The sequence below is a fragment of the Binatus sp. (SeqCode) genome (assembly GCF_049584895.1).
Lineage (GTDB): Bacteria > Desulfobacterota > Binatia > Binatales > Binataceae > Binatus.
Genome location: NZ_JBAUYR010000136.1, coordinates 1 through 57,344, shown reverse-complemented (window position 1 = coordinate 57,344; position 57,344 = coordinate 1). Strand labels below are relative to the sequence as shown.

Here is a 57,344-nt window from a genome sequence, read left to right as displayed (position 1 = left end):
GCGACAGCAGTTGCTCGGCTGTCTGGCCGGAGTACGACTGCAGGAACGGGAGCTTTGTCATTCAACTTTTACCGCGGCAGCTCGCACTTGTAGACCTTCATCACGTTCTCGCCCATCACCTTTGCGCGCGCGGACGCCGGTAGCTTGTGCGCAAGCTCCTCGACCTCCTCGATGTAATTGCCGACGTGATCGGGATGCGGAAAATCCGACGCCCAGAAGAATTTGTCGGCGCCGCACAGCTCGACCATCGCGGGCAGCGAGCGCTCGTCGGGGTCCGCTGAGATCCAGCAGTTGCGATTGAAGTAGAAGCTCGGCTTCTCCTTGAGCGATACCGTCCGTCCCATCGCGCTCTCGTAAACCGCGTCGAGCCTGTCCAGCCAGTAATCGATCCATCCCGCGCCCGCCTCGAGCAGCACCAGCCGCATCTTCGGAAATTTGTCGAAGGTGCTGTACTGGAAGAAACTGGTGAACGCATGACGAATCGCGTCGGCCGCAACGATATTCAGGAAGTAATAATTCCAGCGCATGAATTTGCGATCGTAACGTCCCGGCGCCGCCCACACCGGCTCGAGCGACGGATGTATTCCTATCGGCACGTCGAGCTCCTGCGCCTTGGCGAACAGCACGTCGTGATCTGGATGCGCATGCGGTTTGCGCGTCATCACGAATTGCGCGACCCATCCACCTTTGCATCCCGCTTTGACCGCGCGCTCGAGTTCGACCGCGGCCGCGGCTGGATCGCCGAGCGACAGATGTGCGATCGGAATCAGCTTGCCGCGGCTCTCAGAGCAGAAGTCCACGATGTAGCGATTGTAGGCGCGGGTGCATGCCTGCGCGAGTTCGGGATCTTCGGTCTCGGTCTCCCACAGCAGGCTCATCGTGGGATAGAGGAAGGCGGCGGCGAGGCCTTCCTGGTCGATTCGCTTGAGCCGTTCCTTCGCGTCCATCGCGCCGAACGGCGCAAAGCCGCGGTACGTGGGTGGGGCGTCGTACTTGTCGTTGCGCGTCGCACCCATCGCGGAGAGTCCGCCGAGCCGCCCGCCGCTGAAAACCTTCGACGGCTTACCCGCGACCTCGAGGTACTCGAGTCCCTTGGCGTCGGTGCGGACTCTGACTGCGCGGTCCTTGTACTTCGCTTCGATATAACGGTCCCACAGACCAGCGTCCTCGAGGATATGCCCGTCAGCATCGACGGCGCCGGTAAAGGTCAGTTTCTGGATCTCATCGAGACGATTCGACATTGATAGTGGCTCCGCATGCGTCCGAGATTTCTCACTTATAGTTCACGATTCGGTGCGCGCGCCAGCAACCAAATCCCTTCCCTCGAGGGAAGGGGAACCGGACGCGGAGAGAGGATCGGCAACGGGATTCTTCGCTGCGCTCTGAATGACACAAAGAACTGCAATGACACGAAGAAATGCAATGGACACAGGAAGAGAACCTGAGAGCAAAAGGGCGTCCTCGCCATTTTGCGATTTCTTAGTACTGGGTGCAGGGGTCACCCCTGCCGAAGGAAGCGTGAAACCCACCGCGGGTTTCACATTGATTCCTAATGCGCCGCGTTCGACATCGTCGTGGGATTGAAAAAATTGTCGGTCGCGATTCCCATGTTGATGTACCAGCTTTCGTGCTCGTCGGTCTCAACTCCTGGCGAGAGCACGACGGTCGAGAAGCCGTTGGTGACGTCTTCGTCGACCAGCGCGGTCTGGAACATCCGCTTGAACGGCCAGATTGCTACGCGCGCATCCGGAATCGGACGGTCGCGATACGCGTTGAAGGTTGCCACTGTCTTCCACAGCTTGCCGTCGCGGTCGTATTGGTCGGACGCTGTGATGAACCATCCTTCCGAGTCGATATAAAAAATCCGCTTCGGAATCGAAACGCCGCTGCCGAGTACTGAAGTTTGTTTTGCGTCCGCTTCGATCACGTAGAGCCGCCGCATTTCCCAGTTCTCGGGGCAGACTGTTCGTCCGCCGTCGGTCGGGCACGCCTTGGCGGGTGAGTTCTCCGCATTCACCACCGCGAGCATCGGCTTCTCGCCGAGGAACTTGTAATTGAAGTCCTCGATTTTCGCGGCGAAGCCAAAAAACGAATCCGGATCGAGATTGCTCGCATAGGTTCCGGCGCCCGCTCCTCCTGCACCGGCGCCCGCGGTCGTGTCGAGTAGTCCCATGACATCCGAGAGTTCGCTGGCCGACGCCCGGGTCACATGCCGGGTTCGCCGATTCATCATCCAGCTGTTGTCCTCGATCTTCGGATCGATACTGCGGTAGCGGATAAATCCAAATCCGCGCATCTCCGACGGCTCGAGAAACGGGTACGCGCCGAAGCGGTAACGGATTCCTCCCCTCGTAGCTTCCGGGTCGGTCGGGATCGGATTGACCTCGGTGCGCCCAATGTTGTTGTAAAATCCCACGTTGCCAATCGTCAGATGCTCGACTGGATCGGCGGGCGACGAGCCCGGTCGATAGCTGGCGATCTCGACATTCTTCGATACTGCGTCGTCGGTGTAGAGCGGCCGGTAGCTGAAATTCCACATCACCTTCAGCGCCCCATTCGGATCGTTCGCATCGACCAGCGGAAACGGCAGCCCGGCAGAATAGCCTTTCAGTGTCCCATCGGGCGCGAGGCTCACCTGCGGCGAGTATTTCTCAGTCGCCGATTTGTACGGTGGGGGCCACTCGAGCCGATCGGTCGGCACGATCTTCATCGTCATGCCCTGCTTAACCAGGATGAAATTTCCCGGACTGACGAGGTCCACCACCTTGTCGGCCTGATCCGCCGTGACAGTATCCCCGGGATTTACGCCCGCGCGAGCCCAGCCGGCGGTCGACAGAGTCGCGAGAGCGAGCATCACAGCAACTTCAAGCTTTACTTTCATTTTCTATTCTCCAACTCGCCCGCATAAAAATCGCGGCGTCAGAAGCTGAGACGCTTGAAGCGGCTCTCGGGGATCATCCGCACCGCTCCCATGATGATGCGCCAGAACCATGGCACATATACGACTTCAGCGCGTTTGCGATACGCGGCGTAAATCAGGTCGGCGGCCTTGGCGGGCGGAATCGTCAGCAGAGCGCCCTCGCGTCCCCAGGTCATGCGCGTATCGACGGTGCCGAGCTTTACCGTCATCACGTGCACGCCGGATGTGGCCAGGCGCCCGCGAAGTCCTTGCGCAAAAGTGGCGAGGGCACCCTTGGCAGATCCGTACACGTAATTTTTCTTGCGGCCGCGTTCGCCGGCGACCGACCCGATCACGATGATGAAGCCCGAGCGCTGCTGTTCGAGATGGCGCGCGGCCAGCGTCATCAAAGACACGGCGCCGGTGAAGTTCTGATGAATCGTGGCGAGCGCCTCGGCCGGATCGGTCTGGGCAACGTCCTCGTCGCCGAGCGTGCCGAAGCATACGATGACGCCGTCGAGTCCGCCGAGCTTGGTTGCCACGTCGCGGATGAACGCGTCATGCGAGGCGAAGTCCGACGCGTCGAAGGTGCCGGAAAGTGCGGGCACCCCCGCGCGAACGCTGACGTCCTCTGCAACCCGCCGCGCCTCGTCGGCATTGCGCGCAGCCAGGTACAATCGCGCACCATCGAATGCGAACCGAAGCGCGAGTGCGCGTGCGATCGGACTGGTAGCGCCAAGAATCAGAACTCTGTTCATAGTAGGACGGAATTTATTCCGTCATCCGCAGCCTGCGCGAAAGGCTCGACGAGAAGCGGTTGCCGGGATCGGCGACGGCTTTTGCCGCCTGCCACTTGGGGAGATTCGGATACATCGCGCGAAACGTCTCGGGCGACATGCGCGCGTCCTTGGCCAGGTACACGCGCCCGCCGCGCTTCAGCACCATCGCGTCGAGCGTGTCGAGAAATTCGAGCAGCCCGTCGGTCACGGGGAAGTCGATCGCGAGCGTGTACCCGGGCATCGGGAAGGAGATCAGCCCGTCCTGCGCGCCGAACTTCTTGAGCACGGCGAGAAACGAAGCGCGCCGGCTGCGCGTGACCTCCTCGAGCAATTCGATCAGGCCCGCGCGGCTCTCATCGGGTGGCCATACGCATTGATACTGCACGAAGCCGCGCTTGCCATAGATTCGAGGCCAGTTGCGGATCGAATCGAGCGGGTAGAAAAAACTGCCCCAGTCGAAAATAGTGTGGGCCGCTTTCTCGCGATGGAAAGCATAGTTGAGCGCGTTGAACGCCCTGACGGTCAGCGAGTTCACGACCGGGAAATCGAGCGGCACGGGAGGGCTCAGCTTCGGCATCGTGTTCAACGGATCTTGCGCCAGATTTCGCGGCAACTGCTCGAGCGTCGCAAAGTTGCCGACGTTGAGGATCGATCGGCCCAGCGCGCTCCTGGTGCTGTTGCAATCGATCCACGCGACCGAATAGCCGTACTGTGCGTCGATACGCTCGAAGGCCTCGATCGCGGCGTCGACGTTGCCTGCACGGATCAACTCGCCATCGAGATAGGCGCTCTCGACCCGCCGCATCCTGAGTTCAAGCTCGAGGATTACGCCGGTCAGTCCCATCCCGCCGACGGTCGCCCAGAACAGATCGGAGTTTTCCTCGCGCGAGCATCTAAGCACCTCGCCCGACGCGACCATCAGATCGAAGTTAGTCACGTGCGAGGCCAACGACGAATCGCGATGGTGATTCTTGCCGTGAACGTCGGCTGCGACCGATCCGCCAAGCGTAACGAATCGAGTCCCCGGAGTGACCGGCGGAAAAAATCCGCGCGGCAAAAAGACATCGATCAACTCCGCAATCGTGACCCCGGCCTCGCATCGCAGCAGGCCGGTGGTTGCGTCGAACGAGAGCATCCGATTAAGCCGCGTCAAATCGACGACACGATGGTGATCATTGAGTGCCGCATCGCCATAAGCGCGCCCCGCCCCGCGCGCGATCAGCGAGGTCGAATCAGCGGTCACAACAGCCTGCAGCTCAGCAATTTTATCGGGCCGGTAAACGTCGCTTTCGGAAAGCGGATACCGCCCCCATCCGGAGAGCAGGGCACGGCGCGGATGCGCCGCAGAGATAGTGTTCGTCGTCATAGTGAAAAAATCAGATACGCATAGAAGCTAACAGGAAGACCGCGGTCGAGAAACGCCCGCGACCCGCAGGGTACTGATCAAATTCGGGCCGAACCCTTAGAGGAATAGGGCACTGCGTGCGTCACGACCAATCAATTGGCGGGCAGGCAGCGAAATGCTACCCTGTGTAGCGGTGGATAGTGCGGAGTTGCGTCGATGAGGGAATCGTTCTCGGTCTTTAGATGTGATCGTTTCTGTTTTCGGTAGCGCTCTTCCTGGTGCGCCCTGTCATCCTTCGCTGACAGATTGTGTTCATTCTGAAAACGCAGACTCTAAGCTTACGGTTACAGTGCGTGGCTCGGATTCGAGAGTGCCGGGGGATTGTATGGAACACGTATGGGTGGGGATCGTCCTGGTGGTCGGGATATACGTCAATCTGTTCGGTCTTTGGCTTTACCGAATGCCGAGCGAAGCTAGCCGGTGGCCATCGTTACAGAGATGGGTCGCGCAATTTGAATTTTCACCCGAGACGTTGGGCGGGTTCTCCTACGCTCGATTAGCACTCATCAGTTTGTTGGGGTTATTCCTTGAACTCCTGATGATCAGATGGATTTCTTCGGAAATCACCATCTTCGCCTACTTCAAAAATTTCGTATTGATTGCGTGCTATCTAGGTTTCGGGCTGGGTTGTTATCTGTCGCGTCGGCCAATCAATCTGATGGCGCTCTGCGTACCACTGATAGCGCTCGGCCTGTTGTGCGAATTTCCTTCGGACGGGCTGCGAGACACGATAAGGCAGCTGACGGGGTCTATCGGCGCCATCTCGCAAGTGGACTATTGGGGCGTTCCTTCCTTGCCGCTCAATATTCACAATGTCGCAGGAGCCTTTTCAGGTTCGTTCTTTGTTGTGTGCGTTTTCGGAGTAATAGCTCTGCTGTTTATTCCGGTTGGCCAGTTAGTCGGATGGTTCCTAGAACACGCCAGCGACGGCATCTTCGGCTATACGGTCAATATTCTGGCGAGTCTGGCCGGAATCGTTCTGTTCACACTGCTGTGCTTTGAATTTCAGCCACCTTCCATTTGGTTCGTGGTGGCTGGAGCTGTGGCTGTATGCTTGCTCTGGAAACTGCCGAAACTGCGATGGACCGCGCTGGTGACATTTCTTTTTTGCGTTGTGCTGACCAGTCTTCCGGCAGGCAACGATACTAAGGTCTACTGGTCGCCTTACCAGAAGCTGACCCTCCAACCGGAGCGTGAGGCAGGCGAGATACTGAGTTGGAAGATTAGTACCAATAGCACCTTCTATCAGCAGATCCTTAATCTCTCTGATCGTTTCGTGGCAGCTCATCCAGATTATTCTCGAAATGAAGCCCTGAAGTGGAGCCGCTACAATCTGCCATACCGCTTCTTTCCACACCCCGCGTCAGTGCTGTTGCTGGGTGCCGGCACCGGTAACGACGCGGCCGCCGCGTTGCGCAACGGTGCGGGCGACATAACCGCAGTGGAAATCGACCCTCTTATTCTGCAATTGGGCAGGAAGCTACACTTCGAGCAGCCGTACAGTTCACCTCGTGTGCACGTGATCCTGAATGACGCTCGAAGCTACGTACAGAATACGGACCAACGATTCGACCTCATCATTTTCTCATTCCTGGATTCTCACACAACAAGTTCATACTACTCGACGATTCGGATCGACAACTACGTCTACACGCTAGAGGCGATCCGCCAAACCAAAGCTCTGCTGAAGCCGGGCGGGCTTATGATCATCAAGTTTGCGGTTCTGACCCCGTGGATCGGCGGACGGTTAAGAGAGTTGGGTCAGGCGGCATTCGGCACTCCGCCATTGCAGACCCAGGGAGGCCGTTTTTTGATTCTGGGTTCGCAGGAACGGATCGCGCAGGCGTTGAAGGATCCGGGGCTGGCTGCCTACGTTGCTGCCAATAGCGATGCATACTTACAAGTCGCCGCGCTGACCACTGACGACTGGCCGTATTTCTATCAGCACGAACCCGGCATTCCCGCTTCAGTGATCATTATTTTATCGGTGCTGATAGTTGTTTGTTGCGTATTCCTAAGAGAGACCGGTACTCCAATTGGTTCGCTGCAATGGCACTTCTTTTTTCTCGGCGCCGCTTTTATGCTGCTCGAGGCAAATATCATCAGCCGGATGGCGTTGCTGTTCGGTACCACATGGGTAGTCAATTCGATCGTGATATCGGGTCTGATGCTGCTGATTGTGGCTGCCAACCTGATTGTGCATTGGCGGCCGGGCATCGCCGTGACGTTTGCCTATGTCGGGATTTTTATCTCGATCCTCGTGGCCTACATTGTTCCACCTGAAGCCTTTTTCCTCGGCTCTTTCTGGGCCAAGATGCTCGCTTCGACCACTATTTTGTGCCTGCCGGTGTTTTTTGCAGGCATCGTATTTATCGTCAGCTTCGCTTGCGAAGGATTTCGCAGCGACGCACTTGGTTCAAATCTTCTCGGAGCGCTCTTGGGTGGGATGCTCGAATCGATTTCGATGTGGACAGGAATGAAATCGATATTGATGTTGGTCGCGTTGTTCTACGCGCTTTCATGGATTGTACTCCTCACACAAGCTTCGCGAATCGAAGACCGTCAGGCGATCCCGGATTCCGGCACTGCGCTGGTTTAGCCTTTGTGGCGTGATCGCGGAACCCTCACCTACCGGCGGCTGCGCCCGCCGGCCTCCTCTCCCGTAACTGAACGGGCGAGGTAAGATACGGCACCTTCGACTCCACCCGAACAACATCTAACAGGGACCCTACGAGTACTCGGGGTAAACTCCGTCGCGCATCTTTCTTGATACTAAGGTGCAGGGGTTACCCCTGCCGAAGGAAGTTTGAAACCCACCGCGGGTTTCAAATTCGATTGTGTGAATTCGTATCTGCGTGGTTTATAGGATCAGGAATCCTATCTGACGGGAGAATTGTTATGTCCTGGGAGAAAGAGGTCGAGGAAATTCGGCGCCGGGTTGAGCTTGCGAAGGGGATGGGCGGGGATGAGAACATCAAGCGGCAGCATGATGGCGGCAAGCTCACAGTGCGCGAGCGGATCGAGCGGTTGCTCGACCCCGGGACCTTTCACGAGTACGGCGCGCTGGCGGGGGTGCCGAAATACGAGGGCGAGACGCTCGCGTCGATCGTGCCTGCGAACTTCGTCGGCGGCACCGGACGAATCAATGGGCGGCGCGTAGTCGTCGGCGGCGACGACTTCACGGTGCGCGGCGGTGCGGCCGACGCGAATATCGGTAACAAGCGCAGCTACGCGGAGCTGATCGCGCATGAACTGCATATCCCGATCATTCGGCTGGTCGACGGAACCGGCGGCGGCGGCAGCGTAAAGACGTTCGAGACTGTTAAGCGAACCTACGTTCCCGCCAATCCGGATTTCGACGTGCTGGTGAAGTTGATGGGCGAGGTGCCTGTGGTCGCGGGATGCATGGGCTCAGTCGCGGGCATCGGCGCGGCGCGGGTGGCGGCGTCGCATTTCTCGGTGATGGTGCGAGGGACGAGTCAGCTCTTCGTCGCGGGACCTCCGGTCGTCAAATGGGGCGTCGGCGAGGATCTCACCAAGGAGGAACTCGGCGGCGCCGAGATTCACGCGCACATGAGTGGCTCGGTCGATAACGAGGCCGAGACCGAGGATGACGCGCTCGCGCAGATTCGCCGCTTCCTGTCGTACCTGCCGCAGAGCGTGTGGAATGTGCCGCCGCGAACGACGCCCGACGACGATCCGGGCCGTCGCGAAGAGGAGTTGATCAGTATCGTCCCGCGCAATCGCCGACACGGTTACGACGCGCGGCGAATCGTCGAGCTCGTGATGGATCGCGATTCATTTTTCGAGATGACACCGTTCTTCGGGCCGTCGCTGGTGACGGGATTTGCGCGGCTCGACGGATTCCCGGTCGGCGTGATGGCGAACGATCCGTTTTCGATTGGCGGTTCGCTGGACGGGCCGGCGTCAGACAAGATGGTCAAGTTCATCGACCTTTGCGACACTTTTCATCTGCCGGTGGTGAACTTCGTCGATCAGCCCGGATTCCTGATTGGGCGCGAGGCCGAGATGGCGGGGACGATTCGGCGCGGCGTGCGCGCGCTGTATGCGATGTTCCAGACTACTACGCCGCTGGTCGCGATCATGGTGCGCAAGGCGTTCGGCGTCGCGGGCGCGGGCCATGGAATCACGACCGGGCTGAATCTGCGTTACGCGTGGCCGTCGGCCGATTGGGGCTCACTGCCGATAGAGGGCGGAATCGAGGCGGCCTACAAGCGCGACTTGGCGGCGTCGAGCGATCCGGAAAAGTTGCGCAAAGAGCTCGAGGATAAATTCAACGCCGTGCGATCGCCGCTGCGCACCGCCGAGGCGTTCGGCATCGAGGAGATAATCGATCCGCGCGACACGCGGCCGCTGCTCGTCGACTGGGTGCATCAGGCGTACGAGATAGTCCCAACTCAGTTGGGGATTCGCACGCGCACGATGCGGCCCTAGGCAAGGAGCAGAATCTTGAATCGCGCGCCGAGCGCGCTGTATTCGGACTCTCACCTTAATCCTCTCCATCACAGGGAGAGGGGAAGAATCCTTAGCCTGCCGTTACGCGATCGGTCGCCGGCGCGGCGTGAGCATGCTCCTCGACCGCGGCATGGCCGCGCGAGAACGCCATTGCGACGATGTAGATAACCATTCCGCCGAGCGCGACCTTCACCCACTGACCCCATCCGTAGTGGACCGCGACATAGAGCGAGAGTGGTGCGGAGATTGCAACCCATGCGCGCGCAACCAGCCCGAAGAAAGCCCAGCCGGTGGCTTGCAGAGCGGGCGAGACGTCCTCGAGGGTCTCGGAGAACTGCGCGGCCCACGGCACATAAGCGATCGCGAGGAAGCATCCCATCAGCGACGCGACCATCATCAGCGTCGCTCGCGGCATCTCGGTGCCGAACTTCGGAATCCACCACGCCATCAGCAGCGAAGCGAGGATGCCGCCGAAGATTGCGATCGGTTTGCGCATTTGCAGACGGTCGGACACGAGCCCCGTCAGCACCAGCGCGCCGAGGTTAGCCAGCCAGAAGTACTCGTTCATCTTCGCCGCTTCCGCGGGTGAGTAATGAAACGCCTCGGTGAACATCAACGGCCCGAAACCCTGGATCGCGAAGTACAATGTCAGATTCGCTGTGATCCCGATCACCAGCAGCCAGACTTCCATGTGACCGAGCAGGCGGCGGAAGGCGTCTCCCGTGCTCGACGGAAGCTCGGAGGCCGAGGGCAGCCGTCCTTCGGCGGCCAGCGCCTGGATTTCGGTCTTCATGATCTGCATGCGGAGTTCCGGACTCAGATCGCACAGCCACAACACGATTGGGATGTACATCGCGACCGCGAAAAAACCCATAATCCAAATCTGCGATTGCCACGTGTGATAAATCGGCAGCGTCGCGCCGGCAACGTAGTTGGAGAGAAAGTTCGCGCCGACCGGTCCAATCGTCAGCAGTCCGAATGCGAGTGCGCGGCTGAGCCGCGGCGACATATCGCGAATCAATGCGGCGCCGGCGCCGGCAGTCAGGCCCGCGACGATTCCCATCAGCAGGCGCAGGATCACGAAGGTCACGATGTTGGTGATCAATACGTTCAGGAAGAGCAGGGCAGTCACGAAGCCAAGGCATACGTCGATGATCAGTACGCGGCCGTATCGATCGGCCAGCGGGCCGCCGAAGAATGCGGAGATGCCGGAGATCAGCACGGAGAACGTGATGAACGCGCCATATGCGGTATGGCTCATGTGCAGGTACGGGAGCAGGATTGGCAGCAGCGGTGCGAGCTGGAAGTCGTACGCGCCGAGTATCGACGCGAACACAGTGAGAATCAGCAGTGACCATCGATGGCTGCCGCGCGGATATTCAGTGAGCGTTCGAGCCGCGACAAAACTGTTCATGCCGTCTCTCCATTAGCCGGACCATCGCGCCAATTTAGTTTCTCTACAACCAAGCGCGCCGAAAACACAAGGCGTTTTTTCAGTGCTGGTAGATGCGAGCCGTGCCTGCTATCAAGCTCGATCGAGGATTCATTGCGCGATGGATATTAAAAGCCCGGCCGTCGGCAAGGTGCTACGACTGTCGGTCGAGAGCGGTGCGCAGGTTGCGCGCGGCGACGAAGTGATGGTGATCGAGTCGATGAAGGTCGAGATACCGGTGAAGGCGCCGGCCAACGGGCGCATCGCGGAGTTTCGCGTCAAGCCGGGCGATCAGATACAGCGTAATTTCGTGCTGGCCGTGCTCGACGCTTGAATTCAATCAGGCACGCTCTCGCGTCTGTTACCCCATTTCTCCCAGAACGTCACTTGCAGGGCAGGTTTGCGATCCGGCCGGGCCCATCGGCCCTTCGGATAGCCCATCGGAATCAGTATGACGTTGGCGTACTCGGGCGGCACGCCGAGCATCGCGTCGATCTCCTTGGCGAACATCGTATGCATCCCGGTGATTGACGTGCCGAGTCCGTAAGCGCGTGCCGCGAGGCACAAGTTCTGAATCGCCGGATAAATCGCACCCCACATCGGCTGCCCCGCACGTGCGCGATCGGTGTATTTTTTCACGCTCGCGAAAATCATCACGGGCACGTCGGCGATATGCTCGGCGAGATATTTCGCCGATCGCAAATTTCGGCCGCGCTGGCTTTGAGGATCGTTGACGACAACCTCGCGCTCGGTCGGCGTGAACACGACTTCCCACGCTTTGCGATAGCGTTCGGCGACGAAGTTCTTCGTTTCCTGTTCCGTGACGACCATGAAAAACCACGGCTGTCGATTATGCCCGCTCGGACCCATCGTCGCCGCCTCGATCACCTTGACGATGAGATCTGGGGCCACGGGATCGGGTTTCAGCCGCCGCATCGAGCGGGTCGTGTAGATCGCTTCGAACAAATCGAATTCGTGATGACCATGCATAGACGGGACCCTATCAGTTTTCCGGTAGCGACTGGAAATTCTATGCGCTAAGAATCGAGCAGCTTCTCCCGATGGAGGAAATCGTGCCTGAAATAATTCTGCATCAATATGCGACCTCGCCATTTTCCGAAAAGATCCGCAAAATATTTGCGCACAAGAAAATCAGCTGGCGCTCGGTCGAGCAGCCGGTGATCATGCCGAAGCCCAAACTGGTGCCGCTCACAGGAGGCTATCGGCGAATCCCGGTGCTCCAAATCGGCGCCGACGCATGGAGCGATACGGGAATCATCATCAGAAAGATCGATGAGTTGAAACCCGAGCCGACGCTTTATCCTGGTGGGCTCACCGCCGCCGCCGACACGATGAATCAATGGGCTGACCGCCGGCTGTTCTGGTCGGCGACGCCGGTGATTTTCGAAAAGCTCGGGGCGGCGGTGCCCAAGGAATTTATCGAGGACCGTTCGAAGATGATCCAGGGTGCGAACTTCGGCGACATCGCGCGCAACGCCCCCGACTCGCGAAACCAGTTGCGCGCGTTTCTCGAGATCCTCGATCGCCAACTCGCATCCACGCCGTTTCTGCTCGGCGGCTCATTCAGCCTCGCCGACGCCGCCTGCTTCCATCCGGTGTGGTTCCTGCGCGCCGAGCCGACCGCATTCGGTCTCGCGCAGAAATTCGCGAACCTCATGCGATGGTTCGAGCGCGTCGATGCGATGGGTTACGGCGACGTGCATCCAATGGATCCCGATGAGGCCCTGAAGGTAGCGAAGGACAGCACTCCCGCGACTGCGGAGAACGTCGACTCGCGAGATCCAAACGGACTCGAAGCCGGCACCCGCGTGTCAGTGACGCCCGACGACTACGGCTTCGATCCGGTGACCGGCAGAGTAGTCGTGAGTACGATTCACGAGATCGCGATCGAGCGCGACGTGCCGGAGTTGGGCCGAATCGTGAATCATTTTCCGAAGATTGGCTTTCGAATCACCTCAGTCTGACCGCCGTAGCCCACAATCTTCCGTCGAGCACTTCGACCCTGTCGCATACAACGGCAGAGCCAAGTGCTGCCTATCGTAGACAAAGGAATACTCAGATTGAGACGAGGAGAATGAAATAGGTAATCGACTGACTATTTGTTAATACTCACTAGCTAGTTGGTTCGCATATATAATGATAGTAGAGTGACTACTGGACGTGGGCCGGAAGGGGGGTCTTCGCTTTGTCCAGGGGTTTCTCGCCATTGCTTTTTGCCGCCGCGGGCGGCTTGCTGCTCGCAGCATGTCTCGCGGTGATTTTGTTTTCGCCCATTCGCGCCAGCTCGCTATCGGCCCGCGCTAACTTCAACCCGTCCGGATCGATGCGCGCGCGCGATCGACTCGCTCGCGAGGCATTCTTGCTCAGCAAGCGAGGACTGCGGTTTGGATTGCCCCCAGGCGCATATCGCAAAGCTATCTCTCAAATGCGAACGCAGGAGCGCAAACCAAGCGGCGCCGCACTGAATGCGAGCGACTCGACCCTCGCGGGTGCTTCTTTCGCATGGAATCAACTAGGCCCTCTGCCTTTGATGAATGAGGTTCCCACCTTCGGTGGCGTCGCGATGGGCACCGCAATCGCCGGCGTAACGGGACGGGTTACCGCCATTGTAGCAGACCCTACCGCGAGCGGACGGATGTTCGTCGGTACCGGAGATGGGGGCGTTTGGATGCGCGCCAATTCCGTGGGGACGTTCGTACCGATATTCGATCTAGAGCCGACGCTGGCAGTGGGCGCCCTCGCGCTCGACACGACCACCAGCCCGAATCCAACGCTCTACGTCGGCAGCGGCGAAGGCAACGGCACGGCAGACTCATATTACGGCGAAGGAGTGTTCGTCTCGAGCAATCTCGGTGTAACCTGGACGCAACTCGGCGCGACCAATTTCGCGAACGCGTCGATCGCTTCGCTCGCCGTCGATACCACGCAAACGCCGCGCACAATCTACGCGGCAGTGACCTACGGCTCCAGCGCAAACCGGGCGGAGGCGTCGTGGGTCGAGAGCGACTTCAGCCAGAACGGGCTGTGGCGCTCGAGCGACGGCGGCGAGTCGTGGATTTCATATCCCGCGGGAACCTTTGGGGCGTGTCCGTACTTCACCTACGACCCGTGTCCTGCAGAATCAGTGGTTATCGATCCAGCGTCGCCAACCGCGGTGCTCGTTTCGATTCTTGGGGTCGGAGTGTTCCGCTCGTCCAATTCTGGGTTCAGCTGGACTCTCGCCAGCCTGCCGAACCTGACCGGCGGCGTCGGCCGCGCGAGCGTCGCCGCCGCGAACGGCGTTGCGTACGCGATCGTCGGCGCGGCTGACGGCGTCGAGTTCTCGGGATTCTACGAATCGATCAATGACGGCGTCACCTGGTCGCAAGCGTCGGTGCCGAGCACGACCTTCGGCGCCGTGACCCTCGACGGATCCAGCTCGAGTAACTTTTCGCAGTCGTTCTTCGACCAGACCATTGCGATCGATCCCGCCGACGCGAGCGGCGCAACCGTCGTGTTTGGCGGCGTCGGCATCTACCGCTCGACCAATGGCGGCACCGGCTGGACGTCGCTCGTGCCGAGCGGCGGAACGCATTCGGATCAGCATGCGATCGCTTTCGATCCCGCAGGTGCGCACAGCTTCTACCTCGGCAACGAGGGAGGGCTTTATCGCTTCGACGCCGGCTTGCTGACCTGGGCGCCGCTCAACGCGAGCATCGGTGTCGCGCAGGCGCAATCCGTCGGTCCTCATCCGACTAATAGCAACGTCGCCATCGCCGGATTCCAGGATAACGGCACCGCGCTCTACAACGCTACGCAGCCGCCCGCGTCGAGCTGGACCGAGGTCGATAACCTCGACGGAGGCTTCGCACTCTTCGACACGGTCAATCCGATTTTCGCCTATCACACTTTCGCGACCACTTCGGCCGGAGCATGGATCTCGCGCTCGACCAACGGCGGAGTCGCGTTCAATTCTGCCGCGTCGAGCGCCGCATTGCAGACCGCGATGGCGACGGTGGGCGATCTCGGCGCTGCATATTTTCCGCCGATCGCCAGCGATCCGGCCGTCGTTGAGCGCGTCCTGTTTGGTGCGCACTCGGTCTACGTTTCGAACGACGGGATGGCGACATGGGCGCAGCAGACGACTCAGGATTTGACCGGCGGATGCAACAGCGGCGAGTGCGCGCTCGAGGATCTCGAGATCGCGCCCTCTGATCACACCAAGGCCTACGCGCTCGCGATGGAGACCAGCACCACTTTTCGTCCAACGCCGTTCAAAATATTCACCACCGACCAGGCCGACATGCAGGTGAGCGTAGGGCAGCCCGAAGGGGCGGAATGGACCGACAAGACCGCGCAACTGCCGCCGATCGTGTTTCCCGATTCCACGCAGGCCACGGGAATCGCGGTTGACCCGTTCAATTCTGCAGTCGCGTACCTGAGCCTTTCGGGCTTCACGGCGGCGACCGGGATGGGCCACGTCTTCGTGACCATGGATTTCGGCGGTTCATGGACACAGGCCGACGGCAATCCTGACCTTCAGAGCCCGCCCCCCGCGAACGCGCTGCCCGACGTTCCGGTGTTGCGATTGCTGGTCGATCGCAACGACCCAACCGCGAACACCGTGCTGGCCGCGACCGACATCGGCATTTTCAGAACGACCGACGGCGGAAATACCTGGGCGCCGTTCAACCTCGGGGTAATTCCTGCGGTCGCCGTTTTCGATATCGAGCAGAATCTGAGCGGAGTGATATTCGCCGCAACTCACGGGCGTGGGATATTCGAGCTGTCCGGTGAGGGCTCGCCCGGAGCCACGCCCACATCAACCGCCACCACCGCAGGTTCACCAACCCTGACACCGACGCCGACTTCGTCGATCAGCGCGACTGCAACGCGAACTGGTACGCCCTCGCCGACGTCGACGCTTACTCGATCTGCGACGCCAACCGCTTCATCGACGGTTTCGCCGACGGCGTCCGCCACCGCGACCGCCACGCCGTCCACCACCGCTACAATCTCAGCAACGCCAACAACGGCGCGCACTCCGATAACATCGCCGACGCCGACATCCAGTCCTACCGCCACGGCGACCGCGACATCCACCGCCACCGCGACGCCGACCGCGACTGTGTCGTTTACGCCAACGCCAATGCCTACCGTGGCGGCGACGCTGGTCGTCTCGCCAAGGTCCGTGGCTTTTTCCACGAAGTTAGGCAAGAAGAGCAAGGCAAAGAAAATAACCGCGGCCGACAAAGGCAACGTCTCAATTCTTCTGATCGGTGCTCAAGTGACCGGCGACTTTCAAATATCGAAAGCCTGCGGCGCCTCGCTGAAACCAAAGAAGGCTTGCATCTATGCCGTCGTCTTCGTTCCGACGGCAAAAGGACCGCGCCCCGGCCTCCTCACGATCAACAACAACAGCTCGAGCGGTCCGCGAACGGTGAACCTCCAGGGGACCGGTCAGTAACGCGCGCTAGGCGAGGGCGCGATACTCGCTCTCGAGAATCCCCATCACGATCGTGTCGCAGTACTTGCCGCGCCCGAAATGGTGTTCGCGCAGCACTGCTTCGCGCCTGAATCCGCACTTCTCGTACGACGCGATCGCGCGAGTATTGTAGTCATGTACATCCAGATAGAGCCGATGAAGGTTCATCTTGTCGAAGGCGAGCCTCATCATTATCCGCATCGCGTCGGTACCGTAGCCCTTGCCCCACAGTGACTTGTCTCCGATCACAATGCCGATGCTGGCGTGTCGACTCTGCCAATCGATCACGTTGAACGAAATCGCACCGATGTATCTGCGCTCGGCGAGTGTCTCGATCGCGAAGTTCTTCTGCTTATCGGATGGGCTTGCGTACGCCTCGATAAACTTTGCCTCCGCGATCGACGAGACCGGATAGGCGAGCATCTCTCCGCCGAGCAAATCAGTGACCTCTTCGTCGTTGACCCATTTCATCACGGCGTCGAGATCCGATTTCTCGTAAGCTCTTAGCCTGACAAGTTTGCCGTCCATGCCTGTCTCCCTACATCCCAAAAAAGAAAGGCGACCCGCTGAGGGCCGCCCTTCGTCGATTACTCAGTTCGAAAGTTACTAGCCCTTGGGCAACATGAGCACGCGCTCGCCGATGATGTTGTGCTGGATTTCGCTGGTGCCCCCCGCGATCGTCAGCGCGCGCGACGCGAGCATCCGGTACGACCACTTGCCCTTGTCGAGCGCATGCGGCGCTTTGAATTCCATCTGGCTGTACGGCCCCAGCATCTCCATCGCGAACTTGTTCATCCGCAAATTCAGTTCGCTGGTACATAGCTTGAGCACCGATCCCTCGGGCCCCGGCGGCAAGCCCTTGAGCCGCCGCGTCAGTTGACGAAATCCAGTGTAGCGCAGCGCAGCCGCCTCGCACGCGAACCCTCCCAGCTTCTGCCGCACACTGGTGTCTTCCCACGCCGTGTGCCCGTTGCTGCGGACGGACTTCGCCAGCTCGACCAGCTCCTTGACCTGACCCATCATGTCGCGGCCGCCGCCGATTCCCGACCGCTCGAACATCAGCGTCGTGATCGCGACCTGCCAGCCCTGGTTCTTCTCGCCGATCAGGTTCTTCTTCGGCACCTTCACGTCTTCGAAAAACACTTCGTTGAAATTCGCGTCGCCTGTAATTTGCACCAGCGGACGCACGGTCACGCCGGGGCTGTGCATATCGACCAGGATGTAGCTGATGCCCTTGTGCTTGGGCGCCTCCGGATCGGTTCGCACCAGGAGGATACACATGTCCGCGTGATGCGCGTCCGAGGTCCAGACCTTCTGCCCGTTGACGATAAAGTAGTCGCCTTCCTCGACCGCGCGGGTCTGCAAGCTGGCAACGTCGGAGCCGGCGCCGGGCTCGGAATATCCCTGGCACCAGAGCTCGTCCGCCGAAAGAATTTTCGGAATGTGCTTCTTCTTCTGCTCCTCGGTGCCCCAATGAATGATCGTCGGGCCCACCAGCATGATGCCGAGTCCGTTGACGAGCATCGGCGAGTCAACTTTTGCGAGCTCTTCGTTGTAGATGATCTGCTGCGTCAGCGTCGCGCCGCGGCCGCCGTACTCCTTGGGCCAGCTGATTCCGACCCATCCGCCCGCGTGCATCTTCTTGTGCCACTCGACGCGCCGCTTCCAGTCATCGGCCGTGCCTTCGCTCATGAAGTCCGCGCCGTCGTCGCTCTTACCCGCCTTGGGCAGGTTGGCCTTGAGCCAGCTGCTGAACTCCGCGCGAAAAGCCTCGTCTTCGGCGCTGAACTTGAAATCCATTTGTGCCTCCGCAGGTGACAGCGCGATGCGCACTCCTGGCTGCGCCCAAGTCGAGCGTCAGCCGGCGGTCGCGGTCCCTAACACCTGTTATATAGAACGTCGATGCAAGCCGTTCAAGAACGCGAATAGATCTCCGCGTCCACGATTTCCATGACCGTGCGCGACCGCGTGTTGACGACCGGCTCGAAACCGAACTGCGTGTATAGCCCTTGCGCGTCGCGCGTGCCGAGGCTCCATCGCCGCAGTCCCTGCAAATCCGGATGCGCCATGATCGACGCCATCAGCTCCTTGCCCAGCCCGCGTTCGCGGTACGGCTCGAGGATGAAAACGTCGGCGATGTACGCGTACGTTGCGAAGTCGGAGATCACGCGCGCGAAACCGACCTGATTGGCATTGTCGTAGACGCCGAAGCAGAGCGAATTCTTGATCGACCGCACAACTGTCTCACGCGGGATTCCGGCCGCCCAGTACGAGCGCGCGAGGAACCGGTGAATCACATCGACGTCGAGCTTCGATCGATCCGCGCTGATCAGAAATCTTCCTGCCTCCATCACCACCATCGCCGTCATGTGACTCTGGCTCCTCTATTCGCAGGCAATCGGTACTCGATCACGTGCGCCGGAACTGGAATCGACGCATCGAGACGCGCATCGGCTGCCGGCGTCAACACTTTCGTCGCAAACGGAATCTGTCCCGCCCAAATCGGCAGCGCGTAGTCAGCATCGTCGTCGAGTGGATCACCGCTTCGGAGCTTCGCCGATGCCTCCACGATTGGAATCGACAGAACCGAAGTTGCGGCCAGCTCCTTCTCGTTGGGATGTCGAATATGATCCCAGCGGCCGGGCGCGACGTGATCGATCAGACCTTTCATCACGCCGATCTTCTCAGCCGCGTCGGTGACTAGCTTCGCCGCGCCGAGAATCACGACCGAACGGTAGTTGACCGAATGATGGAACGCGGATCGCGCGAGGACCAGGCCGTCGATGTGCGTCACCGTAACTGCTATCGGCGTTCCCTCGGCCGCCGCACCGAGCATTCGGCTCGCAGCCGATCCGTGAATATAAAGACGGTCGGCGATGCGGACGTGAAGCGTGGGAATCACGTATGGTTGCGCATCGATCGCGAAGCCAACGTGGCAAACCAGCGCGGTGTCGAGGATCGAATAGATGGCGTCGCGATCGTAGGACGCGCGCTTGGGCAGGCGCTTTACGCGAGTGCGCAAAGTGGGCGCAATCGCGTTTTTCCGTGAGTTCAATCCGGCATCCCGCTGTGACTGGCTTTGTCTCTCTTCCATCCGCTAGTTCCTTTTGTTACAGTACGTAATGATGAACGTATCGGTACAATATCAAATCCGCGGAGAATCAAGCAACCAGATCGCCGCGAGCATCGAAAATGGAATTCGCAGCGGAAGGTTGCGGGTGGGGGAGCGGCTGCCTACAGTGCGCGCGCTCGCAGTCAAGCTGCGCGTCAGTCCGACCACAGTGGCCGCCGCGTATAACGCGCTGCGAGTGCGCGGGTTGGTGCATGGATCGGGGCGTCGCGGGACCGTGGTCAATCGGCGGCCGCCGCTGCTGACGCGCGCGGTCTTTCCGCCGCCGGCGCCGGGGCTGCGCAACCTGGCGGACGGCGGCCCGGACCCGGCGATGCTACCAAAGCTGAAGCCGTATCTCGCGCGGCTCGACGGAATCCCGGGTAGATACGGCGACGCGGAGAATCGCGCGGCGCTGGTGAAGCTCGCCGCGCGGCAATTCAAGAGCGACGGCGTCGCCGCCGAATCGATTGCGGTCGTCAGCGGAGCGCTCGACACGGTTGAACGCGTGCTGCAAGCGCATCTGCGACCCGGCGATATCGTCGCGGTTGAAGATCCAAGTTACACCGGCGTGCTGGATTTGGTTGCGGCATTGGCGCTGGTCACGGAGCCGGTCGCGATCGACGACTCAGGGCCGATCGCCACGGATTTGAATCGCGCGCTCAAGTTGGGCGCCAAGGCGTTCATCGTGACGCCGCGCGCGCAGAATCCCAACGGCGCCGCACTCGATCGCAAACGCGCGGCCGAGTTGCGCCATGTGCTCGCAGCGTATCCTGAAGCCGTGTTGATCGAGGACGATCATGCGGGTCCCGTGGCGGGTGCGCCGGCGATCACTTTGTCCGGAGGCCGCGCGCATTGGGCGACGGTTCGGTCGGTGTCGAAGTCGCTCGGACCCGATCTGCGGCTGAGCGTGATGGCCGGTGACGCGCTGACTGTTGCCCGAGTGCAAGGGCGGCAGAGCCTGGGACCGCGATGGGTCAGTCATATCCTGCAGGACCTCGTCGCGATGATGTGGGCGGATGCGGAGACGCCCGCGATCCTGCAGAAGGCTGCCGATGCTTATGCGCATCGGCGGCGAGCGCTGATCGAGGCGCTCGCGCAACACGGAATCGAAGCGCGTGGGCGCTCGGGGCTGAACGTTTGGGTGCCGGTCGCCGAAGAAGCGGGAGTGGTGAATGCGATGGCGGCGAAAGGATGGGCGATTCGTGCGGGCGAGTGCTATCGAATCAAAAGCGCGCCCGGAATCCGCGTGACAGTGTCGACACTGCCGCCCGTCGACGCGCGCCGGTTCGCGGCTGACCTGGCTGAATCGATGCGACCGCGCGCGCATGCGCAATCCGCGTGAGAAATTTCATTTAACGCGGAACCAGCCGTGGGTTCCGCACCTCCTCGGGCAGGGGTGACCCCTGCATCCAATACTAATCGCAAATTGGCGAGGACGCCCTTTTGCTCTCAGGCTCTTTGGGTTCGTGTCAAGCGCTTTGGGACTTTCTTGATTTGATCTCGTTTAACAGGGCGTTGATTTTTTGGTCGCGCTCGAGCGCGTGGAGGCGGACGTCGAGGTCGTCGCCTAGCAGGTCGGTTTTGGCCATGCCGAGGGCTTCTTCGCGGGCCACTTTGTGACGCATGCGTTCGAAGGTGCCGTGCTCGGTGCCCGATGAGTGTTGGGCGTTAGCGGTGCGATGAGTAGCGCGGGAGCGCCTGTGCTGAACGATCAGCATATCGGCTTTGGCGCGGGCTTCGGAGAGCTTCAGCTCCAGGCGCTTCAAGGCAGCTTTCATCGATTCGACCTGGGTATGGTGATATGAGATCTGTTCGTCGTAATTCTCGGCGAGCATCTCGAAGCTGACGGCGCGCTCGAGCGCGGCGCGTGCGAGTTGATCGTCTTTTTTATCGACGGCCAGCTCAGCCTTACGCATCCATTCGGCGTGCTTCTCGCTATTCTCGGTTTTTTTCTTTTCAAGCAGGTGTAAGTCCGCGAGTGCGATCGCGACTTGAGTCTTTACCTGCATGAACTGGTTTTCCATGTCGAGAATCACCTGCTTAAGCATTTTCTCGGGATTCTCGGCCTTGTCGAGTAAGTCATTGAGGTTGGCTCGCACGAGGGTTGCTACACGATCCATGAGTGCCATAACGAACTCCTTGGCTGCATTGCTGCAACGCAATTACTTGGTCTTGTCGTTTCCGTCGGGCGGCGGCAGCCGGTCCGGACGGTCGGCCTTGTCGCCGATTGTTCTGATCTTGCCGAGTAAGTCCGACATCTTCATGCCCGAGAGTGCTTCGAACAGCTCCGGCACTTGTGCGGCGATTTCAGTCAGGTCGCCGGTTATCTTGTGCATCCCGGCCGAGTTGCCATTGCCAGTGGAGACCACAGTTATGTGGTCGACATTAGCTAATGGGCTAGCCAGCGCCTTCACCACCTCGGGTAGTCCTGTTATGAGCTTGTCGAGTACGGCGGCCTGGTTGTATTCCTGATAGGCTTCGGCCTTTACGTTCATCGCGCGAGCTTCGGCGTCGCCTTTCTTGAAAATAATTTCGGCTTCCGCTTCGCCTTGCGCACGAATAGCGCTAGCATGACCCTCAGCTTCAACCATCGTCTTGGACTTATCGGCTTCGGCCAGAGTTTGAATGCGCTGGCGCTCGATTTCGGCCGGCTTCAGCACGGTGGCTATCAGTTCTTTCTCGCGGCGCAGAATCTCGGCCTCCTGGACCTTTACCTGCTGTTCCTTTTCAGCCTGCTGGACCTTCACGGACTCGACGATCACCTGCTGTTGCATCACGTTGGTCTGGATCTCGTACGCCTTGTCGGCCTGTGCCTGCTGGCGCTTGACCAGTTCATTGTAGGTCGCTTTTTTCACATCGAGGTCGCGCTGCGCTTCGGCCTGTCGCGCCATCGAGGCCGTCTCCGCCGTGACGCGTTCCTGATCGGCCTGCGCCTTGGCTACTGCCGACTCTCTTAGAGCGATCGCGCGCCTGATCGCGGTGTCGCGGTCGGCCTCAGCGGCGGCCACGTCCGCATCGCGCTTGATCCTGACGATGTCCGGGCGGCCCATGTTGGCGATGTAGTCGTTCTTGTCGCGGACTTCCTTGATGGTGAACGAGATCACTTCCAGGCCCATCTTGTTGATGTCGTCGGCGCAGGTGGAACGCATCCGGTCGGCGACCATCTCGGGCTGCTTGACGATTTCTTCGACCGTGAGTTGACCTATGATGCCGCGTAAGTGACCTTCCATCACGAGGCGAATGAGAGCTTCGCGATCCTCGGGCGGCTTGGTCAGGAATTGCTCGGCCGCGGTAAGTATCGATTCAGGATCCGATTTGACCTTGATCTGGGCGACTGCTTCGACAGTTACTGCGACACCTTGCTTGGTGTACAGGTCTTGTTGCGGCGCGACGTCGAAGGACATCAGTTCGAGTGAGAGGCCGCGGACATTCTCGACCATCGGCAGGATAACTGTGCCGTGGCCTTTAATCACGCGAGTACCACGAAAGCCGTAGACTATAAGTGCTTCATGCGGTCCTGCTTTCCGATACAGGTTTGCAAAGACAGCCATCAAGAGCAGGATGGCGGCGATGGCCGTTCCGGCAATGATTAACACATCTGTTGGTATCTGCGGCATATACTTCACTCCCCTTCTGACAGTCAATGTTCAGCGTTGAATCAATTCGCAGTCCTATCAGCCACATGGCTATCGGCCATCTCGTCCCATCGACGAACGTAGGCGATGCCGTGTTCATAGCGAGTGACGATGATTTCGGTGCCGCGAGCGAGCGCGGTTCCATCTTCGCTGCGGGCGCCGCAGGTTTGACGGGTTCCTTCCTGGGAGAAGAGAATTTCGCCGGTGCCCCCTGCGCGGATGGTGCTGATGACGCGGCCTAAGACTCCCACGCGGTCGTAGTCGGCCGGATCGAGGGCCTGATCGTGGGTGAGAAGGAACTTGACGATGAACCAGAAGACTATAGTCGCACCGCTCAGTCCCGCGGCAATCGCCAGAAGAATAACTGCTACGACCAACAGGCTTGAGTGGCGCGTCAGCAGATAGCCGGTGCCGCCGAACCATGCGAGGAAGGCGGTGATAGTCGCGAAGTTGAACGCGGGCATCTCAGGGCCGCGACTTAGTCCGGCGTGACCGCCACCTACACCGGGAATGGCGGCATGGCCGTGTGAGAGATGGAAGTGCACGTGAGGTAGATGCAAGCTCCCGCCGACAAATGCGATGAGGCTTAGACTTACTCCCACGAGGAAGCAGGTGAGATAGAACATTTCCCAGTTCATGGAGTTGCTCCCGTCGCGCGCTTCCTTGCGCCGTCTCGATGAGGAGGCGTGGTTGCGACAGGCTTAAGCACTTCACTTAGACGGTCGACCAGCTCCGGCGCCTCGAGGATGGCGCCCAGCAGCACCAGGCATTTGCGCGTGTCGCGATGCCTGGCGATCAGGAGCATCGCATGACTCAGCTCGGGATCGGCGGTGAACTCCTCGGCGCCGTTTATCAGCCATAGGTCGAGGCGATCCTGAGTGGCGCGCAGATCGCTGGTGAGCTCGGTGTGGTAGCCCTCGGGATCGTCGACCAGGTATCCGGGATGCACTTTGAAGAAGCGCGCAAGCAACATGCGCGACGAGTTAGTGAGGTGAGGGCGGGCCCCGCTTTCAATTTGCGAGAGGTAGGACTGGCTCAAGCCACCTCCCATTTCCTTTTTGAGGGCGCGGGCGAGGTCCTGCTGTGTCATCTCGCGGCCGAGGCCGCGGAGGGTGCCCTCGACGAGGCGGAGGTATCGAAGTTTTTCGCCAAGTTTCATAGCGTTTTATCCAGCTAGAACCGCGGAACCACGAATCTGCTGAATGGCGGCCGGAGCGTTTTTCACCTCAACGATGATCCTGCTGTAGAATTCGCCCTCGATTTCCAAAGCGACGATATCCTTCGATGAACTTCGAACGTCCAGGAAGGCCCAGCGATGCGGCGAGCCAATCCAGTAGGTGCCGATAGCAATTTTTCGGGGGATTCCTGTGCCGAGCACGCGCACGTCAGTCCATTGGAACTCGGGGAACCCCGGCGCCTCGCGAACGCTCTTAATCGCCGTGAGGGGGACGTTGATGGTGCTCCTCATGCCGAGAAACTTGTCCCAACCAAGTATTTGAACGTGGAGATGATCTCCCTCGACTGATAGTTCCACCACACGCGTGCTCCGTCTTTATCTTTACCGGCGCCATACGTCGCGATTGAGCGTCAACGCCGAATTATTATGATTTGCAATATAGATATTGCAATATGTTATGTCAAGCGCGCCAGCAAAAGCCGCTGACCGAATTGAGATTGTGCTTGCGCCCGGAACCCTCGCCTGCCGGCCGCGATGCGGCCGGCTTCCTCTCCCATGAAGCAACGGGCGAGGTTAAGAACCGGAGTTATTTGAGGCGCTGGGCGGTGGACTGGATTTGGTTCATCCAGAAAACGAGGCGGGGGGTGTAGGTGTGGGGGACGCATTCGCCGCAGATTTCCTCGGCGAGGCCGGTCACGCGATCGAGGGTGATGGTGAGTGGCTGCGAGCGCGCGAATTCCGGTGGCATTAAGGTGAGCAGCTCAGCCAGCACGTTCATCGCAGAGGCGAGGGTGGCGAGAATCGCGGCGAGCACACCTTCCTCGACCAACAGCCGCGGCTGATACAGAAGATCGCGGGTGGTGCGCAACTCGCCGGAAAAAAGAATCACTGCGCTCTCGAGCCGGGTGTTGATTCGATTGAGCGGCGCTTTCGTTTCGGTCATCGCAGTGATCGCGAGCAATTCCGAAATCACCATGTGGAGATTGGTCTCGATGCGATCGAGCCGGTCTTCGAAGGTGACGCGGTGGATTTCGCTGACCAGTTCTTCCTGCCGATGCGAGACAAACTTGGCGACCACCGCGCCAAAAATCAGAAGTGCGGTAACCGCCTCGGCGACAGCGACCACGCGGGCGAAGCCACTCGGCACAATGTCGCCGTAGCCAATCGAAGTCGCGGTCACGAAGCTGAAGTAGAGCGCGCTTCCGAAGCCGTTGAGGTCGGCGCCGACCGGGCGGCCGCCTTCGATCAGTCCATGCTCGCCGACTAGCGCACCAAACCAGAAGCAGAGGCTGCTCAGCAGAATCGTGCCGATCCAGAGCAGGAAGAGCTGCAGGGTGGAGCGCTGCTCGACCAGGTCGAGCACGGATTTGTCGAGCCGGCGCATCCGGGAGAGACGGGCGGGTCCGCGGCCGACGGCTCCGTCGGATGAAGGCTCGAGCGGAGGGCCGACAGGAATTGTGGCGTAAGTATCAGGTTGCGGCTCCGGCGGGGGCGGCGCGTCGGTTGCGCTCTCAGTCGGCGATCCCGATTCGACCCAATCGGCGATACCGCCGCGATAGTCGCGAACGTTCGAATAACCGAGTTCGTGGAGCAGGGCGACCGCCTGCTGGGCGCGAGTTCATGTGAATTTGCCGCAGTAGACGGCGATCTCGGCGGCGAAATCGGGAAGCTGCTCGCGCGCGTGAGTTTGAATTTGCTCGAGAGGAATGTTGATCGCGCGCGGGATGTGCGCCTCGAGGTACGAGGCTTGCGGCAGGACATCGACGATTGTGAGCGAAGAATCGTGCAGGCGACGGAGCAGCTCATCGCGCGAAATTTCGGAGACGCCTGAGGATTGAGGAGCAGCGGTGACGTCGGAAGCCATGATCGCGGAGATCCTAAGGACTCAAAGGATAGCCGATGCGACGACGACGGTCACGAGCAGCTGGCATAGCGGGCCTCTCCCTGGCGGTCAGGGAGAGGCCGGGATTTCAGGGAAGAACCTCACCCCTGGTCCCTCTCCCTTCAGGAGAGGGGAGCAGAGACAAGATGGGTGTGAGGCGACGATCGTAGTCGAAGCTATTCGAGGCGCCAGAGGGAGCGGGCGGCACTGGCGGATCGCTCGACGAACTTTTTGCCGTACTCGATCTGGGCGTCGAAAATCGGGGCGAGCGGGGTTTCCTTGGCCCACTTGGTGGCCGAGGCCTGCATCTCGATCGCCTGCTTGGCGACCTTTTCGCTGGTGTCGATGTACCAGGCGGCGAATTTTTTCGCGCCCTCGACGCTCAACAGGTTGCTGCTCAGTCCTTCGAACATGGAACCGTTCTCTTTGTGCGCTGACATTCCTTTTTCTCCTGATTCTCGGCGCGGCTCGTGCCCGCCGGTTGGTTTACTGACGTTATGGATCGAGATAGTTTTTGCCGCGGCGCCGACGGCGTCGGCGATTTTCTGGGACGCTACGTTTCCCCTGGGTCCTTTTTCGGTCCCTTTCCTGTGTCGCTTGTGCGACGGAGCCGGTGGTTTTATTTCGTCAGGCATATCGCTCTCCGTGGGCGCGTGGTCCAATTTTCACAGACAGCGGCTTCCAGCGTTGGATAATTTTAAGCGTCGCGTGCGCTCAGCCAATTCGTGATTTGGGGCCATAGCCGTTTGAGCGAGTCGGCGCTAATCGCCGCGCCCATGTGGCCAGTTGGATAGTGCAGGTTCTGTTTATCGTCGCTCGATACCAGTTCGGGCAGCGGCTCGCTCGACGCGGGATTGACGATGTCGTCGCGGTCGCCGATCACGTTGAGCAGCGGCATTGCGATGCACGTGAGGTCAGCGATCGACTCGCCTATTTTCATTGTGCCCTTCATCAGCGAGTTCTCGCGCCACATCTCGGAGGTCTCGAGGAAAATTCGGCCGGCCATCGGAACGTCGCTATGGAGCCATCGCTCGAACAGCTTGAAGGTGTCGAGGTAGCCGGGGCGGGCGGAGCTGCGATAGGCGCCGACGAACTTGTCGAGCATGTGATGCGTCGGCGCGAGGGTGTTGAAGAACGAGTAGATCATCCAGGCCGGCGCGTTACCGTACATATCGACGATCATCTTGGCGCTGCGCGAGGTCATCGCGGCGGTGAGATGCTCGATTGGCAACTGGCGCGTGGTGGTGTCGAGCGGGATTGTCAGGGTCACCAGATTTTTGACGTTGTCGCTGTGCAGAGCGCTGTACATCAGGCCGAGCAGCGCGCCGAAGCAGTAGCCGAGAATCGAGATCTGCTGGATGCCGGTGTAAATCTGGATCGCGCGGACGGCGTTGGCGATCTCGGTGTTGACGTACTCGTTGAAGCCGTGATCGCGGTCGTCGGTGCGCGGCGGAATCCAGTCGATCAGGTAAACGTCGAAGCCCTGCTTGACGAGATATTCGACCACGCTGCGGCCGGGCTGCAGGTCGAGGATGAAGGGGCGTTTGATGAGCGAGTAGATCAGCAGCAGGGGCACGCGCTTCTGATTCTCGCCGCGAGCTTCGTAGTGGCGCAGGCGGACGAGGCCCGACTCGTAGATGACGCGCGATCGCGTCGCGGGCGGGGGATCGTCCATGGTGGCGCCGAAGCCGGTGCGGAACGCGTCGAGCGTGCGCATCGTGCCTTCCATCCAGAGCGAAGCGATTTCGTTAATTGCCGACATCTTCCCCGAGCTCCATCGGATCCGCGCCGGGCCATCCCGACCATACTGAGAATTGATACGCGCCAGGCCGGCCGTCATCCGCCGCTTGGCCATTCTGTTCGCGAGCTGCAGCCCTTTCGACGGCATTGTGGCTGATGATCGATTCGCGGACGGCTTTGTGCACCTCACTTGCGAAATCGTCTTTCAAGTCGCGGTCGGCGACGGCGTCGCGCAGCTCTTCGCGCATCGCGCGCACGTCGCTGCGGATCGACTCGACCTCGGTCGCCGACGGCAGGCCTACCGCCGGCCACAGCGCCGAGAAGAATGCGCCGGCGAAGGCGACGTTGAAGCGCTGATATCGCAGCATGATGTCGATTGCGCCGCCGAGTACGTTGCCGACGGTCGGACTGGTGAAGACGCGGTTGGTGGCGTTGTTGGCGGCGCCGATTACGGTGTCATACGCCTTCCATCCGAGTTCGTGGAGTTGGCGATCGATTCCCTTGTTCGTGATGTCGGCAACCATCCGCTTTACTTTGGAAGTCGGCGGCTCCGGCATCAGGCACTGAGCGAGTTTCAAGATCTCATCTGAGAAAGTGGTGTCGTTGGAATTCAGTTTGCTCCTTGGGTTGTCGTTGTTATCAGCCATTTCAGATGTCCCTCTCCGAATCGGTAAAAGTCACGTGATAATTGACCTAGGTAAGTTGCGTTAATACCACAGTTACGTCAAGGATTAGTTACGCTTACGTTTGTCGCAGGCGTGACCAAAGCTGCATGTCTGGTCTAAAAATCGTGTTAGCTGTCACATTCGCGACAATTGATTCGAATGTGCTAGCTAACCTTTATGGTAGCCGAAGGCGCAGTTGAGGCAAGGTCGCTAATGCGACTCAAGTCGCTCTCATGGATGCGTGATGAGCAGGCAGAGCGCCTGGCGGCGGCGTCGGCGCTGCTCCGGGTGCGCCGCGAGAGCGCGATTTTCGACGAAGGCGAGGCCTCGAGCCACGTTTATGTCCTGCTGTCGGGGGTCGCGAAGCTGTGTTACGTGAATCGCCAGCAGCGCGTGCTGGTCGGGTTCGTCGGGCCGGGCGAGGTATTCGGATTGTCCTCGCTGCTGCCGCAGACTACGCGCCCGTTTCGATGCGAGGCGTTCAGCGACTGCATGGTGGCGGTAGTGAAGCCCGATATTTTTGTGGATACTGTGCTCGGCGTCCCGCTCGAGCGGCTCAGCATCATCCTGGACGCGACGGTCGGGCGATGGTGGGGGATGCTGGTCCGCTACGCGAACTTCGTGGGACTTGGACTTCGCGAACGGCTGGCGGGTGCGCTGCTCGAGCTGGCGGAAAAATTCGGTGTGCGTGATTCGCGCGGCACGCTGCTGACGATCAAGCTGACGCATGCGGATTTGGCGGAGCTGGTGGGCGCGTCGCGGCAGCGCACGACCGAGCAGCTCAACGACTTCGAGCGCGAAGGGGTTATTACTCGCGACGGGCGCCGGCTGATAATCGTGCCGGAGAAATTGTGGCAGGTCGCGCAAACTCCGCAGGCAGGGTGAGGTACAAAGATGGCGTCGGATAGATTCGTCAATGCTAACGGACTGCGGCTTCACTATATCGATTACGGCAACGACGGCGCGCCGTGGGTTGTATGCGTGCATGGGCTGACCGCGAACGCGCATAACTTCGACGCGCTCGCACCGCATCTGGCGGCCAAGTACCACGTGATTTCGGTCGACGTGCGCGGGCGCGGCGACAGCAATTGGGGACCGCCGACGGAATATCTAAACCAGAACTACGTGACCGATCTCGCGAAGATGCTCGAAGAGCTGGGCGTCGTGCGCGCGAGCCTGATCGGCACCTCGATGGGCGGGATAATCTCGATGATGTACGCGGGCGGATGGACGGATCGGGTGGATCGGCTGGTGATCAACGATATCGGGCCGGAGATCGATCCGGCGGGAATGGCGCGAATCGCGAGTTACGTCGGCACGGCGCCCGAGCGATTCAAAGATATCGGTGAAGTGGTGAAGTACTACAAGGAAAACTATCCGGCGATGGCGAAGCTCGCGGACAGCGTCGTCGCCGATCAGGTCAAGTGGTCGGTCAAACCCGGCACCGACGGCGCCCTGTTGTGGAAGATGGATCCCAACGTGCGCCGACCGCTCCGGGGAGCTACCGCGCAGCAGCGCTTCGATTTATGGGTGCCGTATGCGCGAATCGCATGCCCGACGCTGATAGTACGTGGCGCGGATAGCGATATCCTGGACCGCGCCACCGCGAGCCGGATGTGCAAAGTCCTCAGGCAGGCAAAGGTGCTCGAGGTGCCGGGCGTGGGGCATGCGCCGTCGTTAACGGAGGTCGAATCGCTCCGAGCGATCAGGGAATTTTTTGGGGTTTAATTTAGTGGTGAAACCCACCGTGGGTTTCACACTTCCTTAGGCAGGGGGAACGCCTGCACCTTAGAATTAAGAAACGAGGGCCGTCAGCAGACCCTCGTTAATTTTTTCATCACGTCATTGCAACGGTGCCGTGGTCATCGCAGTGCCCCTGATGCGCATGATGCAGATGACCTTTGACGACATAGTCGGTGTGGCTGCCGTGCGGTACCGCTTCGTGTCCGCACCCCGTGCCATGGGTGTGCTTAGCGTCATGCGCGCCGCATCCATGTGATGGCGTGCAAGCGGATGGATTCGAGCCACCCTCCGCCAGAGTATGCTCGTCTACATGACCCTGATGGGCGTTGTGAAGATGTCCTTCATGCAGATAATCGACGTGACCCTCGTGTTTGACCGCGGGATGTCCGCAGTTTGGACCATGCGCATGGGAGTGCTGGTCATGCGTTTTGTGGTCGCTCATTTTACTTGCCTCCTTCCGGTTGCCGTTTCTTGTTCGAAACAGCGGCACGCGGGGAGCGTGCTTCATCTCAACTTCTGATCAAATAAGTACATCCAGAAAGGAACCCGATCAACGAATTTTTTGGGTGTGAAATCAATGCGGGAATTCCACCATCACTTTGGCGCGGGTGCCGGGGCGCTTTAGCTCCACGAACATCGCGGGGACTTCCTCGACATTGATTACGTCGGTGATCATCGGGGTCGCGTCGATGGTGCCGTTCGAGAGTGCGTCGATGGTTTCCTGGAATTCGCCGCGGGTGTAGGCGAGTGCGAAATTGATTTGCACTTCTTTCATCACGCAGCTCAGCGGATAGATGCTGTCGGATTCCATGCATACGCCGATCACGACCACCTGACCGTGCCGCGCGACCATCCCGATCGCCGCGCCGAGCGTGGATTTTACGCCGATACATTCGAAGACAACTTCGGGCGGGCGTCCTGTGATCGCTCTTACCGCTTCCGCCGGATCTTCTTTGGTCGGATTGACGACTGCGCTTGCTCCGAGGCGCATCGCGAGCTCGGTGCGGCCGGGCGCCAGTTCCGACACGACGACAGCGCTCGCGCCCTTGGCCTTGGCCCATATCAATGTCGAGAGACCGATGGGACCGGCGCCCATCACGACTACGCCCATGCCCGGCTCGATCGACGAATGATTCACGCCGTGAAGGCCCACCGAGAGCGGCTCGACCAGCGCGCCGGCGCGGGAGCTGACGTTAGCGGGGAGCTTGAGCAGGCTGGCGGAGCTGCATGCGACGAACTCGGCGTACGCGCCAGGGAGCTGGCCGAGGCCCAGGCTGCGGAGCTTGGCACAATGCATCGCGTCGTCGCGCATACACCAGGTGCATACGCCGCATGCGATGTACGGCAGCGAGGTGACGCGATCGCCGATGCGGTAGCCGTTGACGTCGGTGCCGAGCGAATGGATCTCGCCGCAAAATTCGTGACCCATCACGGTGTCCGGCGGCATCCCGATGCCATACTGAACCGCGTGAAGATCAGAGCCGCAGATTCCGCAGTTGTGTACCTTGAGCACCACTTCGCCGACGCCCGCGACCGGATCGGGCACGTCGATGACGGCCATCTCGTCTCTTTTCTTGAACACTGCAGCTTTCATTTCAGACTGACCTGTTCCTTTCGCGACGCGGATCGCCCGGCGCCTACTTTTGCTGAATCAGTTCGATCTTGTAGCCGTTGGGATCCTCGATGAACGCGATGGGCGTCGTGCCGTGCTTCATCGGGCCGGGCTCGCGCACGACGTTGACGCCTTTTTGTTTGAGGTCGGCGCAGGTTTGGTAGATGTCGTCGACACCGAGCGCAACGTGTCCATAGGCGGTGCCGATTTCGTACTTCGAGGTGCCCCAATTCCAGGTCAGCTCGATGACCGCGTTGTCTTTCTCGTCGCCGTAGCCGACGAAGGCGAGGGTGAACTCGCCGCCGGGGAAGTCGTGCTTGCGCAGGAGTTTCATCCCGAGCTGGTCGCAGTAGAACTTGAGCGATTCGTCGAGATTGTTGACCCGCAGCATCGTGTGCAAAAGGCGCATGTGGTTACTCCCTGGGTTTGGTGCTTTTGACGCGCTTGGAATCGATCGCTTTGGTGAGCTCGCCCTTGATTTCGGCGAAGACATCTTCGGTCGGCGCGATACCCGCCGCCTTCATCCTCTCCACCAGTTCGTAGCGCTCGAGCGAGAGCATCTCCTTGGCCTCGTGCTCATGCAGGCGCTTGAGGCGCACGAGTTCGAGGATGGCAAGCTCGCGGACACGGGCAGCGAAATTGGATTCGGTAAATTGGGCGTCGAAGAGGTCGTCCGGAAGATCGATCTTGAAATTTACAATCATGCTTGAAGTAGGACTCTCCGCAATCGCCAAAGTCTTGTCAAACGCGGGGAAGGGTAGATCAGTTGATTGAATGCGGAACCCACCGTGGGTTCCGCACCTCCTTGGGCAGGGGTGACCCCTACACACAGTGATTAAGTGCTAATCGCAAAATGGCGAGGACGCCCTTTTGCTCTCCGGTTCTTTTCCAGTGTCGTTCAGTCATTCAGAGCGGAAGCTGCTGTAGCGAAGAATCCCGGTTCTTTACCTCTCCCGCGGCTGGCGACGGAGTCGCCCGCCGCGAACTAGGGAGAGGTCGTCGACGACATTTGTGTCGTCGGACGGGTGAGGGCGCGAGAATTCATCGCGATGCAAGCGCCCTCACCCTCGCGGCGCGACCTCTCCCGGGAGGAGAGGTGAGACGCTTCACAGATACGAAAAGGCGGCGGCGAATTTTGCTTTGCCGCCCGATTCCAGCACGTCGCCGTGGGTTACGATTACGCGATCGAAATCCCATTCGAGAATTTTCGCAACAGATTCGCGCGCGGCTTTACGGTCGCGAATTATCATTCGAACTATGCGATGAGGTCCGAAACGACCGCGGCCGCCGACCAGCGTGTAGAATATTCGTGCATCTTTGAAATCGGCCGCCACGTTGAATACCAGATCGGTGAAAATCGCGGTGCGGCTCGGCCGATGGAAAAATACAACTTCGTTCAACCACCGCGCGCCCCTGAACAGGTGCTGATCGATCTCGCCGGCCCATTCAGATTGTGGCTCGTCGCCGAGCACCGCGTCGAGTTTCAGGTCTGGTCGTGCGCCGCTCCGGGCGCGGAAATCCTTGATGTCGCCGACCAGCCCCGGCGGTCCGTAGAGCTTCGCCGCCGGCCACGTCTTGATGTAATCACCGACGAACAGGTGGTGCGCGCGCGAAGGTGCCACAACCGCTCGCACCTCGCCAATCGCGTCGAGCGCTCGTTTGGTTTCATCGTCGAGCTTGGTTGGCGAGTGTAGAAACAGGCCGTCTCTCGCGAGCCTGATTACCGTCATCCGCGTGCCGATTCCTTTCGCCGGGCCGCTGCCGAAGTCGGGCTGGTCCACAATCCAGAGATTCGGAGCGAGATTTTTCGGCGTCCCCATGCGTATGATTTAGCCGGACGCGGCGGGAGCGGCCAGCCTTTGCAGAGGGTGGGGCTAATGTTTTAAGTTCAAGCCGCACACGATCAGTGGGGTGATCGTTAACAGCCGGTACAGGCGCTCGAGCCGTGCCAGGAGAAATGCGCGATGGATTTTAATTTCAATCCCGAAGACGAAGCGTTCCGGATGGAGTTTCGCGAGTGGCTCAAGGTCAACCAGCAATTCGCGCCGCATATGGGCGAGACCACGATCGGTATGGCCGAGGGTCGAGGCGCGTTCGAAGAGCAGAAGAAGTGGGCGAAGAAGATGGCCGAGGGGCGGTGGCTCGCGCCGAGCTGGCCGGAAAAATACGGCGGACGCGGCGCGGGAATCCTGCAGAATATCGTCTACAACGAGGAGCTCGCTCGCGCAGGCCTGACCGCGCCGATGATCGGGATGGGTATCAGCCTGTTCGGGCCGACGCTGTTGCATTGGGGGACCGAGGAGCAGAAGCAGCGCTTTATCCCGCCGATCATGAAGGCGGAGGAAATCTGGTGCCAGGGATATTCGGAACCCGGATCGGGATCCGACCTGGCGTCGCTGCAGACGCGCGCGGTCGAGGACGGCGACTACTTCGTCGTCAACGGTCAGAAAGTGTGGACCTCGATCGCGCAGCACGCCGACTGGATTTTTCTCCTCGTGCGGACCGATCCCGAAGCGCCCAAGCATAAGGGGATCAGCTACCTGATGGTGGACATGCACAGCCCCGGCGTCACAGTCCGGCCGCTGGTGCAGATCACCGGCAACAAGGGATTCAACGAAGTCTTTTTCGAAGACGTGCGCGTGCCGAAGAAAAACCTGGTCGGCGAGAAGAACCAGGGATGGCAGGTCGCGATCACGACGCTGATGTTTGAGCGTTCGGGTGGCGGCGGCGATCGCGGCGGGATGGCGCAAGTCCGCGAGTTGGCGAATCTCGCGAAGTCGTTGCCGCGCAACGGCGGAACTGCGTGGGACGACGGTAGCGTCCGCCAAAAGATCGCAGAGTTCGCCTGCGAGGCGACTGCGCTGCGCTACACCGGATATCGGCAACTCACCCGCCGGCTCAAGGGGATGCCGCCGGGGCCGGAAGGCTCGATGATGAAGCTATGCGGCACCGAGCTGAACATGCGAATCCAGTTGTTCGCGATGGAACTTCTCGGGCCGTACAGCCAGATCGAGTACAAGGCGCCCTTTGCGGTCGACAAGGGCAAGTGGTCGTTCCGCATGCTTGCGGCGCGCGGTGGCACGATTGCGGCGGGCAGCAATCAGATACAACATAACATCATCGGCGAGCGTGTCCTCGGACTGCCCAAGGGCTAAAGCGCCACGCGAGATTCGTAAATCAGGGGAGAAGAATTCAGTCGATGGATTTTAACTATACGCCGGAAGACGAAGCATTTCGGGGCGAAGTACGCGCGTGGCTCGAAGCCAACAAGAAATTTGCACCGCCGCCGAGCAATATCATGGCCGACGAGGGCGCGGGCGACTGGGAGGCGCGCGTCAACTGGCACAAGAAGCTGAACGAAGGCGGCTGGGTGGCCGTCAACTGGCCCAAGGAATACGGTGGGCGCGGCGCCACCGTGATGCAGCGGTTGATCTATCGCGAAGAACTCAACCGGCTCGGACTGAGCGAGCCGTTTATCGGAATGGGAATAAGTCTGCTCGGTCCGACGCTGATGCATTGGGGGACCGAAGAGCAGAAGAAAAATCATATCCCGAAAATTTTGAAAGGCGAGGAAGTCTGGTGCCAGGGATACTCGGAGCCCGGGTCGGGATCTGATCTCGCGTCGGTGCAGACGCGCGCGATCGACGACGGCGACGACTTCGTCGTCAACGGTCAGAAAGTGTGGACCTCGATGGCGCAGCACGCGGACATGATCTTTGCGCTGGTGCGCACCGATCCCGACGCGCCGAAGCATAAGGGAATCAGCTACCTGCTGATCGATATGCACAGCCAGGGCGTGACCGTGCGTCCGCTGGTGCAGATGACGGGAGGCAAAGGCTTCAACGAAGTTTTCTTCGAGGACGTGCGCGTGCCGAAAAAAAATATCGTGGGCGAGCGCAATAACGGCTGGCAGGTCGCGATGACCACGCTGATGTTCGAGCGCGGTGGTGGCGGCGGCCAGGATTATATCGGCGAGGTACACGAACTGGCCCGGCTCGCCAAACGCATTCCGCGCAACGGCAGCAATGCGTGGGACGATTCGAGCGTGCGGCAACGCGTCGCGGAGTTCGCGGCCGAGGCGCAGGCGCTTCGATACACCGGCTATCGGCAGTTGACGCGTCAGTTGAAGGGGATGCCGCCGGGGCCGGAAGGCTCGATGATGAAGCTGTGCGGGACGGAACTTGGACTCAAGATTGCGCTGTATGCGATGGAACTGCTGGGGCCGTTCAGCCAGCTCGAATTCAACGCGCCGTTCGCGGTCGATAAGGGCAAGTGGTCGTTCCGGATGCTCGCGGCGCGCGGCCCAACAGTCTACGCCGGGACGAATCAGATCCAGCACAACATCATCGGCGAGAGAGTGCTGGGATTGCCGAAGGGCTGAGAAATCGGGGAAGGGGAAATCACCGATTTAATGTGAAACCCGCGGTGGGTTTCACACTTCCTTCCGCAGGGGTGACCCCTGCACCTTAGTATCAGCGACTATCCACAGTTTTGGCTCTCCGTTACTTTACTGGGAACCTTTTTCGTGGCAGTGTCGCGCGAACGCGTTTTCATAACGCGTGGGGGAGAGACACTCTAGCAACGGAATGCTGCTGCAACTCACGGCGTCTGCGTACTTCGACTACCTGCAACAGTTTGCGTCGCTCGCTCGCGACCCTATCGGCTATGGCGTCGGAGTTCCCCGCGGCGACGGCCGTCCCGTCCTGCTGATTCCGGGATTTACTGCGGGCGATTGGTCGCTCGGCACGTTGGCGCGATGGCTGGGGCGGATCGGATACAAGCCGTACCTGTCGGGAATCGATCTCAATGTCGGATGTCCGCGGCGCAAGGTGGAACTGGTTGGATGGCGCGTCGAAAAGATCGCACGCGAGACCGGACAGCGCGTAACGATCATCGGGCACAGCCTGGGCGGCGTCCTCGGACGTGCAATCGCGGCGGCAAATCCCGCGATCGTGCGTGAAGTGGTGGCGCTGGGTTCGCCGATTCGCAACGGGTGGACCGGAGTGCACGATCAGATGCGTCCGACGCTGCAGGCGATTCAATCGTTCTGGCAGACATTCTCAAGCGCCCGTGAAAATTGCGGCACGATGGAATGCTCCTGCGGTATCGCCGAGGCAGTGTTCGCGCCGACTCCGCCGCGCAGTCGCTTCAGCGCGATCTACACGCGCCGCGACGAGGTCGTGCAGTGGCAATCGTGCATCGACGATGAGGGCACCAACTACGAAGTGTCGGGACTGCACGTGGGCCTGATCGTTAATCGCGAAGTCTATCGGCTGCTGGCAGCGATCCTGGCAGATGCCGCGTTCGAGAATACCGCAGCTTGAACCTTTCCCGCCTCTAGTTAGTATTCATCGTAACGAAGATTCCGGCCAGGAGGAGATACCGACGTGGCAGCAGTTCGCGATTTCGCCCCGACCAGAGACGGGCTTAAGCTCCGCTACGAAATTCGAGGACAGGGAGAACCGGTCGCGCTGATCATGGGATTTAGCGGACCGGGCCGGGGGTGGGGCGAGGCATTCCTCAAGCAGATGGAAGCGCGGTTCAAGATTTTTGTTATTGACAATCGCGGCACCGGCGAAAGCGATAAGCCTGACATTGAGTTCACGCTCGGCGATCTGGCGGCGGATATCGCGGCCGTGCTCGACCATGCGAAGACGCCGCGCGCGCATATTTTCGGAATTTCGATGGGTGGGATGATCGCGCAGGAATTCGTGCTCGCGTATCCCGAGCACACGCGCGGGCTGGTGCTTGGATGCACCAACTGCGGCGCGAGTCATTCGGTTGCGGCCGATCCGGCGGCGATAGCCAACCTGATACCGTCGCCCGGGATGGATCCGATCGAGCAGGCGCGGCGCGCATTTTCGGTCGCATGCGGAAAGGCGTTTCTCAATTCGGAAGCGGGGCAGGCTGTTCTCACCCAGGCGATTGCCCAGATGGGTAATTACCCGGTGACGCCGATGCATACGTTCATGCGGCAGGGTCAGGCGATTGGTGGCTTCGACAGCTTCGCGCGGCTTGGACAAATCAACTCGCCCACACTTATTATTCACGGCGATGACGATTCGATCGTGCCGTATCCGAACGCGGACGTTCTGCAGGGTGCAATAGCGGGATCGAAAAAGCATACGTTGAAGGCCGCGGGTCACATGTTTTTCTGGGAAGTGCCGGAAGAAGCGGTGCGCGTGGCTGGCGATTTTTTAGCTGCGGTCAAGTAACCGCCGGAGTTTCAAATATGGCGAACTACGAAACCGTCATTTACGAAAAGGTCGAGGACAAAATCTACCGGCTGACGCTAAACCGGCCGGAGAAGCTCAACGCGCTGTCGCAGAAGCTGCTGCATGAACTCGACTCGGTAATGGATGAGTACGAGTCGAACGCCGAGGCGAGCGTGCTGATAATCCGCGGCGCGGGGCGCGCGTTCTCGGCGGGCTACGACTTGCAGGGCACGCAACATCCGGGGTCGACCTTCACCGTCACCAACGACCGGATGGGGCTGCAGAAGACGATCGAGCGATGGCAGCGGCTGTGGGCGATTAACAAACCGACGATCGCGCAGGTGCACGGTTACTGCCTCGCGGGCGGCACCGAGTTTGTCGGCCATTGCGATATCGTGTTCGCCAGCGAGGATGCGCAGTTCGGGCATCCGGCGGGCCGTTCGCTTGGTATACTGCCCACGATGTCGATGTGGCCGGTGCTGATGGGTCCGCGCAAAACCAAAGAATATTTTTTCACCGGCGATTATATGTCGGCGAAAGAAGCGCTCGAATGGCATCTGATAAATCGCGTCTTCCCGAAAGACAAGCTCGAGGAAGAGACGATGAACTATGCGCGCCGGGTCGCGATGGTGCCGGCGGAGCTGCTGATGCTGCACAAGGCGGCGGTGAATCGTTACCTGGATATCATCGGGATTCGCGCGGCCGAGCAGTCGTCGGCCGATATCGACGTGATCGCGCATCAGACGGACACGGTGAAGAACTGGATGAAAGCGAGCCGCGAGAAAGGCCTCAAGGGCGCACTCACAGAGCGCGACCGCCCGTTCGCAAAGAAGGCTTAGGAACGGAACTGAAGAAGGAACAAGGCAAGAGCTTGAGGGCGAGCCGGAAAATGCTAATATTTCGCGACAAATAAACAAGCAGTGATCAGATACCTCTTGATCGCATTTTCCGCTTTGAGGTGGATCCAATAGATCTGATGAAGATGTACATGTCGCGCCGTCTTCTCCCTATAGTCATAGGTCTTGCAATCGGCATCATAACTCTCAGCGGGCCGGTGCTGGTAACAGGATGTAACCAACGAGCAGCATCCACTTCCACCGGAATGGCGGTTTCATTCGACGGATCAGGACAGGTCTCGATACCTAACATAACTACGGCGCAGGCCAATGTAACTCTCGAGTCCTGGGTTAAACTTCCCGCCAATCCAAAGGGCTGCTTTGTCAAGATTGGAGACGCTAACACTGGATACGGAATCGGCGTAGGGGCCAGTCACACCAGTTTTGATACCAACTATCCGGGCAATGCGCTCATTGGTCTTTACGAAAACACTGCGTGGATGTATCCGACAGGCGATCCTAAACTTAGCCCGGGCGCCTGGCATCATATTGCGTTCGTAATCGGTGCGGCAGGAACGGCTCCGAAGTTCTACATCGATGGTGCTCCGCAGGTCGCGACGGCACCGAACACGCCTCACGCGCCATCCGGTGGCGGGGCTATCGGCAACGATCTAGGCGGTGACAGGGCGACTAACGCCACGCTCGCGAAGGTGGCAGTCTATAACTCGGCTCTCAGTCCTGAGAGGATAACTGCGCATGCTACTGCAACTTCCGACGCCTCCTACGACACGGCCGTGCTGGCGGACGCGCCGGTGGCCTTCTACGAGCTGAATGAAGAGAACGGCCCGATTGCTACCGATAGCAGTGGGAACTCGAACACTGGCACCTATTCTGGTGGAGTTAAGTTCTTACAACCCGGGCCCTTCGCGAGTAGCCAGCAGCCTGCAAGCGCTGCAAGTCCGCAACAGCCTGAAAGTACCTCCCAGCATTAAGAGCTACAGGGCGAGCTTGCTAGCCTCGATTGCGCATTCGCGGAGTCGCGGGTGATGTCGATGGCGGCTTCAATAAGCACCAATGACGGGCGGTTTCAGCCGATCGACCGGCGCGAGGCCGCGTGCCTGGCTATCGGCTCTCTCGCATTTGCGGTGATGTTCTCGTACCCGATGCTGTGCGACGTCGCCTATCTGGGACCAGGGATTTCCGGATGGATAGGGAGTGGGCCGGTGTTCAGTCATCTCGGGCGCTTTCCTGCCAATGGCGACTGGGATCTGTTCACGCAACTTCGATGGGTTCCGTACTTCACGATCGCTCATTTCCATCAACTGCCTTTCTGGAATCCATATAAGTGCGGCGGGATGGGAATGCTAAGCAATCCTGAGTCATCGGTGGTCACCCCTTCTTTGATACCATACATCCTATTTGGTCCTTACGCAGGCTTGTATATCGAGATTATCGGTCACCTCGCGATCGGATTCGCAGGTGGCTATGTACTGGCGCGCGTGATGGGATTGGGTAGGGTTGCCGCAATCGTCGGTGCTGTGGTCTTTCCTTCCAGCTCGTGGATCTACCTTCATCTTGCCGTAGGTCATCTGAATTTCCTTCCCGCGTTCTACTTTCCATGGGTCGCTGCTCTGCTGCTGATTTCGATTCGCCGCCGGGAATTTCTTCCCGCCGCAATAGGAGGCGCTATCTGCGCGCTCACGCTGACCGAGGGGAACTACACGTTCCTGTATACGGCGATCATTATCGGATCGGCGGCGCTTATGATCGCGATTGTTAACCGAAGCTTATGGCCGCTAGTTTATGGACTGGCCATCGGAATATTTGGCCTCGCATTCGGCGGATTGAAACTGATTCCGATGGCGCAGCAACTCACGGTCTATCCGAAGCATACCTTCGGACTCGAAATGATCACTGCACGAATGATTTCGTACTTTCTTTTTTCACGCAATCAAGACCTTTACCGGGTCACCGGCGCGGAATTTCTGTTCTCCGAGTATGGAGCGTACGTTTCGATCGTCTTCGCCGTGCTGGCGGTCATCGGTCTTGTCAGCCGGCCCGTGAAAGCACTGCCGTGGCTTCTGTCCGCCGCGATATTCATTTCCTTCGCTCGTGGATTTACCGGCGAACATTCTCCAGTCCTGATGCTCCGCTACTTACCGATGGGCGAAAACGCTGGGATCACAGGACGTTATCTCATTCCATTTGTGTTCAGCGTTGGAGTCGTTGCGGCTATCGGCACCGATTTCCTGTGTTCGAAGTTCGGAACGATGGGGCGTCGGATCTCGATCGTATTAATCGCTGTCGGCATCGTGGATAGCTGGGTAGTCGGTGCTCCGAACCTCCGATACCTGTTTCACAATGACACCGCGCAGATCGCGCCGTCGCCTGAGTTTCGCCAGTACTGGGTGGCGAGTCCCGGCAACATGACCGAGATTGCGCAAGCCAACATGGGATCGGTGAATTGCCAGGGATACGGATATTGCGACGTCCCGGAAGGCCCACTGGGATACAATCAGGCCGGCTATCGAGGCGAGTACTATCTGCTCGGCGCGGGGACAGTCAGCCAGACGCTGTGGACGCCGAATCGCCTTGGGTACGAGGTGAACGTTCCGTCGGCGACTTCATTGATTGTGAACCAGAATAGCTATCCCGGATGGCGATTGAGCCGCGGTAGCGGTGAACTCCGTGCCGAGAGGGGCTTGATCGCAATCAAACTTCCGCCGGGTCGCCAGAAAATCGAAGTAGTGTACGCGCCCCAGCACATCCTGTTAACATTCGCACCCACAATTGTCGCGGCTGCGGCGTTGATCCTGATTTGGCGGATGGAAGCGCAAAACTAGGCGACCGCGGCGACGGTCGCCAATGGATCGCGGTCTGGATCGGCCTTGCGATCGTCACCCTTTTGGCGATCCATCGGCTGCGCGATTTTCCATACCATCTAAGTTGGAGCGCCGCCTATGCCGGCATCCGTACGGTCCTGCCCACCACTGCGTGGAATGCTCTCAAAGTCTGGATTTTCTGGGCCTGGAGCGCCGCACTACTGGCTGGAATCGCACTCAAGCTCGACCACGAACTGGTGCTTTCCGACGCGCTGCTGGCCGGAGCGGGCGGTCTTTGGGTCTTCGCCTACCTGCTTGGCAACCTGGTTGGTCCGATCGGCTTGTACAACACGCCGACGGTGTGGGGATTGCTTGCACTCGGCAGTGTCTACCTGTGGCGGAGTCCGCCGACAATAAAGCTTGAAGCGTGGACCTCGGGTCAGAAGTTGGCCGCACTCGCGACGGCATTACTCGCGATATCCTATTTGCCGCTGCAACTTGGCTCGCCGGTACCGCCGTTCATGGATGTGCTTTCGTATCCGTCATCGGCACAGCGCATCCTGACGTTTCACGTCTACCTGCCGTTCAACAATGATCCATACGGATGCTGGGGACCGTACGCGCAGACCCCTGCACTCGAACTTTTTTATGCGCTGCTCGCGCTGGGAAGTCACGCCCGCTTCGCAACCCTGGCCGAGACCGCCGCGATGGTTCCGATGAGCGCGCTGTTGTTCTTCGCTACCTACCGGCTCGGCAAGACGATGTTCAATGACACCGCCGGGGGAATCGCCGCGCTGTTTATTTTTGCGACCTGCATCCTGCGGCGCGCACAGGGGATGCGCGGGACGGCGGTCGATTTTGCGCTGCTCGGATTGGGGCTCGCGTTCTTTCTCGATCCGGGACGGCGACGCATCCTGATGGCTCTAGGAGCGGCGATGTTGGGGACTGCGGTTGCCGCGCATGCGATCGATGGCGGATTCGCGATGATTGTCGCGTCGGCCGCGCTGCTCTTCTGGATTGCGGAAGGTGACTTCCGTCGTGTACAGGCCGGAGTGCTGAGCCTGGCGGGTGCGACCATGCTCGCGCTTCCCGAATTTGCGATCGGGCTCGCGCGGACGCTGCGCTACCCAATCCTGCCGTTATGCTTGCTGGCGGGGGTAGTTTTGATCGTCGTCGGCGTCAACCGGCTCCGCGACGATTCGATTACTCGTGACCATGCTCGGCTGCGCTGGCTCAACGTGGCGCTGATCGCCGCGTTCGTGTTGGCGGTGCTGTATCGGCATGCGGTCGAGCCGTATTCGCTATACGCTCAGATCGCCGGGAACCTTCCGATTCTCACGCTGTTCTGCTTCATCGGGCTGGTCGGCGCTGCTGGAACCATCTACGGCGAAGGAGCCTCTGCGATGCCCTATGCGGCGATAGTGGTGGTTGCGCTGTCGTTGGGAATCGTCGGCGAATACCTGGATGCGATCCTGCGTCCGATCTCGCAAAGCGCGGCGACCGGCATGATGGTCTCCGATTTACGGATCAAGCTCTGGGACTATTGGGTCCCGTATTTCCTGACCTTGCCCGCGGGGTTTCTTTTCTCGGTTGCCTACGACCGTTGGTCAAAGCCGGCGACTTTTTTCGCGTTGCTTACTATCCTGATTTATCCGTGGAACCAGATTAAAGATCCGGTAGATTATGATTCCGTCGAGCATTCGATAACTGAGCAATGGGGCTTCAATCTGCAGACCGCTGCGGACGGCTATTGGTCTGGTCATTCCGATCGGCGTTGGACATTCGGCAACGAAGAGATGCCGCTCATCGACCGATTGGAGCAGGAGATCCGCGACGGCTACGTTACGACCGCCACGCACGTATTGCATATCTGCACTGACATCTCGTCGTGGTCGCTGGTTCAGTTCCCAGTGTTAACCGGCATCAACGACGATCCGCTCGAATACAACCACGATCCCAACAATCTATGGGAGGGCGGAAGCCGCGTGCGCGGTCTTCCTGATCTTCCTGCCAAGCTCGCAGAGCGACCGCCTTACATTCTCGAGCAGGTGCCGCCGCGTGCTCCACTCGGCAACCCGCCGGCCGGCTACGACTTGATCCTCGACAGCGGGTACCTTCAGCTCTATCGCCGTCACGATCTAACACCGACGCCCCTACATTCTCACTTCATCTACAATAACCTGATAGCTATCGCCTCGATCATCGGAATCCTTATTCTAATTGTGCATCAAAATCCCACCTTGCTTTCGACGCGTAAGTTGCACACATGAGGCCGTTGGCTAGCGCGAGCGGATCTCAACCAGGCGGGCTTTTACAAGAAAATTGAACGGAAAAGACGAGCTAGTATTTGCGACCACCGTCTTGTTCAGTGCGAGATCGATCAACGTTTGCGCGCTATCACATACATAATGTCGTAGAAGTTAAGGTAAAGCGGGAGACCGCCGACACCCAGCCGATTCAAGACGTCGAGAGCGCGCGTGTCGCCGTGCTTTTGTACGAATACTCCGTAGACCATGCTCCGCAAGCTGCGGTAGTAGCCGCAGTGCCGGGCATAGACGGTGTCGAAGCCAAACCGGTCGAGCATCGTGGTTATGCTGGCTATGGAAAAATAGTGTGCATGCGAGGGCGGATGCATCAGGCGCCACTTGGTGCGCCTGACTCGTGCGTTGAGACTGCCGAAGTCTCCGGTCGTGATGGCTATCAGCGCGCCGGTCTTCATATGATCGGCTAGCTTGGCAATATATTGATCAGGATGCGCTAGATGTTCGATCGTATCCCACATGCAAGTAAGGTCGAACTCGGAGCTGCCCAGGTCGTACCGCAGAAAGTCTGCGCAGGTGGCGTCGAGACCCAGGTTATTTTTCGCATAACTCGCTGCGGCCGCGGATACGTCGACTCCTTGTACTGAGGTGAAAGAGTCTTTTGCAGCTTCGAGAAAGAATCCGTAGGCGCATCCTACCTCGAACAGACGCCGGTGACGACTGGGGTCCATGAACTTTTTCAGCACGCGCAAGCGCGAACGGAAATTGCGCTGGGCCACGTCCTTGTCGGCAAGATAGTCATGATACTCCTCGCCCGCGAAGTAGCTCTCGGTGTAGATAGCTGCGAGGTCCTCTTCCGTGGCGCCTGGCGGAGCGAAGGCATGACCGCAATGGCGGCAGCGCAGCAGTCCACCGAACATGCTTTCTTTGGATGTGGAATCGCAGGCGGCGCAGGACGCTAACGAGACATTCACGATAGCTCTTGCTCTGTTATGAAGCGCGGCCGCTGCTTCACTTCTGAATAAATCTTACCAATATATTCCGCCACCAGACCTAGGGTCATAATTTGAATGCCGCCTAACACATAGATCGGAAGGACGGTGGACGCCCAGCCTGGGACGACGTCGCCACGAATCGCGCTGAAGATGATGAACACGGCGACGGCTAATGCGCCCAGCGTGATCAATACGCCGCCTATCGCGATGATCCGAAGCGGGACTACGGAAAATGAAGTGACGCCGTCGAGGGCGAGGGCGATCATTTTTCGCCACGAATAGTGGGTGGTGCCGGCGGCGCGGTCGTGCACGTCGAAGTAGACTACTTCGGATCTGAAGCCCATGTTCGCGAAGATGCCGCGCAGGAAGACGTTGACCTCTTTGTAGTCCGCGAGAGTGTCCAGAACTCGCGCCGAGACTAGCCGGTAGTCCGGATGGCCCTTGACGACCTTGGCGCCCATCGACGTCATCAGCCAATAAAAAAGCGACGAGCCGACTTTTTTCGAGAGTGGCACGTTGCCCGCGTCTCGCCTGACGCCATAAACGATGTCCGCGCCATCGCGGTACTTGCCCAGGAAGTCGTATATGGCCTGTTCGTCGTGCTGCAAGTCGGCGTCCATCGAGATGACGCAGTCGGCGCGGTGCCGGACGGTCAACAGGCCGGCCAGGACCGCATTCTGATGGCCGAAGTTCCTCGCGAGCTTCAGGCCTTTGACTTCGGGATTGGACTGGTTGAGATCGAGCAGGAGGCCCCAGGTTTTATCTGCGCTGCCATCGTCGACAAAAAACAGGAAGCTGTCGTGCGCGACCTGTCCCCTCTCGCGCAAGTCGCGCAATACTGCCGCCAGCCGGCGGACGGTCTCGCCTATCACCAGCTCTTCATTGAAGCATGGGACAACGATTGCGAGACGCGGCCGGGTTCGCGCGAGATCTGGCGCGCTGGGTTCGTGGTAATTGGGCTCTTGCTTGGTCAGCGGCAAAGCGGTCGATTCCTGTTTCATCGGGGATTATAGCGTCCGCCCGATTTGATCCCTATTCTGTATCCGAAATCGCGACAGATGGCATCACGGGGGTTTAGCGGCTCGGACGGCGGCGGCACTTTGGTGCGGGACATTGTGCTCGCGCTGGTCGTCGGATTTTTGACGGGCGCGCTGGCAGTACCGGTCGTGATCAATCTCGGGATTGCGATCAGGGTTCCGCTGTTCCTGCTGCCTTTCATCGGCGCGGTGCTGTTCGCGGGTGCGCTGCTGGCATCATGCCTGGTTGCTCTGCGAGTTCCCTCATTTTTCGAATTTACGAAATTTGCGGTGGTGGGAGTTCTTAATTCGGGAGTCGATTTTGGAATACTGAATGCGCTGATGCTGATAACCGGCCATGCATCCGGCAGCGCATTTCTCGTGTTCAAATCGATCTCGGTGACGCTCGGCGTGATCAACAGCTACATCTGGAACAAATACTGGACCTTCTCGGCGGCGAAATCTTCGGACGCGCGGCGAGAGCTGGTTTCGTTCATGGTGGTGACGCTGATCGCGGTCGGCGTCAACGTTGCGGGCGCCGACGTGATCGTGAACGTAATCGGCGCGCCGAGCGGAATCAGCTCTAAGCTATGGGCAAACATTGGCGCGATTTCGGGCGCCGGGTTGACGCTGTTCACGAATTTTTTCGGATACAAGTTTTTCGTTTTCAGAAAACCTGCGGTCGTTGCGTTGGAATCGTGAATTCACAGTTTTGCTTCCAGACGCGTAAATTTAACACCTGACTAGTCAACAACCTCTTACGCTGCCACACTGAATCCGGCAAGCTGGACATCGTGGCGACGACCTCGCGACCGATGGTTTTTCAATGCATGGGATAACAGACCCCGCGCGTATCGCAGACCTGCTCGCGACGTGGGGTTATCTCGGCATCTTCGTCGCCGTATTCGTCGGCAATCTCGGAATCCCGGTGCCCGAAGAAACCGTGATGCTCGCGGCGGGATTCTTCGCGGGGCAAACGCTGCTCGATCTGCGACTCGTGTATGTCGTCGTGATCATCAGCGCGGTCATTGGCGACTGTTGCGGCTATGTTATCGGGCGCACCGGCGGGCAGCGCGTGCTGATATGGCTGGCGTCGACGTTTCCCTTCATGCGCACGCGTTACGAACGCCTGCAGCTTTTTTTTCAGACCCATGGCAGCAAGGCAGTGTTCATGGCGCGATTCATCACGGGCGTGCGATTCATGGCGGGTCCGATGGCGGGCGCGTGTGGGATGCCGTTTTTTCAGTTCCTCGGATGGAACGTGCTCGGCGCAATTGTGTGGTGCTCGCTGGTCGTGACCGTGGGCTACCTGGTTGGCGATGAATTGTATCCGGCGCTCGCGATGGCGCATCAGGTTTCGCGATGGATCGGCGTGGCTGGATTCGTCCTGCTGCTCGTGATCCTCGTATTTTGGTGGAGAGATCGGCATCCTGCGGTGTCGCGGCCTCAACCGTAGTCGCGCTCGCGGCTGCGTCGCCATCGTGGCGCTAGGGCTCGCGCTGAGCGGATGCAAGCCGGGCGCGCGCATCGATCTACATTATCTTCCGGACTTTGTGGCGGGGTCGCAGAATGTTTTTCGTCCCGTCAAAATTGCGGTGCCTCCAACCGCCGGCAGCGTCGATTCCAGCAACTACCAAGTCGGTGCGATTTACGCTGCTGACGGCGCGGTGCAGACTCCGCTCGTGGTTGCCGATGCGCCCCGGACCTTCAACAATGCGTTGCTGAAGGGACTCGCGGACGCAGGGCTGGTGCCGGTTGCGCTCGACTCGAAGCCGGACGACGGCAAGCCGCCCGAGGGATCGGATTTCATCCTCACGTCGGACCTCGAGCAGATCCAGGTGAACAAGCGGTTCGAAGCGACGCAGACGATACACGGCCAATACTTCACGATGAGAGCGGTGGTGCGGGTGAAATTCGAGCTCAGTGATCGCGATGGGGCAGTGGTTTATTCGGGCGAGACCACCGGCCTCGAAAATGAGCCGCCAAGTCCAGTCGGCGCTGAAGTCTTTCTGCCGCTCGAGACGGAACCCGCCGAGTCTCTGTCGGTCGCACTTTCGCGCAGCATCGGTTTGCTGGTGTTGGAGCCAAAATTTCGCGACGTTCTGCCGAGACGCGCCGCCGAACCAACTCCCGCATCGACGTCTACCCCCGAATCTCAATCTCATTAAATGTCTGCTGGGTAGCCACGATTGGCAGTAACTGTGGCAGCTTATGTATTGCTGCCAAGGTCGCTCGGCGCGATAATTCGTCGCATGAAGATCATGCGTACATCATCGGCCTCGCGCACGCGGCGAATCGTGATGGTCGCGTTTCCTGATGCGCAAATCATCGATATCACCGGGCCGCTCGAAGTGTTCGGACGCGCCGCGCGGTGGATGAGCGAGGAACGCGGCTGGAGGATTCCCGCCTACACCGTCGAAATAGTGGCGGCCAAAGCGGGCGCGTTTGCGACTTCGTCCGGAATTCGGCTGATTGCGGATCACTCGATAGCTGAGGTGCGCGGCGCGATCGACACGCTGCTGGTCGCCGGCGGTCGCGGAACTACTGCTGCGCTTCGTGATCGCGCACTGATCGACTGGCTTCGCGCGAGTATCCATCGCACGCGCCGGCTCTGCTCCGTATGCACCGGAGCATTCCTGCTTGCTGAGGCTGGTCTGCTCGATGGATTGTCGGCGACGACTCATTGGCGGCAATGCGAGCAGCTTGCGACTCGATATCCCGTGGTGTTGGTCGAGACTGATCCGATCTTCGTGCGCGCCGGCAAAATATTTACCTCGGCCGGCGTGACCGCGGGGATCGATTTGGCGCTGGCTCTGCTCGAGGAAGATCACGGTCGTGAGGTTGCGCTCGCGGTGGCGCGCGAACTCGTGATGTTCCTGCGCCGCCCCGGCGGACAGTCACAGTTTTCTGTCCAGTTGAGCGCGCAGGTTGCGGATCGCGAGCCGCTACGCGACTTGCAGCGATGGATTGCCGACCATTTGGGTGCTGATCTCTCTGTCGAAGCTCTCGCGCGGCGCGCTGCGATGAGTCCGCGCAACTTCGCCCGCGTGTTTGCGCGCGAAGTCGGAATGACGCCGGGAGAATTCGTCGAGAACTTACGCGTCGAAGCGGCGCGGCGCCGGCTGGAAGAGTCCGCCGAAGGCGTCGATTCTATCGCGTCGGCATGTGGCTTCGGCACACGCGAATCGATGCGCCGCGCATTCCTTCGCACGCTGCACGTGCCGCCGAGCGCATACCGCAGCCGCTTTCATCAAAAATTGAGCGCCTGACAAAAAAGGAGAAGGTCATGCGAATTGCCTTCCTGATTTTCGACGACCTGACCACCCTCGATGCGATTGGACCGTTCGACGTGCTCTGCCGAATTCCAGGTGCCGAAGTGATGTTCGTTGGCGAGACCGCCGGCATCAAGCGCGCCGATCCGAAATCGCTCGGCATCGTCGCCGACTACTCGATCGCCGACGTAGCCAGCGCCGACATTTTGCTGGTGCCGGGCGGACGCGGCGAGGCACAGGTTCGCGAGAAGCCGCACATGCTCGAGTGGGTGCGGAAAATCGACGCGACTACTCAGTGGACCACGTCGGTTTGCACGGGATCATTGGTGCTCGGCGCGGCTGGGTTGCTGAAGGGACGGCCCGCGACGACGCATTGGGCGCGACTCGAGAAGTTGCGCGAGTTCGGCGCCGAGCCGCGATCTCAACGCATCGTTGAGGACGGCAAGATTATCACCGCAGCCGGAGTATCCGCCGGCATCGACATGGCGCTGCATCTGGCGCGCCGCGTCGCGGGCGACACTATCGCGCACGCGATCCAGGTGGGCATCGAATACGATCCGCAGCCGCCATTCGACGGAAACGCGGGCCGTGCGCCTGCACCGGTCATGGACTTCCTGCGGCCTCGGTATCAGAGACCCGTTGCGTCGAATTGAGCGTTCGAATTCCAACTGGCGGTTGGACTATAGGTAGGCGCAACGCTGCTGGAGGCCGCCGCCGATGACAGATGAGTTCAGCAATCGTATCGACGTACATTTTCATTATCTGAGCCCCGAGTATCGCGAGAAAATGATCGATGCCGCTGGCGGCTATCCGGATGGGTTCGCGGCGCCGCAATGGAGCGTCGAGGCAACCCTCGCGATGATGGACCGAATGGGAATCGCGACCGGGATGCTGTCCGTCTCTTCTCCGGGAGTGAATTTTGGCAACGATGCGAAGGCTCGTCTGCTGGCTCGATCGGTCAACGAGTTCGCGGCGCGCACGATGGGAGACCATCGCGGTCGCTTCGGCGGCTTCGCGAGCCTGCCGCTTCCCGACGTTGACGGCGCTCTGCTCGAGATTGCCTACGCTCTCGATACGCTCAAGCTCGACGGCGTGGTCATGCTGACCAACTTCAACGGCGTGTACCTCGGCGACCAGAGGCTCGACCCGGTGTTCGACGAGCTCAACCGCCGCGGCGCGGTGGTCTTCATCCATCCGACGTCGCCGATATGCTGGCAGCAGAGCGCGCTCGGATATCCGCGTCCGATGATCGAGTTCACCTTCGACAGCACGCGCGCAGTGGTGAACCTGATCTTCAGTGGGACGACCGCGCGTTGTCCGAAAGTCCGTTTTATCGTACCGCACGCTGGTGGCACGCTGCCGTTCCTGGCGCGGCGCATCGGGATGTTCGGCAGGGGCGTAGCCGGCGGTACGCCAGTCGCCGCGGAAGAGCATCTTCGAAAGCTGTACTACGATCTGGCGGGATCGCCGGGCTCCAATGCGATCGGGCCGCTTCTCGAAATGACGGAACGCTCTCATATTTTGTATGGCAGCGACTACGTACACACGCCGGAAACGATAGTGTCGGCGCATCTGGCGGAATTGTTGAGCAGCAAGTTGTTGTCGCCGGAAGATTTCCGCGCGATCGGAAGGGGCAACGCGCTCGCGCTGTTCCCAAGGCTCGGTTAGATCAGGAACCTAACCCCTAACCCCTAACCCCTTCCCTCGAGGGAAGGGGGACCAAAGGGTGAAGAGGGAGCTACTTCCTTATGAAGGAGAAGTGCTCCTCCATCCTGGCGTTCACCTCGTTCAGGTGATTGCAGTACTGGGAGAAGCCGCCGTTGTAGTTGCCGTCCTGACGCCGCTGGAACTCACCTTCGAAGTTGTAATAACCGGGGGTGCATTCCTGATTGCGATTGGTCTTGCCGCGATGCCTGATAACTTCCTGCACCCACCATTCCTCGGCGTTCGGCTTTGCGTCGATCGCCTGAATGCCGTGGCGGCGCGCGTACTCGATGCACGCGGCGATGTGATCGCCCTGCGCCTGCAGCATGTCGGTCAGGTTGAATTGGAACGACGCCTGGTAGCCGCCCATGATGAACAGATTCGGATAGCCCTGCGAATGGATTCCTAGCAGGGTGCGGATACCGTCGCGATACTTATCGTTGAGCTCGAGGCCGTTCTCGCCTTTGATCTGGTTGTAGATGCCGGTCTTCTGTACTTCGAAGCCGGTGGCATATATCAGCACGTCGAGCTCGTACTGCTTGCCCTCGAACACCGGACCTTTCTCGTTGATCTCGGTGATACCCTTGCCGTGAGTATCGACCAGGTGAACGTTAGGCCGATTGAAGGTCGGCAGGTAATCGTTGTGAAAGCATGGGCGCTTGCATAGGAGCATGTACCACGGCTTGAGCGCGTCGGCGGTCGCCTTGTCCTTGACGATAGAATCGATGCGCTGATGAATCTTCATCATCGCTTCGATATTCGCATTCTCCTGCCGCCGAACTTTCTCCTCGGGTGACATCGCGGCATACTTCGCCGTTTGATCAGGCGTCATGAAGGGCTGCATCTTGGCGCGTTCGCGGCGCTTCGCCTGCCATCCGGGTTTAAGTCTGCGCGCCCAGTTGGGATCGGTCGGCCAATCGTCGCGAACGTCAATCGACGACGGCGTGCGCTGGAAGACGTATAGCTCCTTCGCCGCCGCGCCCAGCCCGGGAATCGCCTGAACTGCTGTCGCGCCGGTTCCGATGATACCTACGATCTTACCGTCGAGGCCCGAGAGATCGGCCTTGGTATAGTCATAGTCCCATCGCGAAGTATGAAAGGAATGTCCTTTGAACGTTTCGAGACCTTTGATCTTCGCCAGCTTCGGCTTGGATAGAGTGCCGTTGGCGCAGATGACGAATCGCGCCTTCATATGATCGCCCCGGTCGGTCATGAGATTCCACATCTGCTCGACGGGATCCCACTCAGTCGATGTAACCGTGGTGTGGAAGGTTGCCAGCTCGTACAGGTTGTACTTTCTAGCGATCGCCTGGCAGTGCGCGAAGATTTCGGGGCCCTTCGCGTAGTGGTCCTTGGGCACGTAGTCCAACTCGTCGAGCAGGGGCAGGTAGTCGTACGCGACCACGTCGCACGCGACCCCGGGGTATCGATTCCAGTACCAGGTGCCGCCGACATCCGCGCCACGCTCGACGATTCGAATGCTCTCGACGCCACGCTCGCGCAGCCGCGCCGAGGTCAACAGCGCGGAGAAGCCTCCGCCGATAAACAGGACTTCGACGGTATCGTTGATTGGCTCGCGCGGCTTGACCTCGCCGGCGTACGGGTCAACTTCGTACCTTGCCAGTTCGCCCGAAAGGTCGGACGTGTATTGCGCGGTGCCTTCGGGCCGGTAGCTCAGCCTGAGGTCGCGTTCCTCGGCAAACTTCCGCTTGACGCTATCGTAGAACTCTTGCGGCCGCGTGGGCTTCGCGACCATTCCAATGGGCTTTTCCTGCGTCTCCGACATGTCGATTTTCTCCGCCAGGGGTGATCCCTGCACCCAGTATTAAGAATTCGCGCTACAACGGGAAGCGCTCGCCGACCATCTCCTCACTCTTGCGCCATAAGTCATTGGCGTGCGCCAGGTTGAGAGCGTAAGAGCGGACGCCGACGCGCGAGTTCGTGTCGTCATTCACTTCGCATACGTGGCAATCTTCGCAGTAGTGGCCGCCGACCGCATCGGCCGGCCCAACGAACCCAGCCCATACCGAAGTCGCCGAGCCTTGCGGCACACTCTTGAAACGGAAAGCAGGCGCCTGACCGGGTTTTGCACCGCGGTTGATGCGGGCCATCATTTGCTCGACGAGTTCCGGCGTCATATGGCGCCCGAGCTCGGTCTGGATTCCACCAGGATGGATCGAGGTCGCGCGCACGCCGCGTCCCTTGAGACGGCTGTCGAGAGCCACCGCGTACAGAATATTTGCGGTCTTCGAGCGGCCGTAGCCGGTAAAGGGTTGATAAGGGGTTCGCTCGAAATTCGGATCGTCGATGTCGACGTCGCTAATCTGGTGACCGGCCGAAGAGAGCGTGACGATTCGAGATCCCGCGTGAAGCAGCGGCACCAGCTTGTTGACGAACACGAAGTGCCCGAGGTGGTTGGTCCCGAATTGCGTTTCGAAGGCGTCCGCGGTCTTGCCTTGCGGACAGGCCATCACGCCGGCATTCGCGATGATCGCGTCGAAGGGTTTGCCGCGCTTCAATAGATCCTCGGCCGCCTTGCGCACGCTGGCGAGCGACGCGAGATCCATTTCGATCAACTCCACCGACGGGTTGCCCGCTTCAGCCAAGGCACGCCGCGCTTTCGACAGGTCTCGCGCCGTGCCGACGACGGTGCCGCCGTGCGCGACGATCGAGCGAGCGGTCTCGACGCCCAGCCCGGCCGAGACTCCAGTTACCAGCACTCGCTTGCCCGAAAGATCGACGCCCTCGAGGACCTCATCGGCCGTCGATTCTGCTCCAAAAGTCTTTGCCATTTTGCTTCTCCTAGACTCCGAACGTTTAGCAGTTTCAGCACGGCGCTCCCAAACGGATTTAACTCCGGGTCAGTTAGCGCTCGCAGCGTAGAGATGCGACCAAGCAAACCTTTGACGCCGGCGCGGCGGGCGTGGGATTCTCGCAGGGAGAAGCGAATCTCTCTTAGCAATCGAGGAGCGACCACGATATGTACACCGAGTTGAGCTACGACGTTGACGGACATGTTGGCGTGATCACTCTGCGCCGGCCCGAGGCGCGCAACGCTCTCACCTTCACGACCTACCGCGAACTCGAAGATGCGGTACGCAACGCGGCCGTGCGATGCCTGATCATCACGGGTGCCGATCCGGCATTCTGCTCGGGCGACGACGTAAAGCAGATCATGGCCGGCGGCGAGGGCGCGCGTCCTGCCGTCACCAATCTCGCACCACGGCTGACGCCGGCGGCCGACGCGCTGCTGCATACCGACATTCCGATCATTGCGGCAGTGAATGGCGCCGCTATCGGATGGGGGATGGAGCTGTCGCTGATGGCAGATATTCGAGTGGCGTCGGAGAAGGCGCGCTTCGGTGAACTATTCATCAAGCGCGGACTATGCTGCGACGTACCGGGAATCGGCCGGCTCGCACAACTGGTGGGGCGCGAGACTGCGGCGGAGCTGCTGTTCACCGGCGACATCATCGACGCCAATCGAGCGTTGCAAATTCGGCTCGTCTCCCGCGTGGTGCCGCATGAACAGTTGATGCCGGCCGCGACCGAGCTCGCGCGCAAGATCGCATCGAATCCGCCGCTTGCAATCAGAAAATTGAAGAATGGACTGCGCCGCGCACTCGATCCGGATTGGAAGGAACTTGGAAGCTGGGTCAGTATCAGTCTGGCGGAACTGTTCAAGACCGAAGACCATCGCGAAGGAGTTCGATCGTTCCTGGAGAAGCGCGAACCGCACTTCGCCGGCAAGTGAGCGCGCGATCAGGTCTCTCTACTGCAAGACGAAACCTTCGTAGCCCTTCGCTGCTACTTCCGCGCACTTGGCCCGGTAGGCGGGAGCGGGGTTTGCGTAAAGAAGAAACGCGCGTGCCTTGCCTTCAATGTTTCCCCCGACAAACCATCCGTTGGCACTGCTCAGGAGAGTGCGACTGCCGACCTCGTTGGTGTGCGCCACCCATTCATCTTCGGCCTGAGGGGTGGCAACGATGCGTGAATAGCCGTTTTCGCGAACATAGCGGATACAGTCCGCGATCCACTCGACGATCGTCTCAGCGCAAACGGTGTAGTTGCAGAACGCGGTATTGGTGGCGATAAAAAGGTTCGGGAACCCGGCCGTCACGAGTTGCAGGTACGTGCGCATCCCGTTGGCCCATTTGTCCTTGAGACTCTGACCGCCCTCGCCGCGAAAATCGATCCGCGTCATCGATCCGGTTATCGCATCGAAGCCGGTGGCGTAGATGATGACATCGAACTCGTATTCACGGTCGCTGGTCTTGATGCCCTTGGGCGTGATGCGCTCGATTGGGGTCTCCTTGATATCGACCAGCTGAACATTGTCGCGGTTGTAGGCCTCGTAGTATTCGGTCTCCAAAGGCACGCGCTTGGAGCCGAACGGATGGTCCTTGGGCACCAACTTTTCTGCTACCGCCGGATCCTTCACGCGCGCGCGGATCTTCTCGCGCACAAACTCAGCGAAGTCCTCGTTGGCGACGCGGTCGGTCATGATGTCCCTGAAGTTGCCCAGCCATTTGCTGAACCCAGGCAGCGACCACAATTGCTCGTACACCGCGCGCCGTTCCTCGCGCGGGAGATCCAGGGCCGCGCGCCGGTCGAAGTCATGGAGGAATCCGCCGGTAGTTTCTTTGCACCTTTTGTGAATCTCCGGGTAGGTAGCCTTGAACCGCCGTTGAGTCTCGTCGCTCACCAACGAGTTTCGCAGCGGTGCGGTGTAATTCGCGGTGCGTTGGAAGACCGTGAGATGGCCGACTTCTTTGGCGATAATTGGGATCATCTGGACGGCAGTGGCGCCGGTGCCGATGACCGCGACGCGCTTGCCGGTGAGATCGACCTTCTCCTTCGGCCATCGGGATGTGTGGAATGACTCACCCTTGAAGCTGTCGACACCCTCGAACGGCGGAATATTGCGCGCGGACAAAATTCCGACTGCGGCTACGACAAACTGCGCGCGCATCCGTTGTCCGCTCTCCAACCGGACTTCCCATCGGTTTGCGCGCACGTCGAAGACCGCTGAAGTGACCCGGGAATTGAATTGGATGTCGCGACGCAGATCGAACTTGTCCGCTACATAGTTCAAATACCGCTCGTTCTCCGGCTGGCCGGAATAATGTTCCTTCCAGTCCCACTCCTGAAGGAGCTCCTTTGAGAACGAATAGCCGTAGCTTTCGCTCTCTGAATCGAAGCGGCATCCCGGATAGCGGTTCCAGTACCAGGTGCCTCCCACGCCGCCGCCGTCCTCGAGGCATCGCACCGAGAGCCCGAGCTCGCGCAAGCGGTAGAGTTGATACAGTCCCGACACCCCCACGCCGATCACGATTGCGTCAAAGTTTTCGACGCGCCCTGATTGAGCATCCGAGGCCTTCTGAAATGAATCCGTCATACTGATCTTCCTGGTCGTACTCGGCGATGGAACCCATATATCACCGCAGGAAAGAGCTCTCCAAGCGCCGCGCTCGGTTTTGATCAGGCTTGCCCTCGATGGTGAGGAGGTGCGATACATCCGATTAGAAAAACTGAGGCAGACTGGCAGCCTTCACTAATCAGGAGGGACTTCCAATGGACATGCGTGTGATTTCCGCCGACTCCCACATGATGGAGCCCGCCGATCTCTGGGAGACGCGGCTCGACCAAAAATTTCGCGACCGATCGCCCAAAGTGATCAAGAGCGAGAGCGGTAAGGGCTATCTCTTTATCGCACCCGGGGTGCGGCCGTTCCCGGTCGCGGGCGGCTTCGGCATCGGCAAGAGCGGCGAAGAACTGAAGGAGCATCTGAAGAAGGGCTATGAGGCGGCGCGGCCGAGCGGCTGGGATCCGGCCGAGCGAATCAAGGATCAGGATATCGACGGGGTGCAGGCCGAGGTGATCTACACCACGCTCGGGATGCCGCTGTTCGGGCTCGACGACGACGAACTGCGCCGTGCGTGTTTCGCCGTGTACAACGATTGGGTCGGGCAATTCCGATCATATAGCCCCAAGCGGCTACATCCGGTCGCGCTAATCTCGCTTGACGACATCCCGCTGGCAGTCGCGGAGCTCGAGCGATGCGCAAAGCTGGGACTCAAAGGCGCGATGATCTGGGGAGTGCCGCCGGAGGACAAGCCTTACTACAGCGAGCTCTACGATCCGTTCTGGGCGGCGGCGCAGGAAATGAAGATGCCGCTGT

Annotated in this window: 55 protein-coding genes (1 of these 55 running past the window's edge); 24 read left to right on the top strand and 31 right to left on the bottom strand. The window is 59.7% G+C overall.

Annotation, left to right across the window (positions count from 1 at the left end; all coding sequences use genetic code 11):
- The 5 genes from WB650_RS22620 to WB650_RS22600 all read right to left on the bottom strand — a co-directional run.
- Positions 1–61: the beginning of a DMP19 family protein gene (locus tag WB650_RS22620; RefSeq protein WP_422304900.1), read on the bottom strand. 437 nt of this gene lie to the left of the window's left edge; 61 of the gene's 498 nt are visible here — the first part of the coding sequence; its start codon is at positions 59–61; the stop codon falls past the left edge of the window.
- A gap of 7 nt (positions 62–68) precedes the next feature.
- Positions 69–1,241: an amidohydrolase family protein gene (locus WB650_RS22615; RefSeq protein ID WP_422304902.1), complete on the bottom strand. Its 1,173-nt coding sequence runs from the start codon at positions 1,239–1,241 to the stop codon at positions 69–71.
- A 308-nt stretch (positions 1,242–1,549) separates the two neighbouring features.
- Positions 1,550–2,881 (bottom strand): DUF1329 domain-containing protein, encoded by a 1,332-nt coding sequence (locus WB650_RS22610; protein ID WP_422304904.1) that lies wholly within the window; start codon positions 2,879–2,881, stop codon positions 1,550–1,552.
- A gap of 38 nt (positions 2,882–2,919) precedes the next feature.
- On the bottom strand, positions 2,920–3,657 hold the full coding sequence (locus WB650_RS22605; protein WP_422304906.1) for an SDR family oxidoreductase: 738 nt from the start codon (positions 3,655–3,657) through the stop codon (positions 2,920–2,922).
- 13 nt (positions 3,658–3,670) lie between these two features.
- On the bottom strand, positions 3,671–5,044 hold the full coding sequence (locus tag WB650_RS22600; protein ID WP_423962142.1) for an FAD-binding protein: 1,374 nt from the start codon (positions 5,042–5,044) through the stop codon (positions 3,671–3,673).
- A 364-nt stretch (positions 5,045–5,408) separates the two neighbouring features.
- Here WB650_RS22600 and WB650_RS22595 point away from each other — a divergent pair, with 364 nt between their 5' ends.
- Positions 5,409–7,682 (top strand): methyltransferase domain-containing protein, encoded by a 2,274-nt coding sequence (locus WB650_RS22595; protein ID WP_423962141.1) that lies wholly within the window; start codon positions 5,409–5,411, stop codon positions 7,680–7,682.
- 299 nt (positions 7,683–7,981) lie between these two features.
- Positions 7,982–9,538: an acyl-CoA carboxylase subunit beta gene (locus tag WB650_RS22590; RefSeq protein ID WP_423962139.1), complete on the top strand. Its 1,557-nt coding sequence runs from the start codon at positions 7,982–7,984 to the stop codon at positions 9,536–9,538.
- Between the two features lie 91 nt (positions 9,539–9,629).
- Here WB650_RS22590 and WB650_RS22585 read toward each other — a convergent pair whose 3' ends face one another.
- Positions 9,630–10,973, bottom strand: coding sequence for an MFS transporter (locus WB650_RS22585; RefSeq protein ID WP_423962137.1), 1,344 nt, complete (start codon positions 10,971–10,973; stop codon positions 9,630–9,632).
- Between the two features lie 139 nt (positions 10,974–11,112).
- Between WB650_RS22585 and WB650_RS22580 the strand changes: the two genes are divergently transcribed.
- The gene (locus WB650_RS22580) at positions 11,113–11,325 is read left to right on the top strand and encodes an acetyl-CoA carboxylase biotin carboxyl carrier protein subunit (protein WP_422303304.1); all 213 of its coding nucleotides are present in this window, start codon (positions 11,113–11,115) and stop codon (positions 11,323–11,325) included.
- A gap of 2 nt (positions 11,326–11,327) precedes the next feature.
- Here WB650_RS22580 and WB650_RS22575 read toward each other — a convergent pair whose 3' ends face one another.
- Positions 11,328–11,981: a nitroreductase family protein gene (locus WB650_RS22575; RefSeq protein ID WP_423962134.1), complete on the bottom strand. Its 654-nt coding sequence runs from the start codon at positions 11,979–11,981 to the stop codon at positions 11,328–11,330.
- Between the two features lie 83 nt (positions 11,982–12,064).
- Here WB650_RS22575 and WB650_RS22570 point away from each other — a divergent pair, with 83 nt between their 5' ends.
- The gene (locus WB650_RS22570) at positions 12,065–12,976 is read left to right on the top strand and encodes a glutathione S-transferase family protein (protein WP_423962132.1); all 912 of its coding nucleotides are present in this window, start codon (positions 12,065–12,067) and stop codon (positions 12,974–12,976) included.
- Between the two features lie 461 nt (positions 12,977–13,437).
- Positions 13,438–16,458 (top strand): WD40/YVTN/BNR-like repeat-containing protein, encoded by a 3,021-nt coding sequence (locus WB650_RS22565; RefSeq protein ID WP_423962130.1) that lies wholly within the window; start codon positions 13,438–13,440, stop codon positions 16,456–16,458.
- Positions 16,459–16,464: 6 nt separating this feature from the next.
- Here the strand turns inward: WB650_RS22565 and WB650_RS22560 are convergent, their stop codons facing one another.
- From WB650_RS22560 to WB650_RS22545, 4 genes are all read right to left on the bottom strand, one after another.
- Positions 16,465–17,004, bottom strand: coding sequence for a GNAT family N-acetyltransferase (locus tag WB650_RS22560; protein WP_422303300.1), 540 nt, complete (start codon positions 17,002–17,004; stop codon positions 16,465–16,467).
- Positions 17,005–17,082: 78 nt separating this feature from the next.
- Entirely contained in the window at positions 17,083–18,276 is a 1,194-nt protein-coding gene (locus WB650_RS22555; RefSeq protein ID WP_422303299.1) for an acyl-CoA dehydrogenase, read from the bottom strand.
- Positions 18,277–18,389: 113 nt separating this feature from the next.
- Positions 18,390–18,845, bottom strand: coding sequence for a GNAT family N-acetyltransferase (locus WB650_RS22550; RefSeq protein ID WP_422303298.1), 456 nt, complete (start codon positions 18,843–18,845; stop codon positions 18,390–18,392).
- Entirely contained in the window at positions 18,842–19,570 is a 729-nt protein-coding gene (locus tag WB650_RS22545; RefSeq protein ID WP_423962128.1) for a pyridoxamine 5'-phosphate oxidase family protein, read from the bottom strand. Before WB650_RS22545 ends, WB650_RS22550 begins: the two co-directional genes overlap by 4 nt.
- Before the next feature lie 31 nt (positions 19,571–19,601).
- Between WB650_RS22545 and WB650_RS22540 the strand changes: the two genes are divergently transcribed.
- Positions 19,602–20,930 carry an aminotransferase class I/II-fold pyridoxal phosphate-dependent enzyme gene (locus tag WB650_RS22540; RefSeq protein WP_422303979.1) on the top strand — a complete coding sequence of 443 codons (1,329 nt, stop codon included), beginning with the start codon at positions 19,602–19,604 and terminating at the stop codon, positions 20,928–20,930.
- 127 nt (positions 20,931–21,057) lie between these two features.
- On the opposite strand, the gene WB650_RS22535 is transcribed toward WB650_RS22540, so the two are convergent.
- From WB650_RS22535 to WB650_RS22490, 10 genes are all read right to left on the bottom strand, one after another.
- Complete coding sequence (locus tag WB650_RS22535) at positions 21,058–21,717, bottom strand: PspA/IM30 family protein (RefSeq protein ID WP_422303978.1); 660 nt, start codon at positions 21,715–21,717, stop codon at positions 21,058–21,060.
- A gap of 33 nt (positions 21,718–21,750) precedes the next feature.
- Positions 21,751–23,205 (bottom strand): flotillin family protein, encoded by a 1,455-nt coding sequence (locus WB650_RS22530; RefSeq protein WP_422303977.1) that lies wholly within the window; start codon positions 23,203–23,205, stop codon positions 21,751–21,753.
- A gap of 41 nt (positions 23,206–23,246) precedes the next feature.
- A complete protein-coding gene (locus tag WB650_RS22525) occupies positions 23,247–23,861 on the bottom strand; it encodes an NfeD family protein (protein ID WP_422303976.1) in 615 nt (204 codons plus the stop codon).
- Complete coding sequence (locus WB650_RS22520) at positions 23,858–24,382, bottom strand: helix-turn-helix domain-containing protein (protein WP_422303975.1); 525 nt, start codon at positions 24,380–24,382, stop codon at positions 23,858–23,860. The genes WB650_RS22525 and WB650_RS22520 overlap by 4 nt, the downstream gene beginning before the upstream one ends.
- A 6-nt stretch (positions 24,383–24,388) precedes the next feature.
- Positions 24,389–24,757, bottom strand: a complete 369-nt coding sequence (locus WB650_RS22515) for a hypothetical protein (RefSeq protein WP_423962124.1) — start codon at positions 24,755–24,757, stop codon at positions 24,389–24,391.
- Between the two features lie 229 nt (positions 24,758–24,986).
- The gene (locus tag WB650_RS22510; RefSeq protein WP_423962122.1) at positions 24,987–25,784 is read right to left on the bottom strand and encodes a potassium channel family protein; all 798 of its coding nucleotides are present in this window, start codon (positions 25,782–25,784) and stop codon (positions 24,987–24,989) included.
- A 234-nt stretch (positions 25,785–26,018) separates the two neighbouring features.
- Positions 26,019–26,264: a rhodanese-like domain-containing protein gene (locus tag WB650_RS22505; protein ID WP_422307795.1), complete on the bottom strand. Its 246-nt coding sequence runs from the start codon at positions 26,262–26,264 to the stop codon at positions 26,019–26,021.
- Positions 26,265–26,458: 194 nt separating this feature from the next.
- Entirely contained in the window at positions 26,459–26,722 is a 264-nt protein-coding gene (locus tag WB650_RS22500; protein ID WP_422307793.1) for a hypothetical protein, read from the bottom strand.
- A gap of 257 nt (positions 26,723–26,979) precedes the next feature.
- The gene (locus WB650_RS22495) at positions 26,980–28,044 is read right to left on the bottom strand and encodes an alpha/beta fold hydrolase (RefSeq protein ID WP_423962121.1); all 1,065 of its coding nucleotides are present in this window, start codon (positions 28,042–28,044) and stop codon (positions 26,980–26,982) included.
- Positions 28,031–28,669 carry a hypothetical protein gene (locus WB650_RS22490; protein WP_422303986.1) on the bottom strand — a complete coding sequence of 213 codons (639 nt, stop codon included), beginning with the start codon at positions 28,667–28,669 and terminating at the stop codon, positions 28,031–28,033. The genes WB650_RS22495 and WB650_RS22490 overlap by 14 nt, the downstream gene beginning before the upstream one ends.
- Before the next feature lie 231 nt (positions 28,670–28,900).
- Between WB650_RS22490 and WB650_RS22485 the strand changes: the two genes are divergently transcribed.
- Both WB650_RS22485 and WB650_RS22480 read left to right on the top strand, forming a co-directional pair.
- Positions 28,901–29,572 carry a Crp/Fnr family transcriptional regulator gene (locus tag WB650_RS22485; RefSeq protein WP_422303987.1) on the top strand — a complete coding sequence of 224 codons (672 nt, stop codon included), beginning with the start codon at positions 28,901–28,903 and terminating at the stop codon, positions 29,570–29,572.
- A 9-nt stretch (positions 29,573–29,581) separates the two neighbouring features.
- A complete protein-coding gene (locus WB650_RS22480; protein WP_422303988.1) occupies positions 29,582–30,415 on the top strand; it encodes an alpha/beta fold hydrolase in 834 nt (277 codons plus the stop codon).
- A 109-nt stretch (positions 30,416–30,524) separates the two neighbouring features.
- Here the strand turns inward: WB650_RS22480 and WB650_RS22475 are convergent, their stop codons facing one another.
- The 5 genes from WB650_RS22475 to WB650_RS22455 all read right to left on the bottom strand — a co-directional run bounded on the left by WB650_RS22475 (position 30,525) and on the right by WB650_RS22455 (position 33,862).
- Positions 30,525–30,872, bottom strand: a complete 348-nt coding sequence (locus tag WB650_RS22475; protein WP_422303989.1) for a hypothetical protein — start codon at positions 30,870–30,872, stop codon at positions 30,525–30,527.
- Between the two features lie 132 nt (positions 30,873–31,004).
- A complete protein-coding gene (locus WB650_RS22470; RefSeq protein ID WP_422303990.1) occupies positions 31,005–32,024 on the bottom strand; it encodes a zinc-dependent alcohol dehydrogenase in 1,020 nt (339 codons plus the stop codon).
- 43 nt (positions 32,025–32,067) lie between these two features.
- Entirely contained in the window at positions 32,068–32,451 is a 384-nt protein-coding gene (gene gloA / locus WB650_RS22465; RefSeq protein WP_422303991.1) for a lactoylglutathione lyase, read from the bottom strand.
- 4 nt (positions 32,452–32,455) lie between these two features.
- Positions 32,456–32,746: a UPF0175 family protein gene (locus WB650_RS22460; protein ID WP_422303992.1), complete on the bottom strand. Its 291-nt coding sequence runs from the start codon at positions 32,744–32,746 to the stop codon at positions 32,456–32,458.
- A gap of 402 nt (positions 32,747–33,148) precedes the next feature.
- Positions 33,149–33,862, bottom strand: coding sequence for a DUF4336 domain-containing protein (locus WB650_RS22455; RefSeq protein ID WP_423962117.1), 714 nt, complete (start codon positions 33,860–33,862; stop codon positions 33,149–33,151).
- A 144-nt stretch (positions 33,863–34,006) separates the two neighbouring features.
- Between WB650_RS22455 and WB650_RS22450 the strand changes: the two genes are divergently transcribed.
- The 8 genes from WB650_RS22450 (at position 34,007) to WB650_RS22415 (ending at position 44,185) form a co-directional block, all read left to right on the top strand.
- Complete coding sequence (locus WB650_RS22450; RefSeq protein ID WP_422303994.1) at positions 34,007–35,197, top strand: acyl-CoA dehydrogenase family protein; 1,191 nt, start codon at positions 34,007–34,009, stop codon at positions 35,195–35,197.
- A 44-nt stretch (positions 35,198–35,241) separates the two neighbouring features.
- Positions 35,242–36,423: an acyl-CoA dehydrogenase gene (locus tag WB650_RS22445; protein ID WP_422303995.1), complete on the top strand. Its 1,182-nt coding sequence runs from the start codon at positions 35,242–35,244 to the stop codon at positions 36,421–36,423.
- A gap of 205 nt (positions 36,424–36,628) precedes the next feature.
- Positions 36,629–37,366, top strand: a complete 738-nt coding sequence (locus WB650_RS22440) for an esterase/lipase family protein (RefSeq protein WP_422303996.1) — start codon at positions 36,629–36,631, stop codon at positions 37,364–37,366.
- Between the two features lie 63 nt (positions 37,367–37,429).
- A complete protein-coding gene (locus tag WB650_RS22435; protein ID WP_422303997.1) occupies positions 37,430–38,257 on the top strand; it encodes an alpha/beta fold hydrolase in 828 nt (275 codons plus the stop codon).
- A gap of 17 nt (positions 38,258–38,274) precedes the next feature.
- Positions 38,275–39,096, top strand: coding sequence for an enoyl-CoA hydratase-related protein (locus tag WB650_RS22430; protein ID WP_422303998.1), 822 nt, complete (start codon positions 38,275–38,277; stop codon positions 39,094–39,096).
- A 119-nt stretch (positions 39,097–39,215) separates the two neighbouring features.
- Positions 39,216–40,085 carry a LamG domain-containing protein gene (locus WB650_RS22425; RefSeq protein WP_423962114.1) on the top strand — a complete coding sequence of 290 codons (870 nt, stop codon included), beginning with the start codon at positions 39,216–39,218 and terminating at the stop codon, positions 40,083–40,085.
- A gap of 60 nt (positions 40,086–40,145) precedes the next feature.
- A complete protein-coding gene (locus tag WB650_RS22420; RefSeq protein WP_422304000.1) occupies positions 40,146–41,936 on the top strand; it encodes a hypothetical protein in 1,791 nt (596 codons plus the stop codon).
- A complete protein-coding gene (locus WB650_RS22415) occupies positions 41,912–44,185 on the top strand; it encodes a hypothetical protein (RefSeq protein ID WP_422304001.1) in 2,274 nt (757 codons plus the stop codon). The genes WB650_RS22420 and WB650_RS22415 overlap by 25 nt, the downstream gene beginning before the upstream one ends.
- A gap of 110 nt (positions 44,186–44,295) precedes the next feature.
- Here WB650_RS22415 and WB650_RS22410 read toward each other — a convergent pair whose 3' ends face one another.
- Both WB650_RS22410 and WB650_RS22405 read right to left on the bottom strand, forming a co-directional pair.
- A complete protein-coding gene (locus tag WB650_RS22410) occupies positions 44,296–45,096 on the bottom strand; it encodes a class I SAM-dependent methyltransferase (protein WP_423962111.1) in 801 nt (266 codons plus the stop codon).
- 50 nt (positions 45,097–45,146) lie between these two features.
- Positions 45,147–46,172 (bottom strand): glycosyltransferase family 2 protein, encoded by a 1,026-nt coding sequence (locus WB650_RS22405; protein ID WP_422304231.1) that lies wholly within the window; start codon positions 46,170–46,172, stop codon positions 45,147–45,149.
- A 57-nt stretch (positions 46,173–46,229) separates the two neighbouring features.
- On the opposite strand from WB650_RS22405, the gene WB650_RS22400 reads away from it, so the two are divergent.
- The 6 genes from WB650_RS22400 to WB650_RS22375 all read left to right on the top strand — a co-directional run bounded on the left by WB650_RS22400 (position 46,230) and on the right by WB650_RS22375 (position 51,127).
- Positions 46,230–46,889, top strand: coding sequence for a GtrA family protein (locus tag WB650_RS22400; RefSeq protein ID WP_422304230.1), 660 nt, complete (start codon positions 46,230–46,232; stop codon positions 46,887–46,889).
- 124 nt (positions 46,890–47,013) lie between these two features.
- On the top strand, positions 47,014–47,643 hold the full coding sequence (locus WB650_RS22395) for a DedA family protein (protein WP_422304229.1): 630 nt from the start codon (positions 47,014–47,016) through the stop codon (positions 47,641–47,643).
- A gap of 25 nt (positions 47,644–47,668) precedes the next feature.
- A complete protein-coding gene (locus WB650_RS22390) occupies positions 47,669–48,355 on the top strand; it encodes a hypothetical protein (protein ID WP_422304228.1) in 687 nt (228 codons plus the stop codon).
- Between the two features lie 93 nt (positions 48,356–48,448).
- Positions 48,449–49,456: a GlxA family transcriptional regulator gene (locus WB650_RS22385; RefSeq protein ID WP_422304232.1), complete on the top strand. Its 1,008-nt coding sequence runs from the start codon at positions 48,449–48,451 to the stop codon at positions 49,454–49,456.
- Positions 49,457–49,473: 17 nt separating this feature from the next.
- Positions 49,474–50,112 (top strand): DJ-1/PfpI family protein, encoded by a 639-nt coding sequence (locus WB650_RS22380; protein ID WP_422304227.1) that lies wholly within the window; start codon positions 49,474–49,476, stop codon positions 50,110–50,112.
- A 64-nt stretch (positions 50,113–50,176) separates the two neighbouring features.
- Positions 50,177–51,127: an amidohydrolase family protein gene (locus WB650_RS22375; protein ID WP_422304226.1), complete on the top strand. Its 951-nt coding sequence runs from the start codon at positions 50,177–50,179 to the stop codon at positions 51,125–51,127.
- Positions 51,128–51,197: 70 nt separating this feature from the next.
- Here the strand turns inward: WB650_RS22375 and WB650_RS22370 are convergent, their stop codons facing one another.
- Together WB650_RS22370 and WB650_RS22365 are read right to left on the bottom strand one after the other, a co-directional pair.
- On the bottom strand, positions 51,198–52,982 hold the full coding sequence (locus WB650_RS22370) for a flavin-containing monooxygenase (protein WP_423962107.1): 1,785 nt from the start codon (positions 52,980–52,982) through the stop codon (positions 51,198–51,200).
- Between the two features lie 19 nt (positions 52,983–53,001).
- Positions 53,002–53,955 (bottom strand): SDR family NAD(P)-dependent oxidoreductase, encoded by a 954-nt coding sequence (locus WB650_RS22365; protein WP_422300608.1) that lies wholly within the window; start codon positions 53,953–53,955, stop codon positions 53,002–53,004.
- A gap of 188 nt (positions 53,956–54,143) precedes the next feature.
- Between WB650_RS22365 and WB650_RS22360 the strand changes: the two genes are divergently transcribed.
- Complete coding sequence (locus WB650_RS22360; protein ID WP_423962105.1) at positions 54,144–54,917, top strand: enoyl-CoA hydratase/isomerase family protein; 774 nt, start codon at positions 54,144–54,146, stop codon at positions 54,915–54,917.
- A gap of 18 nt (positions 54,918–54,935) precedes the next feature.
- Here the strand turns inward: WB650_RS22360 and WB650_RS22355 are convergent, their stop codons facing one another.
- A complete protein-coding gene (locus WB650_RS22355) occupies positions 54,936–56,561 on the bottom strand; it encodes a flavin-containing monooxygenase (RefSeq protein ID WP_423962104.1) in 1,626 nt (541 codons plus the stop codon).
- A gap of 176 nt (positions 56,562–56,737) precedes the next feature.
- On the opposite strand from WB650_RS22355, the gene WB650_RS22350 reads away from it, so the two are divergent.
- Positions 56,738–57,344, top strand: a 607-nt coding sequence (locus WB650_RS22350; protein WP_423962102.1) for an amidohydrolase family protein, incomplete at its 3' end; no start/stop codon positions are given.

Excerpts from the sequence above, each read along its gene's own strand:
- WB650_RS22615 (WP_422304902.1), bottom strand. The coding sequence starts at position 1,241 with ATGTCGAATCGTCTCGATGAGATCCAGAAACTGACCTTTACCGGCGCC.
- WB650_RS22610 (WP_422304904.1), bottom strand. The coding sequence starts at position 2,881 with ATGAAAGTAAAGCTTGAAGTTGCTGTGATGCTCGCTCTCGCGACTCTG.
- WB650_RS22605 (WP_422304906.1), bottom strand. The coding sequence starts at position 3,657 with ATGAACAGAGTTCTGATTCTTGGCGCTACCAGTCCGATCGCACGCGCA.
- WB650_RS22600 (WP_423962142.1), bottom strand. The coding sequence starts at position 5,044 with ATGACGACGAACACTATCTCTGCGGCGCATCCGCGCCGTGCCCTGCTC.
- WB650_RS22595 (WP_423962141.1), top strand. The coding sequence starts at position 5,409 with ATGGAACACGTATGGGTGGGGATCGTCCTGGTGGTCGGGATATACGTC.
- WB650_RS22590 (WP_423962139.1), top strand. The coding sequence starts at position 7,982 with ATGTCCTGGGAGAAAGAGGTCGAGGAAATTCGGCGCCGGGTTGAGCTT.
- WB650_RS22585 (WP_423962137.1), bottom strand. The coding sequence starts at position 10,973 with ATGAACAGTTTTGTCGCGGCTCGAACGCTCACTGAATATCCGCGCGGC.
- WB650_RS22580 (WP_422303304.1), top strand. The coding sequence starts at position 11,113 with ATGGATATTAAAAGCCCGGCCGTCGGCAAGGTGCTACGACTGTCGGTC.
- WB650_RS22575 (WP_423962134.1), bottom strand. The coding sequence starts at position 11,981 with ATGCATGGTCATCACGAATTCGATTTGTTCGAAGCGATCTACACGACC.
- WB650_RS22565 (WP_423962130.1), top strand. The coding sequence starts at position 13,438 with ATGCGAACGCAGGAGCGCAAACCAAGCGGCGCCGCACTGAATGCGAGC.
- WB650_RS22560 (WP_422303300.1), bottom strand. The coding sequence starts at position 17,004 with ATGGACGGCAAACTTGTCAGGCTAAGAGCTTACGAGAAATCGGATCTC.
- WB650_RS22555 (WP_422303299.1), bottom strand. The coding sequence starts at position 18,276 with ATGGATTTCAAGTTCAGCGCCGAAGACGAGGCTTTTCGCGCGGAGTTC.
- WB650_RS22550 (WP_422303298.1), bottom strand. The coding sequence starts at position 18,845 with ATGACGGCGATGGTGGTGATGGAGGCAGGAAGATTTCTGATCAGCGCG.
- WB650_RS22545 (WP_423962128.1), bottom strand. The coding sequence starts at position 19,570 with ATGGAAGAGAGACAAAGCCAGTCACAGCGGGATGCCGGATTGAACTCA.
- WB650_RS22540 (WP_422303979.1), top strand. The coding sequence starts at position 19,602 with ATGAACGTATCGGTACAATATCAAATCCGCGGAGAATCAAGCAACCAG.
- WB650_RS22535 (WP_422303978.1), bottom strand. The coding sequence starts at position 21,717 with ATGGCACTCATGGATCGTGTAGCAACCCTCGTGCGAGCCAACCTCAAT.
- WB650_RS22530 (WP_422303977.1), bottom strand. The coding sequence starts at position 23,205 with ATGCCGCAGATACCAACAGATGTGTTAATCATTGCCGGAACGGCCATC.
- WB650_RS22525 (WP_422303976.1), bottom strand. The coding sequence starts at position 23,861 with ATGAACTGGGAAATGTTCTATCTCACCTGCTTCCTCGTGGGAGTAAGT.
- WB650_RS22520 (WP_422303975.1), bottom strand. The coding sequence starts at position 24,382 with ATGAAACTTGGCGAAAAACTTCGATACCTCCGCCTCGTCGAGGGCACC.
- WB650_RS22510 (WP_423962122.1), bottom strand. The coding sequence starts at position 25,784 with ATGCGCCGGCTCGACAAATCCGTGCTCGACCTGGTCGAGCAGCGCTCC.
- WB650_RS22505 (WP_422307795.1), bottom strand. The coding sequence starts at position 26,264 with ATGGCTTCCGACGTCACCGCTGCTCCTCAATCCTCAGGCGTCTCCGAA.
- WB650_RS22500 (WP_422307793.1), bottom strand. The coding sequence starts at position 26,722 with ATGTCAGCGCACAAAGAGAACGGTTCCATGTTCGAAGGACTGAGCAGC.
- WB650_RS22495 (WP_423962121.1), bottom strand. The coding sequence starts at position 28,044 with ATGTCGGCAATTAACGAAATCGCTTCGCTCTGGATGGAAGGCACGATG.
- WB650_RS22490 (WP_422303986.1), bottom strand. The coding sequence starts at position 28,669 with ATGGCTGATAACAACGACAACCCAAGGAGCAAACTGAATTCCAACGAC.
- WB650_RS22485 (WP_422303987.1), top strand. The coding sequence starts at position 28,901 with ATGCGACTCAAGTCGCTCTCATGGATGCGTGATGAGCAGGCAGAGCGC.
- WB650_RS22480 (WP_422303988.1), top strand. The coding sequence starts at position 29,582 with ATGGCGTCGGATAGATTCGTCAATGCTAACGGACTGCGGCTTCACTAT.
- WB650_RS22475 (WP_422303989.1), bottom strand. The coding sequence starts at position 30,872 with ATGAGCGACCACAAAACGCATGACCAGCACTCCCATGCGCATGGTCCA.
- WB650_RS22470 (WP_422303990.1), bottom strand. The coding sequence starts at position 32,024 with ATGAAAGCTGCAGTGTTCAAGAAAAGAGACGAGATGGCCGTCATCGAC.
- gloA (WP_422303991.1), bottom strand. The coding sequence starts at position 32,451 with ATGCGCCTTTTGCACACGATGCTGCGGGTCAACAATCTCGACGAATCG.
- WB650_RS22460 (WP_422303992.1), bottom strand. The coding sequence starts at position 32,746 with ATGATTGTAAATTTCAAGATCGATCTTCCGGACGACCTCTTCGACGCC.
- WB650_RS22455 (WP_423962117.1), bottom strand. The coding sequence starts at position 33,862 with ATGGGGACGCCGAAAAATCTCGCTCCGAATCTCTGGATTGTGGACCAG.
- WB650_RS22450 (WP_422303994.1), top strand. The coding sequence starts at position 34,007 with ATGGATTTTAATTTCAATCCCGAAGACGAAGCGTTCCGGATGGAGTTT.
- WB650_RS22445 (WP_422303995.1), top strand. The coding sequence starts at position 35,242 with ATGGATTTTAACTATACGCCGGAAGACGAAGCATTTCGGGGCGAAGTA.
- WB650_RS22440 (WP_422303996.1), top strand. The coding sequence starts at position 36,629 with ATGCTGCTGCAACTCACGGCGTCTGCGTACTTCGACTACCTGCAACAG.
- WB650_RS22430 (WP_422303998.1), top strand. The coding sequence starts at position 38,275 with ATGGCGAACTACGAAACCGTCATTTACGAAAAGGTCGAGGACAAAATC.
- WB650_RS22420 (WP_422304000.1), top strand. The coding sequence starts at position 40,146 with ATGGCGGCTTCAATAAGCACCAATGACGGGCGGTTTCAGCCGATCGAC.
- WB650_RS22410 (WP_423962111.1), bottom strand. The coding sequence starts at position 45,096 with ATGTTCGGTGGACTGCTGCGCTGCCGCCATTGCGGTCATGCCTTCGCT.
- WB650_RS22405 (WP_422304231.1), bottom strand. The coding sequence starts at position 46,172 with ATGAAACAGGAATCGACCGCTTTGCCGCTGACCAAGCAAGAGCCCAAT.
- WB650_RS22400 (WP_422304230.1), top strand. The coding sequence starts at position 46,230 with ATGGCATCACGGGGGTTTAGCGGCTCGGACGGCGGCGGCACTTTGGTG.
- WB650_RS22395 (WP_422304229.1), top strand. The coding sequence starts at position 47,014 with ATGCATGGGATAACAGACCCCGCGCGTATCGCAGACCTGCTCGCGACG.
- WB650_RS22385 (WP_422304232.1), top strand. The coding sequence starts at position 48,449 with ATGCGTACATCATCGGCCTCGCGCACGCGGCGAATCGTGATGGTCGCG.
- WB650_RS22380 (WP_422304227.1), top strand. The coding sequence starts at position 49,474 with ATGCGAATTGCCTTCCTGATTTTCGACGACCTGACCACCCTCGATGCG.
- WB650_RS22375 (WP_422304226.1), top strand. The coding sequence starts at position 50,177 with ATGACAGATGAGTTCAGCAATCGTATCGACGTACATTTTCATTATCTG.
- WB650_RS22365 (WP_422300608.1), bottom strand. The coding sequence starts at position 53,955 with ATGGCAAAGACTTTTGGAGCAGAATCGACGGCCGATGAGGTCCTCGAG.
- WB650_RS22360 (WP_423962105.1), top strand. The coding sequence starts at position 54,144 with ATGTACACCGAGTTGAGCTACGACGTTGACGGACATGTTGGCGTGATC.
- WB650_RS22355 (WP_423962104.1), bottom strand. The coding sequence starts at position 56,561 with ATGACGGATTCATTTCAGAAGGCCTCGGATGCTCAATCAGGGCGCGTC.